We start from the raw sequence: 57,671 nt of genomic DNA, 5'->3' as shown, positions 1-57,671 counted from the left end.
TATTTTAAAAACCTCGAACAATGGGAGCGGAATCTTCAGGAAGCCAGCTCTTTTAAAAGCTTATTTAATAAGCAGGAGCGCGAAAGTCAAAGCTTCTTACAACGGAGAATAGCAGATACGAGAAATAAGCTCTATGAGCTAGGGTTTAAAGACCCTGACAAGTTTGAAGCACGTAAATCTAAAGTTCTGTCTTACACTCAGTCGCAACTTCAAGAGATTGCTAGTGCCAAAGAAAAACTGCTTGCAGAACGAGATGTGCTAGTTGAGGCTCAAAATGTGCTGAAACGTGCTGACATTGATAAAGTCAGGTCCATATATCCTGAATGGCCAGGTTCGAATCACCTCAGCTCCGATGAGGCTAGGGCTATATTAGACATCAATGAGAGATTCGGTAGGGTCATGCAGCCGGCTGAGATCGATGAGGCATATCAGCAAGCTAGAACCAGAGCAAATAATCAAATCGAATCGCCTGTATTCCAGGACCAAGGGAATAGCCTAAGTCCTTCTGAAATGGCAGGCGTTCATAAAGACCGTAATTTGGACCCTGCATTTGGCATCTTGAAGGAAGCCTTCCATGCAGTAGAACGTGCTAATAAAGCGGCTCAAAGACACGATGCTGAAAAGGAATGGCAAAACAAGAAGCGGAATCGCGATCGAGGAAGGTATGGAAGGTAATTCCCTCTCGTCCATTTAAAACGGGAGGATGAAATGCTTCTAAAATTGTATAAGGGATTCGGTACGTTACTCGGCCTTTTTCTGCTTTTCATAATCTATCCATTGATTAGCGGATTTGTATTCTCCTTGTTAAATAAAGAATTACCATTGAAGGATTTGTTTAACGATCCGTGGGTAACCGTTTTAGGATCTTATAACCTGCCAGGTTATTTCGTCGTTAACCCTATCAATGGGGGACTATGGTGTTTGTCAGCCTATACGGTTTATCGGATTATAAAATTACTAATTTCGGGCCGGATAAGCAAAAAAGATGAATTTGAACAAAAAGCAGAATACGGGTCTCATGGTACAAGCCGATGGCAAACAGCTGAAGAAATGCAGGAAGGGTACTACCAGACCAAAGAAGGCGTTATCGTCGGGGATGTGAAAGAGCGGGTGTACTTGCCGGGCAATCCGTATGCGGTTATACCAAACAACGGTCAGCAAAACTTAAACATAATCGCGTTTGGTCCGCCTGGCTCTGAAAAAACTACAGGTATCGTCTTGCCGAATATGCTTCATACCGGACTGAACCTTGGATACTCCATGGTGATAACGGATCCAAAAGGTGAGCTGTATTCATTGACTTCTCCTTTACTGAGAGAAAACGGGTACGAGATATATGTTCTCGATTTTCTTCATCTTAAACGTGGAAATCGAATCAATTTTGGCGACTACGTTTACGAAGATACGGACCTGATGAAAATTGCTGAGAGCTACGTCACTGGTGGTAACGTTGCAAAAGGGAGTAAAGGGAGCTCTGATCCGATTTGGGACGATGGAGAAAAGTCTTTGCTTGCAGCGCTTATCGGTTTTGTAAAACAAGTTTACAAAGACATGCCTCAAAAGCAGTCGTTTGAGCAAATTGCTAGAATTGTCAATACTGAATTTCAAGATGAAGAGAGCTATCAGTATTTATTTAAACGCAACGGAGTAACCGGTACCGCCGAGTTTTTATTCAACAATTTCTTGATGGCCAAAGACAAAGTACGGGACGGCATCCTGTTCGGATTGGCTACAAAACTTACATTGTTTGGTATTCCAGGTGTGCAACAATTAACTAGTCACAGTGATTTCAACATTGAAGATCTAGGCAGAAAAAAAATTGCACTCTATCTTTTGGTCAGTGACTCAGACAAGACATTCGCTCCGCTTGTCACGGTGCTCTGGAGTATCTTGTTCAACGCGATCTACAAGGTACGCCTAACAGAGCCAAATTCCAAGGTACCGGTGCTGTGCCTTATGGACGAGCTGGCCAATATAGGTCGGATCGGTGGTCTTCAGGAGAAATTGGGTACGATGCGCAGCCGGCACATTTACCCGGTCATGATCTGGCAGTCGCTGCCTCAGCTCAAGGATCGTTACCCACAAGATGCATGGGAAGACGTTATCTCTATGTGCGATACTCGACTCCTCTTGGCAGCGAATGATCAGGTTACAAAAAAGTACTTCTCAGAAGAACTTGGAAAAACCACGATCAAGACCGAGAGTGGGAGTACCAGTATCAAGAGGGAAGAGGTTATACAAAACGGAGAAAGCCAAAGTACATCTTACTCTGGCCGTCCGCTTCTATTTCCGGATGAAGTGGGGCGGATGCCTAAAGACAGCATCCTTGTGGTTGAAAAAGGGAAGTACCCGGCTATGCTTAAAAAATTGCAGTATCGTTACTGGGAAGAAAAATATCAGATATGTGTTCCTACCACATATAATGATATTCCACTACTAGGAGCGGATATCACACAACCGAATGTTTCAAGTGAGGAGAATTCTGAAGAGATGGTCTACGAGAAAGACGAGGATGAAAAGACTCAATTAGGGATTAATACAGATCCAGCGTCATAATTGATGAAGACATCTCTGGACGACAATTAATCTTTAATTATTAAGTTGACATAATCTCTCACTAACTCTTCAACGGAAATATTGCGGATCTTAGCTTGATATTCTAAATCCTTGATGCGATCTTTCAATCCTAAGCCTATTTGGAGTACGTAGAACATGTATTCGTAGTCTTTTAAGTCAAGGTCGATTGCGGTTTTCTTACTTTCTTTGTACAGATAGTCAGAACTATAAACTGACCATTTTCGTTCATTGCTAGGTCCCTTACTAGGAAATGAAGTCATGTACAGGCACTCCTTACCGATATAGTAACCTTAATTGTAACATTCGTTTACAAGGGCTTACTATAAATATATAGGCGTAAATACTCCATTCATAATATGGTGTAAAAACGCCTAAATTTTTTAAGAGTAAAAGACTATTAAGCGCTACGGGCTTTTTACTCTATTATCAATGGGGGAATTAACTTGAATGAGAATCCTGTTTTTAGTACAGAGTGACTTCACTCATCAGCACCTGCGCAGCCGGTTTGCTCAATTTGAAGTAGCTCCGTTCGCAGCAAATGAACGTGCTATTCGTATCGTACTCGGTAGTTTTGAGGCAGATGTTGCAGTGATTGACCCGGGGGCTCCTTGGGCATCCAGGATCGAGCAAACTCTGCATAACCTTGCGGTGAAGGTGGTTTATTTCGATGGAGATTTTCAAACCATCGACGAGGAAATCAGTAGGATAGCTGCTGATTTCGATGATGATGAATTTGAAGATGATCCTGAACCGGCAGACGAACCACCTGAAAAATTCACACCTACGATCAACACTGATAAATACGAGCTTGAGGTCATTGAACCGAAGGAAGAAGAGGGTAATCCTGTACCACCTTATATCCAGCAGCGCATGCTCCAGAAAGAGGGAGTAAGTCAATCCGAGATTACCCAAAGTGAGGAAGCACATCTTTTAAAAGAAAGTGACCAGCAGCTGGCACCGGTATCTGAAGCAGCACCAGAACCAATCAAACCACCACAGGAGCCTAAAGTTAAATCTAAAGATAAGGTTCATTTGCCTAAAATACCTTCGATACCAAAGATTTCACCGCCAAAGCTGCCAAAACTTAAAATTCCCAGCTTGCCGCAAATTAAGCTTCCTACGCCATCCATGACGGAGGTCGATCCAACGCAAGAGATTGATATGAGTCTGGTTGATGCGACGAGCCGGATTGTATATCAGGACAAAGTGGTCGGTACAGCCGTCATTGCCGTAATGGGCATATCACCTGGAGTCGGTACTACCCACACGGCCACACTCATTGCTAACTATCTGGCAAGGCATAAGGAGCGTGTGGCTTTGGTTGAAGCCTGTGACTCATATGCTTTTGCTAGAATAGAACGTCTTTATCATGCGGTTCCGGATGGGGCCATTCTTCAGACAGATCATTTTGAAGCGTTTGGCGTTCACTATTTTAAGTCTGGGGAGCAATTGGATCTTATCCAACTTTTTTCGGCGGGCTTTACCTTTATTGTTCTTGACCTTGGTAGTCACGATACATCGGAACATTTCAAAGAGTTTCTGAGAGCTGGAATACCGGTCCTTGTCGGAGCAGGCTCCGAGTGGAAGCATCAAGACATATACCGCTTCTGCCGGCAAAACAGAAAACGAAACCAACAGAACTGGAACATCGCCATCCCCTTAGTAGAAGACGAATCGATTAAAGACATAAAAAAGGGGATGGAGACCACTGTTAAGCAAATCGTAGCCATACCATATCATCCGGATCCGTTCAGCAAACAGTCGGATACAGATGAAAGTATGAAGAGGCTGCTACAGCTTCATGGTAAACGTAGAGGATTGTTCTTTGGCAAGAGATAACGTTGAAAAGGAGAGAAGATATGTCCAGAGTTCGATTGCGGCAAAAACAGATCGTGTTATCAGGTGCTGTAGGTGCCGTCACGATGCTGATTATATGCCTGACTATCGGTGTGCTTCTGTTTAAGAATTTTCAGACTGATTATTCGCAAGAAATAGCAGAGCTGGAGCAAGAGCTGGCCGATACACAGCAAATTCTAAACCAGGAAATGAAACAGGTGCCTGTGGTTGTTAAAGACCATAAAGCAGGGGATGCATTAGCGGAAACGGATATTCAACTCGTAAATATGCCAGTCGCTTCTGTACCTAAAAATGTATTGAATAAGGAAGATGTTGTCGGGAAGTATACCAAAATTGATCTTCCTAAAAACACCCCGATTACGGGCTCCATGCTGTTTGAAAATGGGGTCACCCCGAATGATTTGAGGAATCAGGAGTTTAAGTTGATCCAACTGCCGACAAAACTGGACCCTAACCAATTCGTTGATGTCCGGATCAAATTCCCGACTGGTGAAGATTACATTGTCCTTTCCAAGAAGAAAGTGAAGGACCTGGCCAATGGATTGGTTTCTTATGAAATGGACGAGCAAGAGATTCTGATGATGTCCAGTGCGATTGTGGATGCGTACATTAACGATGCAACGATTTACGCGCTCAGCTACGTCGATCCTTATATGCAGGATAAAGCGATTGTAACCTACCCGCCGAAGGATGAAGTTAAGCAGCTGATCAAATCGGATCCTAATATTGTGAAGGTGGCGACCGAGCAGCTGGAATCCAAAAAGAGAACAGTACTTGAGATGAATTTGTCAGAAATGTCTGAACAAGATCGCCTAAAATATAATGCCGGCATGGGTATTAACAATGGCGGGACGACGAGCTCCCCGTCCTCTGAAGGCACCGGGACAAGCTATACATCTGATCTTCCACCGGTAAAGGATGGAATGGTTACCGATCCAAATGCCTATGTAGAAGCTCAGGAGAGCAGCTCATCACCCCAAGTAGTTAACCCACCGTCTGAAGCAGCAGCGGATCAGGTTCCTCCACCAGAAGAACCAGAATCCGCAAAGGAGCCGGTAACCCCAGAAAAGGGTGGCGACAGTAATATCTATGGGGAACTGCCAAAGGATAGCGTTAACCCTTAATCGACCGTAGGAGGCGAAAAGTTGAAAACCCTACTTTTCATAGGGGCATGTGAAAAGACGGAGCTGCTTCTCTGGCTCGGGAAAATCCTTGCCTCAGCAGATCATAAAGTCCTGATTATAGATGCAACGGTTTTGCAGAAATATCGGTACTCTATACCCGATATAGGCGGCGACAACCTGGTGACTGAATACGACGATATGGATGTGGCCAGTGGGTTTGAGCATTCTTTTACCACTGGTACGACTATTCAGGACTCACTGGTGAAATTTTTTCTGAGAAAGAATGAGAACTTTTCAAGATATGACTTTGTTCTGATTGATGTGGATCATACAGAAACACTACAGCCGACTCTTCTACAGGCATGGGGGGAGGTTACAAAATATGTGCTTGTGACAAACAGCGAGAGATATACAATCCAAAGAAATGCCTTGCTGCTGGAAAAGCTGCTTCAGGAACGGAAAAAAACCGCGGGTAATAAAGGGACAGGCACCCAGCAGAAGACGGATGGCGCTGTAAAAATTATCGGAGAATCAGATCTGCAGATGGTCCGTATTCACTACCCGGCAATTGATCAGCAGGTTAGCGAAGAGTATGTGGAATCAACCATTGCTCATTTGTCCGTGGAGTTTGAGCAACAAGAGTTTGAGTTCTACTATGACGAACTGGACTATACCGTCAGTGTAAACATGCAGTATGAAAGTCGGCTTAAACTGAAGGGCCTGTCACGTAGCACCAGAAAGTCGCTTGCTTCCCTTTTGGAAGCTGTAACCGATCTGGATAGAGGCACCATCAAATCAGCAATTAGAAGCGCAGAGAAGGGAAGATAACGATTATGGCCATCATTTCTTTTTGGAGCCCGGATCATGGACGGGGCAATACATCAAATAGTGTAGCCATCGCCTCTATGATTGGGCTTGATTATGACATTCGGACACTCGTATCCCAAACACAGTTTTCAAGATCGACATTAGAAGACGCATTCCTAAAATCTAAGGAATTGCAGATGCGAAACTTCGTAAACTCTTCGACAACAGGCTTGGATGCGCTGGAACGACTATTAAAAACGAAACGTCTGGAGGCAAATAGCATCAATAATCATGCCATTTCACTTGAGCCCGGACGTTTAGACCTATTAACCGGCACAAGTAAATCTCCGGTTGAAGGCATCGAGCACATTTTTCCTGCCATTTTTGATGAAGCCAATCGTTATTATCAGTGCATTATTCTGGATATTCACAGTGGCAGCCAAAATACTGTATCCAATCAGCTTATTAAGAGCTCAGATCTTGTTGTAGTTAATCTCAGCCAGGACCTGAACTCTCTGGAACGATACGCCAGTCAGGAGCAATGGCCGTCCGGGCTGCAGGACAAGAGTAAGGTGGTTTTGCTGGGGCAGTACGATCCTCATTCGAAATATAATGCGACCAACATCAGGCGGAAATTCGGGATCAAGGAGCCGGTATTTACGATTCCATACAGCTCCGATTACCGAGATGCTTTCAATGATAAGGACGTGCTTGGCTGGTTCCGGCGTGCTCGCAACAGCGGCCGGCGCCATGGAAGCTACCTTTTCTTCCAGGAAGTCAGGAAGGCTACGAAGGAGATGCTATCACAGATCGGAGTTAACACCGACATCAAGCGTATTGAGAGGGGCGTTTCCTGATGCTTTTAATTTGGAATGGCATCGGGATCGGAATTCTTTTAATCGCTCTACTTGTATACCTGATCTATAAAATGAGAAATCCGATCGCTGTCCCGAGAGAGAAAAAAATATCTGAGGATCTGGAGCGGTACAGCATTAAGCAGATGACTCTGTATATAAAGAACAAATTTAATGATATGACCGGTTCCAACTTGTATGACCTGGCGCTGGATCTGGAGGATTTTAATCGGCAGAAGCATATGCGTACTGAGCTGAAAGCTGCGCTCAAAGGCTGCAACAGCGGCGACTTGTACGACAAGATGTATGTAAAGGATCTAATTTATGATCTGCTGGTTCGGGAATATGGCATGAATGAGCGTAATGTAAACTTTGTCCTTCCTTTTGAGGAGCCAGACACGCTCACCGTCCAGGATAAGTTCGAGATCCTGATGCAGTTATATAAGAAGAAACACGGATACAAGGCATTACCTAAAATGATTGAAGAGTATCGGCTGGACGAGCTGAAGTCGGTAATCGAAGATGGCCAAACAGAATCCTATATCATCACCGAGGCCGAGATTCAGAAAATCTACCGGGAAAAATCGAAGGGCGAACTGTCTTTCGAGGACAAAATGCAGGTCATTGTGCAGCGGATTTACCAGGGATTCAAAGGGTTTGGCGTTATAGACGAGATCCGTTACATGGAAATTGATGGTGTGTCGGGCGGCGTTTCCGGTGTTCCTGCTGCGATGCAGGACATCGAAGATGAGGAGCAGATGCTGAAGGCAATGCGTTTGCATTCCAAGCAGGACAATACCCACTCCGTATGGATTATGTACCGTGGTAAAACAATGCACATGTCCTTCTTGTCCTTCGGCAGCGAGCTGGAGCTGAAGCGGATCTGCCAATCCATCTACAAATGGAACAACCCTGGACAGTTAACCGAGCAGAACGGGTTTATAGTCAACGATATGAAGGATAATTCGCGGATCGTCGTCATGCGCCCGCCGTTTTCAGAATCGTGGGTGTTTTTCAACCGGAAATTCAATCTCACCTACACGGACCTGGAGAATTTCTTGAATCCCAAGGATCGGGGCTATTCCTTTAAAAATACGGAGTTGCCGATTCGCCTGGTTCCGCTGCTGATGAAGGGTGCCAGGGTAACCACGGTGACCGGTGACCAAGGTACCGGTAAATCCACCTTAATGATGGGTATGGCACGTTATATTGCCGGGTATTTGACGCTCAGGGTACAGGAAATGGCATTTGAGCTGCATTTGCGGAATCTGTTCCCGCAGCGAAACATTGTATCTATTCGGGAAACTGCGGATATTACAGGCCAAAAAGGGATGGATATTCAGAAGAAGACGGATGGTGCAGTTAATATCATTGGTGAGGCTGCTACCGCGGAACAAGTCACCTGGTTCCTTCAGGCCGGTACAGTCGCCAGCTTGTTCACCATCTTGTCGCACCATGCGAAGACATTTCAGGATCTTGTATTTTCCTTGCGAAATTCAACGCTGCAGACGGGGCTATTCCGGAATGAGTCAATTGCAGAGCAGCAGGTTGTCAGCGTATTGGATTTTGATATCCATCTGTTCAAGGATGCCGAAGGACGCAGATACATTGAACGGATTACAGAATGTGTGCCGCTGCTGGATAACGACATGTACCCGGAGGACCCTGAGAAAGCAGCCATTGAGTTTTACCGACGAATGACAGACCGTAAAACCTTCGAGGGCAGAGATATTGTGGTATTCCAGGATGGTGAATACATTGCCAAGCATCCGATCTCTGAGCAGCAGAAGGCCGAAATGATACGGCACATGAATGCGAAGGACCGGGCAGAATTTGAGGATCTGATCGCTACGTATTGGAAGGTGACGGCATGAACAGTTGGATGATTACCAGTATTTTCTTCGGACTGTTCCTTCTATTATTAATAGCTTTTGCCTTCACTATCTTCGTGAAGAACGCGGAAGGCAAAAAGAAAAATGATATTTTTGAAAAGCACTTTGGCAAACGGGCTAATCAGCATAGGTTAAACCTGGTTTACCAGAAATCATATGTTCTGTTCCAGCGGCTACCCTTACTTCGAAAATACATCTGGAATATCCGCAAACGGCTAGAAGTACTGGATTCATTCGATGAATACGCGATTCGCCGGCAGACGATGAGGATTGCTTTTATCACTTTGAGCTCCACCACTATTCTGGTTTTGCTGTTTTGCTTGATCAGCCGCGATTTATTCACGATTTTTTTCATACTCTTCGGTGCCGTAGTGCTCAATGGGGTGATGATCACCACTTTCGTAAACCGTGTCGAGGACCGGCTGCTGAAACAGTCTATCAAGCTGTACGAGGATACAAGGCATCAATTTCAACGCACCAAGAATGTAGAGGAGGCCATTTATGAAGCGAGTCTCACAGCGCCGCACGAGTCCGCACAGCATGGGGAGAGAATCTATGAAATCCTGACTGCAGATGATCAGCAAAAGGCATTGGATGTCTATTATGAGGTGGCTCCCAACAAGTATTATAAAATGTTCACCGGGTTCTCTTTTCTGGTATCTGAGTTCGGGGACCGGGTTGTCAGAAATTCGTCCATGTACCTCAGTGCGATCGCTAAGCTGATCCAAGACGTGAACTATGAGATTTTACGAAGAGAACGCTTGAATTATCTGCTCAAGGGTTTATCGACGATTGCGGTCCTTTCGGTACTCTTCATTAAACCGATCGAGCTTTGGGCAGAAGCCTATTTTCCAATCATGAGCGATTTTTATACCAGTAAGTTTGGATTCTTCATCAAGGTCTTCTTTTTTATTGTCGTATTGTTATGTTATGCGCTGATCAAGAAGCTGCTGGCCAATGACGAAGCCAGGTATGTAGCCAAATCCGAACGAGTTTTGTGGGAGAAGTTTCTGTATGCCAAGGTAACGCCGCTGCGCTTTGTTGTAGATCGGTTCGTACCAGCTGCGCACAAGAAATTTCACTTCCAACTGACGATCTTAATAAAGGATGCAAATTCTTATCTCACTATCGAGTGGTTGTATGTTCAGCGCATTTTACTCAGTCTGGTCATTTTTATAGGCTCAGTATCCATGTTCTTTTATATGCACTCGGTATCCGTTGATAACGTACTCCATGATCCATTACGGGGCACGGGGGTATTCGGAAAACTTGGACCTGATGAACTGGCAATCGCACAGCAAAACACTGATTTTGACCGCTCGGTCCTGACAAATTTGGATAATTCAACGGATGTTTCGCCGGAATCTCTGCTTGGGCTGGTCAGTACGTTGACCCAGACAAGTAAAAATGATCCGGCAACGATCTATACAGCAAACCGAATCTATCAAAAATATGTCGAGATTCAGAATGAATTTTTCAAATGGTGGGAGCTGCTGCTTTGCATGCTGCTGGCGATCACGGCGTACTATACGCCACTCTGGCTACTATATTTTCAGAAAAAAATTCGATATATGGAAATGCAGGATGAAGTGGACCAGTTCCATACGATTATTTCTATTCTGGCCCAGTTTGAACGGATGGATGTCGAAACCGTTCTGGAGTGGATGGAAAGATACAGCGTCATCTTCAAAGACCCAATTAAGAACTGCCTGAATAATTACAGCAGTGGCCAGGAAGAAGCCCTTGAGATTTTGGGTGAGGATGTATCATTCGAACCATTTGGCAGGATTGTTGAAAAACTGAGGCTGGCGGTCGAGAAGATCCCCCTGCTGCAGGCGTTTGACGATCTGGAATTAACCAAGGAATATTACGCAGAGAGACGCAAGGAATACTTTAGCCGGCTGATTGAACTCAAAGCATTTTGGGGGAGAATCTTCGGCTTGGCGCCGTCCATGTATTTGATCTTCCTATATCTGGTTGTTCCGATGCTCTATCTCAGTATCACCCAGGCTGGGGCATCGTTTGAGCAAATACAGAGCGTTTCCGGGAGGTGATACCAAGTGTCCTACTTGCGCGGGCCTTAAAACGACCGGTATGCACCTCAATCATTAACGAATTCAAATTCAAAGGAGAGTAATCGAAACATGAGTACTGCAGCAAAAGCATTATTAGGAGCATCGGGCCTTTTCCTGGCTATTGCTCTGATTACGTTGAGTGTCACTTTGTTCGGCACGGCCCAAGAGGGGGCAAAGCAGGCCCAGACTGAGTTTTCTAGCATTCAAACGGAATTGTCTGGCCAATCGTATGCAGGCTATGACAACACTATTGTAACCGGTAGCCAGGTTGTGAACGCGATCCGCAAGTTCGGTAATAAGGAAACTTTCACCATTAAAGTAACTACGAAGAAGAATACAGGCGGGACAACGTATACAAAGGGCAGCGTTGGCGGAACGACTGATGTTACATCAAATGAATATGTTAACCCGTCAGGACAATTTAAGAGTGTTATTGTTCGTGACGTGAACAACGTAGTTACCGGCATAGAGTTCTCACAAACCTGACGGATTGGACAGAGTGAAATGAACATAGCCACTAAAATGATGATCGCTTCGATAGGCATTCTGTTGTTTGTCAGTGCGGCTGCGGTAGGAGTGCAGCTGTTTCGAGGAAATCATGATGCTCTCAACGAGGTGGATGCTGCAATCAGCAGCCGTGATCGGAATATGGCAGTGATCCCTGCAGTTGAAGGAGAAGAGAGTGTCAGCGGGGCTACTGTGGTCCAAACCATATTTCAAATCGCTGCGATCGGGGCGGATATCCAAGTTGAAGGATACCTTTTTCCCAAAGACATCAATATCGATGACACCGATGTTTCCATGATACCGCTTAAGGCAACATATACCACGGAATATCAAAGGGACAGCCAAGGCAACCTGGCGCGAGTCATCTTTAGAAAAAAATGAGGATGGAGATAGTGAATGGCTAAGTACGTGCTTTATCCATTTGCCATCATACTTGCTTGTCTGCTGCTCTATTTCTATCCTATGTTAGCGGCGTATCAGCAACAGGATCAAATTGCTTATAACCTGGCCTATCAGGCGACCACCAATTTTGTGGATTCTGTTCGGAATAAAGGCTACATCACGCCAACGATGTATAACGATTTTATGAGAGAGCTGGGCAGTTCAAACTTATATGACGTACAAATGGAACACAAGGCAAAGCAATATAACCCAATTTACGAAGACCCGGAAGATGCTGCGACCTTTACGGGGCAGACGGACGTCTACTATGACGCCAGGTATACTGACAGCATTTTAAAAACGCTGTCCTCCGGATCCAGGTATTACATGAGAGAAGGAGATTTCTTTTCCGTTATCGTGAGAAACACGAATACGACAAAGGCTACTCTCATGCAGGATTTTCTGAGTAATGGGTATACCAGTGATCCTACTCGGATCTATATCCCTTACGGAGGGATCATACTCAATGAAGACTATTAGTTGGGTTCTGGTATTTGTGATTATCGTATTCCCGCTCTTTTTCAAGAATGATCTTAGGGCTGTTGAGCAAGAGCGGGCCCAGGAGAAAATGGTCATGTATGATGGTGCCCTTCGGGCAGCTGTCCAGGACGCAGCATTTGCTCTGCAGCTCAATGAGAATAAAAATCTCGAAGGCAGCTATGATTCCACAAAACGGATAAGAGCGAATAAAGAGCGGGCTGTGAAAGCTTTCTATGAGACTCTTTTTAATAACGTCGGAATTCGGGATGACGTGATTGCACAGGGCGTCCTGAAGACTTACATCCCAGTTATTGCCGTAATTGATTATGACGGCCTCTGGATTTACACCAATGAAACTTTCAGAAACGCCAAAGGGGAATATGAGAACAGGCAGGTTTGGAAGGTCAAAAAGCCGTTTGCGTATTCAGATGAACAAGGAAACAGTCTTACATTTACCCTGGACGATTATGTGTATGCGTATGATGCTGCTACACAAGAATGGTTCGAAGGCAGAAGGGAAGAGGTATCGATCCTAACGGATCATCGCATTCCTCTGCTGGAGGACCCCGACACGTTTGATCAAGTCCGAAGGTCAACGATAATCTCTGTAGTACAGGGCAGCTTAGAGCATTCTATTAACTCTTACAATGAATATGCGCGGAGGTTGGGCATCACGTATATATTTACCTTGCCGCGCGTCGAGCAAGAGGAATGGAACAATACTATTAATGACGTAGGCGTCCTTTCATTCATCCAAGGTGTGCCGGTCGGTCTTCACACGTACAACAACTACGCCTTGGGGGGGAGCCGATTGGTCAAAAGTGCTGTCATTTACGGATATTTACGCCAAGGAGTTAAAGTGTATTTCAGGGATTCGTATCATTATGGCGGGGAGATTATCGAAAAATTCAGCAGTGAGCGTGAAGCTGCTGAAGCAGGGTATTTCCCTGGAGAGAGAGAACCGAAATAATAAGGGAAATAAAAAAATCATGGATGCCTTCCGGCTACGCCAGAAGCCACGGCCTATTATGTCACTTGCCGCAGCCGGCTCAGCGTATCAGGGCGCTTGAGATTGTCAAGGATTTGCCGCTGCGCGTTCCTCCTTGACAATCAAGTTCAACTACTCCGGCAGCGGCTGGCGCCGCTTGGCGGAGCCTCCAGTTGAACTACGCGCGAAGTTGTGCTCTGTAGATTACTCGACCTGATAAACATGTGCCAAGCGGCAAGCATACCGGCCGTTTCATCCCAATAAAACATTGATCTGAAGGGAGTTGAAAGCTATGAAAAAACAATATGAAGTGGAATTGTCGATCACAAAGATATCGCGTAAAGGTGCAAGTCGTAGGTGAATTCAGCGGCAAGCATGATCCGGAAGTTGAAAAAGCTGCAGTGAAAGTTGCTGATAATATGGATCATGCCACATGGGATTATACTGATACGGAATTTGATGTTATTAATGTATCTTAATGAACTTTAGGCGTAATTACTCCAAAAGGTATCTGATTCACCATATTAACGTTAAAGAAAAGGAGATGTAATTCATGAAGAAACTACTTTTATCCGTGACGGCAGCCGCCCTGCTGTTTGGGATTGCCGCGCCAACTCATGCTGCAAGCAACAAACAAGATATTGAGGTACTGTGGAACGCCAAGAAAATTTCCTTTCCGGATGCCAAACCATTTCAGGATGGCAGTGACCGGGTGATGGTCCCGATCCGTTTTGTTTCTGAAGCCTTGGGAGCGAAAGTAGGTTGGAACAAATCAGGCGGCAAGCTATCCGTTTCCATCCAGAACGATAAGCATACAGTGAATATGACCGTAGGGCAGAAAACGGCCACCATTGATGGCCAGACCAAGACGTATGACACGCAGATCCTCCTGAAGCAGAATCGGACGTTCGTCCCGCTGCGCCTGGTCAGCGAAGGGCTTGGCCAGCCAGTAGAATGGGACAAGCTTAGCCGGTGGGTTTGGATCGGCTCGAAGGACGTTACGACGCTGGATAAGTCCGGGTTGAAGCCGGTGAGCCTTGATCCGTACCGGAAATGGTTTACGGACAAACCATATTTACTTGAAAATATGGAAGAGAAGCCTTATGAAAAGGCCATTATTTTCAAGAAAAGTGACCTACCAGCTACATTCGTCCGTGATATTTACAGCGTTGAACTGTATACAGACCCGAAAACAACGAATATGTACCTCAAAGTTAGAGCAAAGACTACTTCGGGGGCAGGAAATTTGTATTACTTGACCAAGAAAAAGGACATTCGTTACCGGAATCCAATGGATTCTATGACCGTGAATAATGGTGATGGTACGAAGTACTGCTTTTATCCAATCTGGTCTAGTGCAGATAAAATGCTTCATGGAATTGTGGATCATAAGAATCTGACTATACAAGATATTGAGTATATTGGATTCGATGAAGCATCTGAAGATTACATTCCTCTCATGATTAACCCGTGGAAAGGAAACTAAGCCCATGGGAATGAGACGCAAGCTGAAACGCATTTTTACGGCGTTATTGATGGGGCTGCTGCTCATTCTGCCTTTGTCCTTTTTCCCTTTCCAGAATAATGCAGTCCAGGCGGACACGGCGGACACAGAGGTCACCCCTCTAAAGTATTATAAAGACAAAAACTACCGTTATTTTGTCGGTATGATGTATTACGATATGTGGGGGAATTCGGAGACTGGAAACTGGACGGACGGAGGGCGGCAGCCGAACAAAGGAATGCGCGGTGATGCCAAATTCACCTATAAGTTTCAATTCCCGAACCGGACAATTAAAAACGTAGAGGCACGGATTTATAACTATCCTGGAGATCCGGTAGAGTATTTTGAAGAATCCCGTTCTGATACGTATAAAGAATACAGAAGGCATGTTAGCAGCGGGACAACTGATGCCGATATAAGGCCTTTTCAAAAACAAGGCATTGGCACGGATACCACGACCATTCCGATCACGGTCAATATGCTTTTAGATGCTCCCGAACCTAAGAATATAAAACAGGAAAAATGCCCTAGCTGTGCTGATAGTATTGTGGCGTACAGGATATACATTCCGATCCTGTTCAAAATCGAATTGGATACCAGCCTGACCGTGAAATACTTCACAACAGATGGCAAATCCCTGGCCAGCATTTTCCCACCACGGCAGGAGGCAATGGTGGTTGGCCAATCCTATAATTTCACTCCGCCTACGCATAACGACTACGTTTACAAGGGCTATAAAAAGAATACCACCGGTGAAACACCATCAGGTGCGATCCTGGATGGTACGCCGCCAGGCTTCACCTACGACGGCTCCTTTGAAAGCTATACCGCTTATATGTACTACCAAGGGGAAGTTCCGGAAGAACCTCCGGTAGCAGTGGGCTGTACAAAGCCGGTCGTGGCCGATACGAAGACAGGAGAAGCGATGGATCAGGAAGCTGTCGGCGTGATTAAAGCCGATGCGCGCGGCCAGGAGCGGTTTGATGTCTTAAAAGGGATACCGACTTCCGAGAGCCTGTACGGGAACGTAAAGGCTAAAGAATACCAGTTCCAGAATAAATTCAACAAAATGACCGGTACGTGTACCTTTAATGTCCCGGTGACCAAAGAATACTACGTCATGTGGAGAGAAGTTCAAAACGGGGTCATCCGGCAGATGGGAGACAACGAATATATTACAAGAGTCGTTCCTGTCACGAGGGAGTATTCCTACTGGACGGTCGATACGTTCCAAGCCTATAAACTCAGTAAGGCGATTTTGAACAATTATGCGTTTACAGGCAACAGCATTACGATTCTTCCTGCAGGCTATGAGCCGCCTGAGTTCGAGCTTGAAACGTTTACGGAGCATATCAAGCAGCCGGAAATTAAACGGATCGAGCTAGATATGGGCGAATATGATTGTGATTGTACTCAGAGTAAAAAGCCAGGTGTTCCGGAAGACGTGCTAAAGGATGAAATGGATAAGCCAGCTCAAGCACGTACTCCGCAGTTGGATGTTCGGAATGACAAGCTTTCGTTTGAGGGCGATCCGATCATGGAGGATGCCTGGAAGAAAAGACAAACCAGCGACCCTAGTAAAATTCCCGAGCCTGGCGTGATCGGCGACAATGTTCTATATAGCCCGAATCATGTGGTTCCGACCAGCAAGGCCAATAAGCAGTCGGCGGCCAGCTCCGGCACCATTTATTATTCCGTCATTCCTGGAGGTATGGGCGCGGAGGATACGGATTCCGTCACCGGACCGATCAACGATATCAATTCCGTGACGGTTCATACGCCGGTGGTGATGTATCCAAGTGTGAGTAATGACAAGGAGCATAACCAGAAGGTATACCCGACTGCAAACACGGCTGCCCTGGTTCTGGACCGGCCATTCACCGTTACCATGCCGACGAGTGGTCCGCACCGGGATATTAAAGGGTACGGGAACCGGGATTATGCCAAGTACACGGCGTACAAGCAAGTGCTGTTCGAGTTCGATGTTTTCAACGAAGACAAGGGAAAGTACATCCCGGCTAAAACTTGGATTGATATTCCGGTGACGCAGCTGCAGACCACGTTCCGGATGCCGGTATGGGTCAATGAAGGGAAATATACGGTTCACTTCCGTTCCATAGCCGAGAATGCACCTGAAAATTTCACTTGGGAGAAGATGGCCAACTTCGACTTGGCCAACCATGTGGCCATCAACACGGTGCCGGTGGAAGTGATCGGGCGTCTGTATGATTTTAAAGTCACGGACATTATGGACTATGATTGGGAGACGGTATTCCGGACGAAGAAGGGCAGCTCTGAGCCGACCGGCGCAGCGTATTGGGTCGGGCCGAACTCCATTGACGGTGAGCCTCGCGGCAATAAGTTCCCGTATCTCCTGCCGATCCGGCCAGGAAGCCACCCGAACAGCGGGTATAAGAATGTGACTGTGAAGACGGGCTACTCTTTTAAATTTGACTTTAAAACGAAGGGGAATATGTTCGGCCCGAAAGATCATGTGAAGATTGTGCCGACATTCTATTTCGTGAATAAAGACGGGACCGGACGACAGAAAGTCGATCTGTACTATCACAATTATACGACAGGCCAAAATTTCGTGAAGATTGGTTCCAGCCAGGACACGTTGACCAGTAGCATCGTTCTGAATACCCCGTTGCGAAACGTTTCTGCAGCGGAGTTGAACAACACGGCTAAATACGTGGCCACCTACGGTTTCACCGACTTCCTGAAGCAATCCCGCAATAAAAGTACCATTGGCGGGTACAACCTGCTTGATTTAACGCAGCGGGTACGGACACTGATCGGACCGACGTCTAATATTCCGAAAACGGTGGATCCTGGTCGGGCTGTGGCCTCCATTCAAAAATGGTATGGTGAATACAGTTTGCCGGCAGCTCCGTATGTCGTTCCGAGCGGGTTTAATATTGCGGAATACGGCAGAACCAATAAGTTGACAGATCATTCACCGATTTTCCTGAAGGACGGCTTCATTGTGGTGAACTTCAACATTGAAACCTATCAGGACGGATCAGATACGCCACATCTGCGGTATTACAGACTGCCAGGAAACAGCACTCCGTTGGATAACCAATGGCAGCTCGAAGGGTACAGCAATGTGATCGGCGATCGATATGGGCATCAGTTCGCCGCTCCGGATGGAGATGTTGTTTATTATCATGCGAACTTGTCCAGTTATGACGACTTCAAGTCTTCTGTAACCCATTAACATGTAGAGGGGGGAAACCATTTGCGAAGATGCGTTAGCATTCTTCTCCTGATCATATTGGTATCCGGGATCTTTAATCCGTATTTCGGCTCAACCGTTTACGGATCGATCGATATGCCGGAGGCAGCCAATCAATCGAAGAATGCGGAATTACCTATACGAAATTACTCCGATTCTCTTTCGGATCCAGATAAACAAGCTGCAGATCCAGAGCGAGAAGAAGCTGTTCAAAATAATGAATATTCGGATAACAACGAAATAAACACATTTAATAATGATGCTATAGTTCCCGATATGCCGAACATTTTGGTAAATAACGTGAGCTGGGACAGCGATGAGAAGCAGCTTGCAATCCAGGATGGGGTAGATGCTGGTGGCAGTGGTGTATTGAAAAGCCAGTACAAGATTGGCGACGGTGAATGGCAGGATTACCGTTTACCTGTTCGCATTCAGGATCAAGATACGGTCATCTATGCTCGCACGCTGGATCGTGCCGGGAACATCAGTGCAATAGCTCAGTCCTCGACAAGGATTTCCAAGACACGGCCGGCTACGCCGAGTATTCAGTTGAGCAGTTCTGAGTACACAGAGCATCCTGTTACCGTCACTATTACCGGTAGTCGTGCAGAAACAATGAAGACCCAGTACAAATTGGGAGAGTTTGGTTCTTGGATTGACTACACAGAGCCATTTACCATCACCAAGGAAGGCAGAACCACGGTTTATGCTCGTACCGTAGGTATCTCAATGATCGTGAGTAATATTGCTTCCGCGGATGCTAAGATTCAAACGACTCCTTCTGCCGGACCAGTTATGCATACTGCTGCGGAATGGGAAGCAATAGCGAATGCCAATCAAACAAAATCGGGTATTTCATTCATGCAGCGCATGAGAGGGTTTGTTTTATCTGCAGTTCATAAACTTGCGAACCACGATGGACAGTTACTCCTCATAGATGTAATAGCTGTTTTGCCATCCAAAGAGCGCCGTGTAAGTAGAAAGGTCCTGCTTGCAAAGTCGGCTCAACAGAGAAAACAAGGCAGCAGGGCGAGTGACCGCGGGTTTAAAAATAGAACATATCGGTTCTCATTGTGGAAAAGAGGAGCCGCACTACTTTTGTGTATCGCGTTGCAGTTCTCGGTGTTTTCTAATTATGCTCCCAAAGCGGACGCTGCTGCACATCTGTATAACTACTCCAAATATGAGGCTGTTGCCACACCATACGGACCATGGACTGATCACTTCGATGGTGTTGTTGGAGGAGATAGATATAACAACTGGACATACCCCGGAACTGGAGTTAGAGGATGGACTACTAGCTTGCATGTACGGGTTGTTATGTACCAATCAGCTCGATTTGATAGTGCTACTGGAGAGTATACTCTCTACGGAAGTAGAAATACGATGACCATCGAAACAGCTAATACCAACGCTTATGATAAAGACATTCGTGACTATCCGTATGTCTACTCTATAAGTTATGAATCCAAATATAATCCAGGGGTATGGGTTCCTGTCACAATGCCGAAGAATACACTTCGGATAGCGTGGTCGGCGTCTTTCGACCAAAGTGAATCCGAGGCCGGATTTGGATATTACGATCATGTTGCAACTCCTTCTGGATACAATTACACACCGGGCGAACTCGTTGGTGGAGAGCAAGCACCAGACGGTACTTATCCAGACAACGGCAGGGCAGCAGACGGATATTTCTACGTTAAGGGTAGTGTTGTAAATGCTGCGCCATCTGTAGCTATATCTACTGCCGGCACACGGTATGTTTCTTTAGCCAGCGGGTATAATGCGATCACCATATCTGGCACAGCTACGGATATGGATGGCGATACGCTTACCATCACTGGGAATCTTGGTGGGGTGACGAAGTCCACAACGGTTCCTCCTGGAGCCTGGTCTTTAACTTGGTCAGGAGCTGAGCTCACAGAAGGGCCAAAGTCCATGAGCGTCAGCGTGAATGATGGATATGGAGGAACTGCTTCAGCAGGGTACTCGGGCAGTATCATCGTGGATAAGACAGCGCCGGGCGCACCAACATTATTGATTAACAACCCGGCTTACTCCAACGTAGATAAGGTCGTGACCATACAGCATGGGGCAGACAGCGGTGGAAGTGGTGTGTTAAAGAGCCAGTACCGTATCGGGGCAAACGGTGCCTGGACGGATTATGTTTCGGCCATAAATGTCACCCAAGAGGGCGTCAATATTTATGCCAGAACCGTGGACAATGCAGGCAATATAGGTCCTATTTCAGAACTGGATACTAAAATTGACAAAACGGTACCGACAGCTCCGACGATTACAACGGACAAGGCGGGGAAGTCCAATACAAATGTTACGGTCACCATTACGCCTGGTACGGATGCAAAATCCGGAGTGGCCAGAACGGAATATGCTCTTTCCGGAGCCACCGTTTCCGACTGGAAGACCTACTCGGCTTCCTTCCAGGTGACCAATGAAGGGAAAACGACAATCAGCGCGAGAACCGTGGATAACGCAGGCAATTTCAGCAGCACGAAAACAACCGTTGTCCACATTGACAAAACAGGGCCCGCAAGGCCTACGATCGTACCGTCAAAAACACTCTCGAACGCGGAAGTACCTGTAGAGATTGTGCCGGCTGCAGATAGCGATTTAAGCGGTACGGAGTATAAGCTGGATGGCGCGGTGACACAAAATTGGCAAAGTTACAGTGGGCGGTTTTCTATTCCCGCCGTTGAAGGAGAAACGACCATCACTGCCCGCTCTTTTGACGACGTAGGTAATCAGAGCGCCATAAGTACTTCGGCCGTTCAAATCGATACAACCAAGCCGACCAGCCCGGTTATTGCACTTGATCCAATCGGTAAAGCGGCAAGTGACGTTACTGTCAGTATCACACCTGGAACGGATGCATTTTCCGGGGTTGAGAAAACAGAATACGCATTAAGCGGCGCAGAGAATGCCGATTGGAAAGAAGTAAAGAATCCGTTTACGATCGTTACTGAAGGTGAGACGGTTGTCAGGGCGCGAACCATTGATAAAGCAGGGAATATCAGTGAAGTGAGCGAAGAAACGGTCCGGATCGACCGGACAAGCCCTGGTGTGCCGGAGATTCGCCCTTCCAAAGCTGTATCCAATCGCGATATCCGGGTAACTATTGAGCCGTCCGCCGATCAGGATGTCAGCCTGACCGAATACAAGTTGGAAGGGGCAATAAATCAAGGCTGGCAGCCGTACGGCTCCGAGTTTGTTATACCCGCTGTTGTGGAAGGGGAGACGGTGATTACCGCGCGTTCCACAGATGATGTAGGCAACGTGGGTGAAGAAACCAACGTTACAGTTCTCATTGATACGACCAGCCCAACGGTGCCGGTGATTGAGGTGAGCAAAGCGTCACCGAGTAAAGAAGATGTGAGCGTGCATATCCGTCCAGGAACGGATACGGGATCGGGCATACATCGGACGGAGTACATTCTATCCGGAGCAACACAGTTCAAGTGGCCGGTGGACGCGGAGGATGATTTTATTGTGTCCGCTGAAGGGACGACCGTGATCACGGCCCGCTCATATGATCAGGCCGGCAATGTCAGCGAGGAAGCCATCTATGAGCTGATGATCGATAAGTCGAAACCACTTGTTACGGTTACTGCAGATGCCGAATATGCTCAAGATGCCATTCATGCCGTTTTCAAGTTTGAAGATGCTATTTCCGGCATCGAAAAACGATATATTCAAGTTTCCGATTCACCTGATGCTCCGCAGACCTGGATACCGGCCGATAGTGATACAGAGACCACGATCACAGATGAGGGTATCTGGTACGTACATGCCAAAGCCATCGATAAGGCCGGTAATGTGGCGGATGCGGATCCGCTGCGCATAGTGGTAGATCGAACGGCACCGAGCGCACCGGTGATTACTACGACTGAAGACGACTACACCGCTGGGAATGTGGATTTCATGGTGGATGGCAGCACTGACCTGCTCAGCCCGTTCTATTATGAATACCAAATTGGAAATGGAGCATTCGAGAAGGGCAGCAGCGGCAGCATTTCGGAGAATGGTACGACGGTGATCTCTGCACGCGCCATTGACGCTGCAGGGAACGTGAGTGCTATTACCAGCAAGACAGTATATATCGATAAGCAGGGACCTGCTATTGACATCGATCCGGATGGCCGCGGCTGGTCGGATGATGACATTCACGCTTCCGTTTCCTTTTCAGATGAAGGATCGGGCGTTAAAGAGCGGTATTACAAAATTACGAATTCATCGGATGCACCAGCCACCTGGGATATTGCGGCTGATAACCGGGTGGAATTAACAATCAAGGATGAGGGCATTTGGTACATCCATGCCAAAGCTGTGGACCAGGTGGGGAACGACGAGATAATCGTGTCAAAGCCTTTCCACCTGCAGGAGGAGCCGGAGGCACCAAGCCTATCTGTACAGTCGGTAAAACAGGATGAGGCGGTCCTGGAATGGTCTTTACCGAATGGAGCTGCCTATACGGATGGTTACAAATACACCTTGTACAACCGGTCTACTGGCCAGCATTTCACGGCCGATTTTCCGGAGAATGTACTTACCGTTACTGGCCTGCAGCCGGGTACGCGGTATCCATTTGAATTAGAAGTCAGCAATCACGTTGGAAAAGCAACCAGCAGCACGGTGGAGGTACTGACGCTTCCCGCAGCTCCGCAGCACATGATTGTGTCACCGGTTGAATATGATTCCAGCCAGGTACTGGTCACCGCGGATCCTGTGCAGTCGGCAACTGCCTACCGCTTGAGAGCAGTTCAAGTTGATACGATGCAGGAAGTGTTCAATGAGACGGTTACGACCAGCGTGTATGCGCCGGTGCTGAACCTGCAGCCGGCTACGTTCTATGACATTTCCATATCTGCTATCAATGAGAGCGGGGAGGGACCGGCTACGCACCAGTCGATCATGTCGCTCCCTGCGAGTCCCGGGTTCACATATGTTCGGGTCGGAGAACGAGACATCGATCTGCAGTGGGATAGCGTAACCAGCGCCACTTACTATGAATTGGAACGGGATGGCATAACGGTTTACGACGATGTATACAACGCCTTCCATGACGTAGGACTGAATTCTGGTACCGAGTACAGCTATCGCTTGACCGCAACGAACGAGTCCGGCAGTGGGGATGAAGCGAGGCTTGATCTCATTACCCTCCCGGCCAAAGCCGAAAACTTCCGCAGCCTGGACGCAGGCGTGGATTGGATTCGTCTCGGCTGGCGCCCTGTACGAGGGGCAGCAGGGTACTGGTTCTCCATTGATGGCGGTCCGCCAATGCAGCTGGGAGCTGATCAGAAAGAAATTACAATTCGGGATCTCCCATCCGGTCAATCCGCTCAATTTACGATTCAGCCGTATAACCGCAGCGGGTTGGGTGTTATGGATGCGACGTATGCATTGACGGTTCCTCAGCAGGTGGACGGAATCCGTTTCACCGATATTGGGGAGAAAAGCGTCAAAGTGAACTGGAATACCGTGCCTGGTGCAACCAAGTATCAGGTAAGCATGAATGGCCAGAGGATGACCGTTTCTGATAATTTTGCTGTGTTCACAGGGCTTGAAGGCGGAACGTCCTACGAGGCAAGTGTTGCTAGCGGAAATGCCAGCGGCTTTGGGGAAAAGCTGAGCGCAAGCGTACTCACGCTACCGGCAGCTCCCCAGGGATTAAACGGTATTCATACGAAGGACACGTCATTCACTTTGACTTGGACACCTTCGAAGAGTGCTACTTTGTACCGGGTCGAGCAAGAAGGCAGCGGAGAACTTGGAATCGCAACGAGCCCTGCCATGAACATTAGTGGCTTGTTGCCAGGTGTTCTCTATCACTTCCGTGTCTTCGCTGTGAATGAAAACGGGGAAGGGAATTACAGTCGCTTCACTTGGCGGACATTGCCGAGTGATATGAAGGAAGGCTTCATTCAGGTTTCTGATATAACACCATCCTCCGCCCAGGCTACTTGGAAGGAAGTCACCGGCGCCGACTTCTATCGGGTTTATCTGGATGGTCAAATCATTGGGGAGACTGCTAGTCTTGCATACAGTTTAAGCGCCTTAAACAGCTCTCAGACTTATGTGATTGGAGTCGAACCGGTGAACACTAGCGGAGGCGGGATGGAGCTTACTGCGGCATTTGAGACGCTGCCAGCGGGGGATTTCACATTAAGCAGTGAACATACTACGGATTCCGTCACGTTGTTTATAGAAGGTGTGCAGCCGAATGATATCGTGATTATATCCTTGGCAGGCAAAGAAGTATATCGCGGCAAAGCGAATCAATTCACCAAAAATGAATTGGCTCCTGGAACAAGTTACACCTTTACCGTTTGGACAGAAAATACCGGGGGAAGGAAGTCTGCGCCGAAAGAGCTCACGGTGCGGACGGATACGAAGCCTTCCGTCGGAACTGGCGGAGGAGGCGGTGGCGGCGGTGGCCAAACAACGGTGATCGAAAGCCCAGCTGCTCCGATCGAAGAACCGGTGAAGCCAGAGATCCCTCGGGAAGAAGCGAACTCAGGAGAGAACAATGAAGGTAAAGGATTTGTCGATATCGATAAGACTTTCAGCCGGGAAAAAATTACCTATCTGGCCGGGAAAGGCATTGTAGAAGGTACGACAGAAACAACATTTGAGCCTAACCGGGCGGTTACACGGGCTGAATATATGGCCATGATGGTTCGTGCCTTGGGTCTTCCGGAAGAATCCGATACAGCTCTGACCTTTAAGGACATTGATTCAGCAGCGTGGTATATTCCCGAGCTGCAGACGGCAATTGAGCACGTTGTTGCCCGCGGTTTCAGTAAGGATGTATTTGCTCCTAACGCTGTGATTAATAGGGAGCAAGCAAGTAAAATGATCGGTAATGCCTTACGGGAGTTACCAAAAGGCATGATCGGAAACGTATATAAGGATGAAAATGGCATTTCAATATGGGCAAGGGGCGAAGTTATAGGGCTAACCAAGGAATCCCTGCTCCAAGGTTACCCAGACGGTACCTTCCGTCCGAAACGCAATGTCACCCGCGCTGAAGCAGCCGAGATGATCTATAACATGCTGCAGAAGCTGTAATGCTTGAAAAGAGGAATCGGCCTGGAAATAAATGTCCGGGCCTTATCCCCTCTTGCTATAGGAGGAGCATATGTCCTACGAAACAATGATGGCTTTAACACCAGTGATATTTTTAATTGTCATGATAGTGCTGCTTTCTGCAGCGAGGATTAATTCTTACCTTACTCCGTTTAAAATTTATCGTGCTGGCGTAGTCATCTATTTAATCGCTTTAGTTTGTGATCCACCCGGTACTGCGGCCGGTTTCTCCCTAGAAGGTTTTATATTTACCGTAGTATTAATTTTGATTGTTTTCCCTTTATATGTAGTAGGGAGTATAGTATGGATATTTTCCTTCTTTCAAAGAAGGAAGAGTGTCAGAAAAAATGGTGAGTGAAAGGTAAGGTGGGACAGTTGCAATATGCTCTTATGGAATTGAATGGTACGAAAATCATAATAGATGCAGTGGAAGTAAACAGCCTCCATAAATTCGGTAATGGTGCAAGGCTGCAGGATATTGAGCCTGAAGATCATACGCTATCATTAAAGGTTGTTTATGGGCAGTTCATCCCTCAGCCAGAAATGGCTTTAGATAAGGTTAAAGAAGATATAATCGATTCGAAGGGAATGGCGCTTGGATATATTTATCAGGATGCATGTCGCATTCTGGTGCTGGAGGATATTAGCCTGGAAACACCACTCGCCAATGGCTACATCCCGTTCGCTGCATTACTCTCTACTGATCTAGAGGTCGAGCCGACTAGTGATCAAGCAATATCTGCTTTTTTACGTTACGGTGACATGATTCCTGAAGACAACATTCTCAATCGGTTCGGCATTTTTTCTATTACCAGAGTAGAGCTTAATACAAAGGATCTCACAGTAGAGAATTGGAAGGTGTTTGTTGATCTAAGTAAAATTCCTTCCGAAGTACAAACGTGCCATCACGAGCAAACTCCTAGCAGAACAGATCTGCTGGTAGAAGAACTGAAGCATGCTGAAACGATTAAGGATAAAGAGCAACATACATTCGTCTTGACACACACATATGATCAGGAGACAAGGCTTTTCTTTTTCCGCGGACCATATGCAGAAGAGACCATGAATGCACTGATCGCTTATATCCAGCACAAAGGTTCTGAAATTGATATGGCTTACGGTATGGACCAAACAGAAGTCATTACAGTATTAAAGAAATTTTACGATTGCTCGGATACAGATTTATCGATGGGAGCAACTGAAATTGATTTGTATATAAATTGGGAACAGTGGGCCGGAGCAGACTTGCTGAACGTTGCTCCTTTTGAGCGGGAAGGGCTTGATGAGTTTTTAAAGACGTTGATCGAAAACTGAAATATTGCATTAACCAGGAAAGCGGATCAGAACATCGGAGTTGAATCCGTAAGAACGAGACGTTTCATCTTATATGCTGCATAAAAGAAGGGGAGAGTGGCCCGATGAAATGCTCTGGGCCCCATCTTCTTTCATGAATGTGCGCTTATATGATCTAAAAATTGAATTGAATTTCAATTCAACTTTTATTAAAATGAACGCATAGGAAAGGGGACATACGTTTGGTCCCGAAGGACGACATCAAGTAAGCACATCGCCTATGCGAGGGAATTTTAGAGCATTGGAACTTTTTAAATCGAAATGGAGGACGTGCAGTATGAACGATGTTGAACGTAAAATCGCAAAGGCCCTCAAACTATCCAAGGGTGCCGGGACTGCTGAGGAAGCGCAGAGTGCGTTTCTCAATGCCCAGCGACTTGCTATCCAACACGGCATTGACCTTGAGGCGCTGGGGGAATTGCCTCCAGCTGCTCAACGTGAGATTGTTTATCGGGAAGTCAAATCGGAGGGTCTTTCCAGCTGGTGGCGTGAGGATCTAACGCGGATCATTGCGAAAAACTTCAAATGTAACTGGTATCGGAGCTTCAGGGGAGAGCGCGGCGGTAAGAAATTTTATGCTCACATGTTGGTAGGGTTTGCTGAAGATATTGAGATAGCTGACGCCGTTCACCACCACGCAGAGAAGGCTATCATGCATCACGCACGGGAGTACATAAAGAAGCAGGGAAAACGCATCAAACCCGAGAATAGGCCGAAATATCGCGATGAATACATTCGGGGATTTCTGGACGGTTTGCGTTGGAAATTTGACCAACAAGTTAAAGCCAACGGCTGGGAACTAGCCATTATCGTTGATCCCATCCTCATTGAGGAAGTGAATAAGATTCCGGGCATGAGCAAATTCACAATTCAGATGCCTGATTTTGTGAGTCAGACACGGGCAGCGTACAATACGGGACACAAGCAAGGTTCGGATTATATTTATCCTGCAGGATCGTTAAAAGTTGGCGGATAAATTGGGAAAGCATGTGTTTAACATTGTAGATATTAAATGAGATAAGGAGCGAGCGCTATTATGGCATTGAGTGTAGGCGAATTAAATAAGCTTTTTGAATTACAGCGGCAAGAGAGTGAAGTCTTCCTGGAGGATGGCACACCTATTATGGAGGTGGAAGAAGGAATTCTGTCTGTAAATGGTGAAAACAAGCTTGTTACTTATCTTTTGACAGATGATTCTTTACCGGATCATATTACTTTCCATGTCGACATTGACAGTTATATTAGCAGCCATTCTAATCCGGATGACCCAAATGTAGATCATGATATGAAACAATGGGCCAAAGAGTATTTTTTGAAGTTGAAGCAAAACGAAGATCCGTACCGGAAAGGATTTTACCTGATTATGGGGATCATGAAGACAGGTGATTCTATCGAAGTCAAGGCCGAAAGGATTCAAGCGATCTTAGAAGGCTTCAAAGAATCTAACGTACGGGAAAGAACGTTGTCCTACTATAAATAATCAAAATGAGGCACCAACCTTAGTTGAATGGAGGACCAGCCCCCTATGTTAGACTATTTTAGGAACAAAAAGATTAAACAAATTTTCAGCCGGTTTCCTAGTATTGATCACACTGAACAAGAGTGGCTTGTTAATGATTTAAAAGCCAGGGGAGAGCGATTACGCTCTGATATACATTTACATGGAGCAATAGAAATAAATTTAATCAAGGATCGTATAGACCTGATTGATGAGGCCATATATGTAATGACAACTAATAATTATAGGGATAATTTAGAGAAATGTATGATAGTTAAAAAGGTTTATGCAACAATTTTGAAATAAATATCATCGGGATGCCGGGCAGTTCCAATGATGCGGCTAATGATGTGGCCAGCACATTCGGACCTCTGCAGGCGCAGTCACGAGCCGAAAGTGAGCGCCCGGCAACACCCCGCTGCCTCCAATCCGGAGGAGATTCGCTCAGATCTCGGCACATCTATACGGCGCAGCTACGCGGTTGTAAGAAAGGATGGTATGCATGCAGAGAATGAAAGAAGTTCAATGTAAAACCTGTTTTAAGAAAATAGCAACGATCAATACTGCACTTAATGTCATAGAAGAGGAGGGCGGCGTCTCCCGATCTAATAGTTCTTATCCAGTCGGTCCTAATGATGTTGAGGAAGTCAAATTAACATGTAAATGCGGCCATGTAACAACTTTTTATGGTGGTTGATGAATCCTATTGAATAGGAGGTTGTAAATGAAATGAACGCTTTCTCACTTTTTGTAAATAACAATGTAATTCATTGAATATGGAGGCTGTATGAAAAATAAGAGCCAATTTGAATGGTGTGTTGTAATATCATTCCTAGTAATCATACCGTGCCTCGTTATTTTCTGGCCTGAATACTATGCTTCAGGAACGCTGATATTGATTCTTTTTTGGTTGGGAGTATACCTTGTCTTCTTCGGATCGAGGCGTAAGGACACTTAATGAATATTAAGTTGTATTAAAAGGTGGTACGATATGAGATTTGGTGAATACATCAAGAATCTACGAAAATCGATCGGGTTTAATCAGGCGGATGTGGCAATGAAAGTTGGTATAACGACATCCTATTTGAGCAAGATTGAAAAGGGAAGTGTTTCTCCACCATCTGAAGAAAAATTACTGCAGTTAGCAGCAGTGCTTCAGGACGATCCCAATAATATTATTTTTAAAGCTGGTAAGATTCCGCCAGACATCCGTGAGCTTATCTTTCAGGAGCCCGGTGTTTATGAATATCTGCATCAAAAGTTAAAGGATAAGCGTAAGGAAGAAAGCAGGGAATAGTCATGGCCATACATTTTTCGGAGAAATTCATAGACCAGCTCTTGGAACAAGTGGACATGATGCAACTTATGGAAAAGCATGGTGTACGGGTTAAAGCAGGCTCGGGCGAAAACCATTATTATATTGCAGACTTCTGTTGTGGTAAGAAGGATTTTGATAATGGCCGCATTAAGAAAGCCACACAGACCTACAAATGCGGATCCTGCCAAACAGGTGGAAACGCCATTCATTTCCTCCGGAATGTTGTAGGCAAAACTTTCCATGAAGCTGTTTTGGAATTAGTTGATATGGCAGGCATGCCGCTGCCGGATGACCAAGTGAATAGTAAGCAGCGGAGAAAAGAGGAAGCCTTGGCGCTGGCTGCGGAGTTTTATCATAACCAAGGCAACTTTGATTATTTTCTGTCACGGGGGATTTCCATTGAAGTCCTCAAAAAATATAAAGCCGGCTATGCGCCTGGAGGGCGTGAGCTCCGGAATCATTTAGTAAGGCAAGGGTTCACGAAGGAAGAACTCCAGGAATTCAAGTTATTAAACAATAGGGGATTGGACCGCTTTTTTTACCGGGCTGTCCTGCCGATATATATGTTTGGGAAGGTTGTAGATCTCTACGGCCGTGCGGTAGATGATTCTCGTGCAGGCATCAAACACCAGTATCTTTATGGAGATATTCCCTTCCTGGGCGGGTATGACTTTATAAAAAGTGACCAACTCGTTACAATCTATGAGTCGTTTATTGATCAACTGGTTGCCGAGAGCCATGGAATCCTTAACGGAACCAATCCAGGAGGTTCAGGTAAATTTACCAGTAAGCACGCACGCTTGATACATAGAAAGACAGATAAAGCTGTGCTATTGTTCGATGGGGACCAAGCTGGCCGTGAAGGTGCTTTAGCTGCAGGGCGTATGTTGATCGATACCGGCGTTCAAACATGGGTCGGTGAGCTTCCTGAAGGAGAAGATCCTGCTCAAATGATCTCCGAGAAAGGGATTGATCATTTTAAAAGTTACCTGACCGGAAAAAGTTACGAGCAGTTTGAAATGTACTGCATGCTGCAGAAGTATGCTCTTGAGGATATTGAACGGTATGTCAATGAAATGAAGAGGAGAAATTAGTGGGGGGGATGTCTATGTCCACACATAACACTTTGACGAAATCCATTATTTCCAGTAAATGAGCAGGAGAGTGTATTAAATTGGATGAAAGCACAAAAGTTAAATACTGTTTGGTGCAACTTGGAATGCTTTATTATGCTGGTGGACTGGCACGTAAAAGTCCAATAAAAGATACATTTAGTTATGAGTTTGTAAGTGATGAATCGCTAGCATTTCCTTTCATTGATGAGTCCTTTGCTAATATTGTAGCTACAAAATGTGGAGCAACAGTAATTCTAAGAAACTCAACTTTTAAGCAATACGCAGATTTATATGAAAGACATAAAAAATATATAGATAGTGAAAAGGAGTGGCATAAAGAACAAGAACGTGCGTTAATCGAAGAACTGAAACAGCAAAACAACACTGGAAATTGAATCTTTTGTTTCCACCATAAAATCCGAATACTCTTTTTTTATAAAATATGCCGCCATCATAATGGCGGCATTTAAGTACCTAAACAACTTGTTGAATTAATCGTTCCACAACTGGCAGACGCATCGATCCATCCTTATTCCAATGACGGAATCTGACACCTACCTTGATAAGCGGCTCTACATAAGCATAGTCCTTCGTTTCCCGCAGGGTTAGTTTCTTCAGTTGCGGAAAGGTGGTTTTGCCAATCGGTCCTGTTATGCCGTATTTAACAGCTCCTACGGGTACGATTCGCCCTCCACGATCCATCCCCAGCAGCCAGGACACGTCTTTCTTGGAATACCCCGTGATATAGCATTCCTCACGTTGGAAAACAACAATACGCTGCCATACTCCAGGAGGTCGTTTTCCAGCATAATACTTGCTGTCTTTCTTCTTTAGGACGATACCTTCCAATTGATGCTGCTTACACAAGTCAAAGAATGTTGTGAAGCCATGCTCCGTGTAACGAATTTTCTTTATCACGTCATTCTCCTTGATAGCCTCTTCCAGGATAGCTTTACGTTCCATGAGGGGCAGGGACTTTGTGTCTTTGCCTTTATAGGTAAGGATATCGAACGCGACATAGGTGAGCCCAGCTGTCTTGGGGCCAAATCGCTTGGAGGAAAAACGGCTCATGGTCGCAGCAAAATTGGGAGCTCCAGTATCCGGATCACTTACAAAAAACTCTCCGTCCAAGACTGTGTGTCTGGCTGTGGCGTTTGATGCTGCAGAAGTGATCTCCTCAAAGCGGGAGGTAATTTCGTTGCGGTGCCGAGTATATAGCCGTGTGGTATGATCAATATCCAGGATTCCGCGGATGCCGTCTAATTTCAATTCTCCAATATGCTGGTCGGATTCGAAGGGGGCCGGACAGTCTACAAGTAACATTGGATCTACATACATTGATTTCACCCCCCTATACCGTACCATAGCGGAAATCATCTATCACTGGTACTTGATGGGGTGAGAGGATAGATATACATCGGTCTGTATGACCGCGCAACGATTCATTTCTCTTACGTACCGTCCGGGACATCCAGGGTCACCGCTGAAGACCGCGTCATGAGCTGAAGGGGAGCAGACTGGCGCGAGGCGCTCCATGTTCCTAATGAGATCCGGTCAGCTCCGCTGCTGCTCCATCATAACTGCTACAACAGGTTCATTTCTTTTATGAATACCAATTGAATCCGATTCAGATCTCCATTTGGTTCCTCCAGTAAAAGATACCCGGCTAATGGATCACATCGTTTGATGACACCCCGGATGCTTACGAAGCGCTTATTGCTATAATAGGTGATTTCGACTATTCTGGCATCCTGCAGGCTAATAGATATTCGATCATTGAGCTCTTGCAGTTGATCATCGTCCAGGGTTGGCATTGTAATATCATCTTGGGCATAAGCCCACTTCTGAAGACGATCTTTATGTTCTGGTAGCATTAGCGAAGCCCACTTTTTATGTCCGCGATCTCTAATCATTGAAAATGCCCTCCGATTTTCTGAGTACGTCCCAAATGAGTGCCGGCATCCGTCAGAGAGCATGCCCTAAACACAGAAGCCCCGCCGAACCGCGCATGAATCGCATCGATGGCTGAGCCAAGCAGCCGTAGCTTTTCGTCCTGTGGACCTGAAAATAGGTCCAACTGAATGGCATCATCACTGACCAGGTTGGATACGGCGACATGTACGGTGCGTATTTTCCCCATCACGTTGGCCTGGCTGTATAGTGCTATGCAGGTATCATAAAGCCGCTTTGATACATTGGTTGCTTCAGGGAGCGTGAAGGAGCGGCTGAAGCCCTTTTTAAGCTCATGCTTACTGTACCCAAAAGAGAGGGATACGGTCCGGCATGCTGCGTTTATTTCGCGCATACGTGATGCCAAGTGATCCGTAATCTCATAGATCACAGTGGGCACTTCATCTTTGTTGTAATCCCTCATAAGAGTGATACCGTTAGAAAATCCTTTACGCATTTCAGCGGAAGGATCGACGAAGATCGGGGACAGATCCACTCCCCAGGCATGATAATAAAGCTGTTCGCCCATCACCCCATATTTTTGTTTGAGCTTGGCGAGGGAGCATTTTGCCAAGTCCTCCAGTATGTAAATGCCCATACGGTTCAGATTACGTTTCATCCTGTGGCCAATACCCCATACGTCCTCAATCGGCGTGGGCCAAAGCAGCTTTGGAATATCTTCATATTTGCACTCTGCAATGCCCTTTTTCTTCGCATGGATGTCCAGGACCATCTTTGCCAGCAGTTTGTTGGGACCGATGCCGATTGCGCAGGGGAGCCCGGTTTGCAGCTTTATATCCTCTTGAATCAACCTGGCGATATCACGAGCGCTGCCAAATATCTGTTCGAGGCCATCACAGATTACCCATGACTCGTCCACGGAGTAGGTGTGAATGGCTTCTTTTGGCGCATACTGGTTTAATAAATTCGTGATTTGCATTGAAGTATCCAGATACAGGCCCATACGAGCATTCACGATCCGGATTCTGGGATCGGGCGGGATCTCGTAAAGCCGGCTGCCGGTTCGGATACCAAACTCTTTTTTGAGCACTGGTGAAGCTGCGAGCACGACGCTGCCTGGCCGGTTTTTATCACCTACAACAGCAAGCAGGGTGGTAAGCGGGTCCAAACCTTGGTTTACGGCCTCAACGGATGCATAGAAGCTTTTCATATCGATACAGAGTACCCTGTTGTGTGGAAGTTTTGAGTAGTCAATCATTCAGGTATCTCCTTCCTTTTAAAGAACATATGTTCCTATATATTATATACATAGAATAGGATATCTAAACAATCAGAATGATTTTCCTGTTTTCCATATTAATAGGGTATTGATTGTAGATGTGTTAAGCGTAAATACTCCAAAATGTAAATAGTTATTTACACCTATAGACACATTGCTTTATCATGGATTCAATAGGCAAATAGCGCGATGTCTATATGAAAATAAAAAGAGGGTGAATAGTGTGGCAGAAAAGGATTTTGTGATTGAATCATACCGAGGTCCAGAAACTGGAGGACGTAATCAGCAGCCGAGAGATTTTGTTATAGAAAGCTACCGATCATTGGCTGTCAACGATCGGGATTTTGCTATTGAATCCTATCGGCAAACAAACGTAGAGCTACCGTCGAGAGCTACCAGGTTTCCCACTAAAGTGCCATACCGTATGCTTAATAAAGCACACGACTATGCTAAAGAAATTAGAGATTATTTAAAAGAGCAGCGGCGAACAATCAAGGCGCGTCCGACCGTTAAAGAATACGATCATGTTGAGATGCAAGTACGAAACCTTCAAACTGGTAACCTAGAGACAATTAACGTGAGCATCGATAAGGCACTAAGTAAAGAAGCCGGAGTCGTTGTTTCCAGAGAGCTGTTTGAAAACTGCCGTTCTTTGCAAGAACTGAGAAGTGTTAGCCAAATGGATGCCGTGGAGCTGCGAGCTCTTTCTGATCGAGGCATGAATCCGAAGAAAGAAGTGGAGCGTATAGAGGACGTGAGAGGGTCTTCCCGTATCGAAGCCCAGCCGGCTTCTCTTCAAGCCGAACCCGAGAGTACTTCTCGCCCCGATCGCAGCTGGATGAAAGAACGTAAAGAACGGCTTGATGCAGCCGATCAGGCCCATGGAAAACTGAGTGAATCACTTGGAAGCATGCAGCCGAACATGAACCATACATACAAGGTCGGAAACGATAAAGAATGGAATGTGCTTTGTTACGACCATGGTCACGGTGTTGAATTTGTTGCTTACGAGAAAACAAATCCCCAGGCAGATAGAATCGATACAAATAGCCCACGACAGCTGGCCAGTATCATGATGGGGGATAATCTTCAAAGCGCCCGCTTAATTGCTGCCGAGCCTATCGGACCGGTTGATGGAAAATTAAACGACTTGGCTGATGTCATTAAACAACATACGGAGCATATGCCGAAACTCATACAGGTCGAACATTTGGGCAAGGAGATCAGCTCCTGGAAGCTCCTCCAAAACGAACACGGGAAAAACGATGAGCGGATGGAGTACAAGCTGAAGGGAGACAATTTAACGCATACCGCACTTTTCCGGAATGATGATATCAGCAGAGTCCATAGGGATCGGATGATGGATGGATTGAAGGAACAGAAGCCAGAAGTATTAAATGAGTTTTTCAGAAACATGCGGGATAAGAGCTTGCAACTTGATCGGGGCAGATAAATCGGTATGGCTGCTGTCTTTGGACAGTGGCCGTTTCTATTTTTCAGGATGAGTTTCTACTATTATAATGGAGTTACATTCAGGACAACCTGTTAAGTAGGTGTAATTTAAATTAACCGGTTGAAGCGAAAGGGGAGATAAGCATGTGCGGCCGTTTCACTTTGGTAGCTGATGAATCAGAAGTCATTGAGGGTTTCTCCGTTGAACGTGTTGATTATGAATATAAGCCTCGATATAATGTGGCTCCAACCCAAACCATTGCCGCCATTTCCCATCGAAATGGAGGGCGTGTGCTGGAAGGGTATCGTTGGGGGCTTATTCCATTTTGGGCCCAGGACATGAAGAGTGGCTATACCATGTTCAATGCTCGTGCTGAGACTCTTCAGAGTAAGCGGGCATTCCGCGATCTTCTTTCGAGTAACCGAATCGTCATTCCTGCTGACGGATTTTACGAGTGGAAAAAAGAAGGGAAGGATAAGCAGCCGTTTCGTTTCCAGCTGGAGTCGAAAAGGGTATACGGCTTCGCCGGCTTATTCGATCAGTGGGAGAATCCTGAAGATGGAGAAATAATTCGAAGCTGTACGATTATCACAACAACACCTAATGAGCTGGTTAAAGATATTCATGATCGGATGCCGGTCATTTTAGACGTTGAGGCCGTGAGCGTTTGGTTGGACCCAGAGGTAAGGGACAAGAAGATTGTTCAGGAACTCTTGGTTCCGCTGCCGGCGAAACAGATGATATGTTATCCGGTTTCCAAGTTGGTAGGGAATGTAAAAAACTCTGATGCGTCTCTTATTGAAGAGATCCCGCTCAATTCAAAATAGATCCACATGGTTAGAAATGGGGAAGAGTAGTGGCTTTTATGATTGCCCAGAGGGCATTTATCAAATTGTATTTACTGACGTTGGTGGAAAAGCATTGGGGCTATGGATACCAGATGCTTGAGGATATGAAATTTCAATTTAAGGAGTTTGGGTATATCCCTCCGCAAAGTGAGGTTTACCGTGCTTTGCATGAGCTGGTTCAGGAAGGAATTCTGTATCGAACGAAAAAATTAAAGAAGGGGGATCCGCGCGTCGATTTCCAGGAAATTGTTATGTACAATTTCACGGACGAAGGCAGGGAAAAGGCTGCTTTATACAAAAAACAGGTCAAAGCGGATCTTGATCGGTGCATTGGGATGCTGCGAAAAGCGGAAAAGGATAATTTTTAGTTACCGGGGATCTTTTGGGAAGGATAATATGATATATTAAGGGAAATATAGTAGGGAAGAAGTGAAGTAATTGCTTGAAGATTTCCTCCGGGATCTGCTCGATTTACCGCCATCTGAACGTGATGAGCTGCTTGCCTTAAATCAACATTTAATGAAAGATCGCCAGATAAAAATTATTACGAAAAAATTGACTCAAATAACTGACGATACCGGCATGGCACAGTTTACTAGGGAAGATACATTGAATAGAATAAGCCGGTATGTCGAATCAGCCAAAAATCATATACGAAAAGATGATAATGGTTTACATTTGCCGAAGGCCAGTCAGTTTATGATCGTTAGGGTAAACTTTGCAGGACTCGGTACAGAATTAGACGATGTTCATTATGCAATTGTTTGGGAAGAGCATAGGAAGAGGGACAATATAAGTGTTATTCCTACAACGAGCTTCAAACCGGAATCTACACTGGAGACAGGTCTGACATTTAATATTGGCCATGTTGATTTTCTCGGTGGAGAAACAGTTGTATTAATGGATCAAATAATAAGCATTAGCAGGAAACGACTACAAGCAGTCCGACATTATAATCATGGCACAGGAAGGAGAGAAATTGCAAAGCTCTCAAAGGATCAGCAGCTCCGGATAAAAGACGGATTTCGTATATATGGTTTACATGAAGCGACGCTTTTCAATGAATTCATACGCGACAGCTTTAAAGATACATTGCCCGAATTTCAAGATCCGGATGTGCAGTTTGATCACCTTCATCGACCAGTCATTACAATTCAGAATACAAAGGACGAACTCATTTACCAGCTTTATAATGATACACGTCAGTTTACAATATCACGAAAGCTTTTTGCTAAACCTGGCGTTAACCGATACCAATTGTTAATCGATTGGATTAACGCTAAAGCCGAAGTTGATCGAGCAACCCTCGAAATCGTTAAGAGCAGGGAAGAGGTTCGCAAAGAGGGGTATGCAAAGATTCAGGCTGCCATTGAAGCGTGGGAGCAGCCTTCTGGAGAAGATGGATTAACCAGTTAAAAAGGTATTGACATTCCGGACAATATAAGATAGAATGAAGACAATAAATAAACGGAATCATAACAAATGCCCCATGGTGGGCCTCGGAATTTCAGAAAATGCCCCGTGGTGGGCCTCGAAAAACACCTCTACTTTTGAGTAGGGGTGTTTTTCATTTCACTCATCTTCTTGCTCTGGAAAATATCCTAGCAGGTTCCCGCATAAGGGGCAGTGCTTAATTGAAGTTCTATTCAATTCGTTGGCAGTCGTGTAGGCGGAATCCAAGGAAATGGTATCAATGATTGGAGTGATTTTATTGTACCCGCATTCCAAATGGTCGCAACATTCAACCACGGAGTATTTCTTCATGTTTGCCCTCCTTCAGTATTAGCTTTATCGCTTACAAGACATCGTATTCATTATAAGTTGTAAAGTTATTACCCGATCTGAGACGAGTTTTACGTTGACAAACTCCTTACTTTTCCTTACTATAGTCGTAAGGAAAAGTAAGGAGTGGTTCGATGTTTAAGTCTACTATGACAAGTAAAGGACAGCTTACTGTACCAAAGGAAATTAGGGAATATCTTAATCTGCATGCGGGGGACGGAGTTATATTTGAGGTTAAAGGTGATAAAGTCTTATTTGACAAAGATTATGAAATAATTCAATGTCCCGTATGTGAAGGATTCGGCTCATTTAATTTCAATAATTTGCCATGCTTTATTTGCGATCAAACAAAGTACATAAACTCAAAGCAATCTTCTTGGCAACTTATTAGCTTAATTAAGTTAAATAAATATGGTGTTGCAATGTCAGTCAGTTCACATGAAGTTGGGCCGGAAGGAGAGCTAGAGTTCCGTCATATTCCGAAAGTTGAGTTGTTTAGTAAAAAGTATCCAGATGTATTGTTAAATATCGCTTGCGACTATTTACAAATGAGGTTTATTGAAGAATTTGCTCCGAGGAGTCTTTCTGATCCTGAGAAATTTATGATTCCTTCGGATGGCGAATTAAAAGATATTCTTGCTTTGTTAAAAAGAGAGGTTGTCAAAAACGAGGTCGAAGCTTGGTTCCGAGGGAAAAGAAGTTTTGGAAATTAGGTCGGTGTATCTGAATGCTTCAAAAAGAGAAGGATAATCATTATAAAGGCTTGGATGTATATCGTCCAAGCCTTTTACTCTGGTCTATTACCATTTTGTTAGTCTGCCTAATGGTCTCAATAAATCTTCCCCATGGATTATAACACGAGATCTACACGCTTTACAGGTAACAGCAGCTGTTCTATGGGTAATACCACGGATACGGTAGTTGCAGTAAGGGCAAGTCCCATAAAGCTTTCCAAAGAAAACCGCTTGAAGAAATCCAACAGCCGCCACAAGGGCAATTAACAAACCTTTTGGCTCCATGTTCAATTGGTTGACGATTAAAAGAATGAATAAGTAAACAATCACAATCCTGCTTACTGCAGTGACTCATGTGTTGGCAGCCGCTCGGAATCTCATAAAAGAGAAAACCAGGCGTTTGGGGTTGTGAAATCAAACGGAAGCGTTGGTTTACATTTTTACAATCGTCCAATATCGAGGAGTTCACCGGTTTGTGACAACATGTAAGGAAATGGTTTTATGCGGCTGGCAGATCCAAAAGCCGCCGGCAGCACGCCGGATGCCCAAGGGGCATACACGCATGGATAGAACCGGCAGCCGCCGGTTCTTTGGATTGAGGTGATCTTTCCCTTTTGCCCCCCGCATGGTATCAGCTCTCAAGGCGACTAACCTTCCGGACGGCCGAGCCTCCAGGCTTCGCTCTCCACCGCCCGGAAGCTAAGACGCCAAGCCAGCCGTTCAAGGGGCTCCAAAAACTTTCCCTGATGACTCCCTGGTTGGGGGCGGAAAGTTTTTGGAGGCTGATACCCTTGACAAACTGGTTATGAGACTGATCCCTAGCAAGTGTCAAAAGGGAAAAATCATCCCCTATGGGGACGCCAGCCATGCGGCAGGCAACGTCCAACATCACCTCAAAACGGATAAAGGAGCTGATTGTATGTCATGGAACACATCTTCACCGCTATAGCGAGTAAATCAAGAGATTTAACTACTTCGGGCAGAGCTGAACACAAAAGAATGGAGCTGGTAAGAATGGAAGCAACGGCAAACGTAAGAACGATGGAATACATCGGTTTAGACGACTGGGACAGACCCGTCTATAAGTGCATCGAAACGGGTTCGCTGTGGAAGGACATAGAGCTTGGCAAGTGCGATACGCCCGCATTGTATAGCTGTGGGAACAACTTCGACGGCGAACCGTGTTCCCAAATGAAGAGCGACTTGGTTGTGGTGTTCAAGACGAAGTATGCAGAGAACCCGCACAGGTTTAACTACATGATGCTGGGCAGGTTAAGAAGTGACTGTGACTACTACCTGGGGTATGGAAACAGGAACAAGAGCCGTCTGTGGGGCGGGAGTGTGAAGGAGCACATCGAGAGGATGAAGGAGATTCACAATTCCTTCCCTGAAGGGCAGAAGCCGGAATGGTTGACGTTCGAAGGCATCATTGACTACGAAAAACGAATGAGCGAATAACCAAATATAGAAGGGAGCTACGGCATTTAGGCGGCGAAAAACGCCGCCTAAATGCCGGTACGCCCCGCTGCTAGGATAACGAGAGCGTCCAAGCCGTGGCGAGCGCCCCGGCTTAGACGCTCTACGTTCCTATGCGTCGCTTCACCCCAGGAGAAGATCGGCTGCACACAGTGGCCGATCTTCTTCTGCAGGCATGCTATCCAGTAAAACGGCAATCAACAAAACATAGCACATAAAGTCCCTTCTGTGCTATGTTTTGTTGGTGAACTATGGTAAAATAGAGGTATAAGGATTTAATAGAGAGGGGTTAACTCGAACATTTCGTAGCACGGAAGAAAAGAGGGATTCATATGGATAAATCTGTTATTATTATTCGAGCAATTAAGTACGCTACCGCAACCTTGGCCATTGAGGGGAGGGTGTTGGATGAAGACGCTCAGGATTTGATCAAGCGACAGATGAAAGGAGAATTAACTGAGCAGGAGTTTCTGAATGCAGCTCTGCGCAGGGTGATGGAATGATGCGATCTATCTACACCTATCCAGGAACTGATGTGCTTAAAAATAAACCTGGCATACAAGATCAAGAAAAGCTAAGTCTATTTGAAGACATTGTATCTTCACGACGAATTGCACAGATGTACTTAAAGCCTATGAGAGGGAAGTTTGATCTGGGCCACCTACAGAATATACATTATCACTTTTTTCAGGACGTTTACCCGTTTGCAGGTCAACTGAGAAAAGAAAATATAGCAAAAGATACCTTTTCATTTGCAGATTCCAGATTTATAGAGGATGCTGGCCGAGAGTTGTTTTCCGGTCTGGCCAAGGAAAATTTTTTGCTAAATGCGCCTGCTGATCAGTTCAGCGATCGCGCTGCTCATTATATGGCGGAGATCAATGTTCTTCATCCGTTTCGTGAGGGTAATGGACGTACCCAGCGGGAGTTCATTCGGCAGCTTGCCGCTCATAGCGGTTATGAAATGGATTGGACAAGAGTGGACAAAGATACTGCTCTTCGGGCGTCCATTCGTTCAGTGGCCGATACCAAGGAGCTCTCAAAAGTAATAGGTGACAGCTTGGTGAACCAGGTACCTGATCAGGCTATTCGTGAGCGTTATCTGAGAGCAGGAGATCGTAACAGATCAAGATGATGTGATGACCCTTAGTGGAACGGAGGTTACATGATGGATAATACAGCAAAGAAATTCCGCGCCTACGAAGCTGCTGAAGATAGCATGATGCTATGGTTCGATAAGTATATGGAGGAAGAAATAATTGGGCAGCACAGTGACGTAAAGAAAGTGCGGCGGCAGCTGCTCCGTTTTATTCAGTTTTTTGAAGAGAGATATGGCCATGACAAAGTAACCGCTCTTGTGAAAAGGGATGTTGTCGCCTGGCTTGATCAATTATATTTACCCGAAGATGAAGGCGGTAGTGGGTATGCAGCATCTACTGTAAACAATCACCAAAGCACGCTTTCTGGATACATCACCTGGTTAAGAGGAAAGGTTCCATACTTAATCAATCACGATCCGATGAAGGGCATTCGGGAAATTATGCTTCCGGATCCGGAACCGCGAACACTCACTCCGCAGCAGATTTTGTCTCTCAAAAATATATGTGACCGTTTAGAGAGATTTCATCTAAAAGAGGATCGGAATAGGGTGGAAGAGCGGAGTAAATTAAAATCCTATGCCCGCCCGAAGAGAGACCGAGCCATGGTATATGTATTTCTTTCAACTGGCCTCCGGCGTGAGGAGCTGGTCAATATTGACATAGACCAAGTGGTACCAAATGATCCTGATCTTCTGCCTGCTGCCCGCGGAGCCAGGATTGTTAAGGTGCGCGGTAAAGGGAAAACTGAGGGGACGGTCTACCTATCTGCAGATGCTCGTAACGCTTTGGCCGATTACCTGAAGCATGAACGTCCACAGGACGAAACAAGAGAGACAAAAGCTTTGTTCTTGAGTGTTATCACGCAGCCGAAAAGGAAACCTGACGGACGAATACATCCAAGAAGAATAAACGGTATCCTTGAGGAAATTGGTAAATGGCATGATGCCGAGCAAAAAGATGAGAGTAGAAAAATTTCACCACTGCGGCCGCATGATTTGCGCCATACATTTCTGAATGAGTTGGCCAAAAAGCCAGATGTGAGTCAGGAAGATTTGGTCAGAGCAGCACGCCACCGAAATCCCCGATACCTTCCGCTTTACACTAAGCCGCCTGCGGAACGGAGTGCTAGTTTTATTGAGGATTTATGATTTAGTTCCAAATGTTCATTTATTCAACCGATATATAAAGTAAGAAAAGAAGTTCTTATAGTGGGGAGGTGAGGGAAAGTTGATAAATCAGTCTGTAGAGCGTGTAGATGGAGGGTTTCGTGTTATTCACGAGGACGGGACCGCTGTATTTGTTTCAGATAATGAGTTGCTCCCGGACAATGGGCTCGACTCAAGTAAGCCGAAGTTTAGTCTTCGCGATCTGAAAAGTAAAGTAGTCTCTTGGAAAAAAGATTCCATTGTACCAAAACCGATTAGAGCAATGTTGTTCTTAAAATCGGATGAGGACCGCCGCAATTATATAAAGAGTATGCCTCAATATTCAGTCAACGCCATGGTCACATGGTTCACCTATATCATCTTGAAAGGACAAATTTTGGAGAAGTGTGTTGAACTGGGCATAACAATACCTGCAGATGTAGCTTCTTTTATAAAGAATGTTGAGACAGAAGTGAAAAAAACAGGGTCAATGACCATACAGAAGGTATCCCAAGCTGTTGAAGGTGTGGTTGATTTTACTGTAGCGGTTGCGATGATAAGCTTTGGTGTCTTACTTATTTTGAACCCAGCTTTGTTACCGATTGTTCTGGCGGTTGGTGTTGCCGTAGATGTTGCATTGTTGTTTTCAAATAGTAAATCTAAATGAAAACTGAAAGTATCGAGAGGAGATCGGACTTTGGAACTTCACTCATTGTATATAATGGGTTATTTTGCGGCGCTACTCGCGAATTATGTTTTCACGCTGCTCGGGGATTTTGTCTTAGGTCCAGATAGTTTTAAGGAAGCATCTCAAGAGGGGATAGCCTCCAGTCTATATATTAGCTTTCCATTGCTAATAGCTTTTGCTTTAGGGTATGTATTCAATATTTCATTATGAATGTGGGGAGGCTGTGAAAGATTGAAGTGGTTATTTTTACTATTCGGGGAAATGGAAATTAATAATCCGGAGAAGGAGAGGGTACACCATGTTGACATGTGAATCTTGTGGTCGTGGTTACGAAACAAGCATGTTGCATAAGTCGTCTCGTTTTTGCAATCAATGCTCGTTGGGTCGGTGCCCAAAATGTGAAACTGTAATGCCGCTTTCGAAGGAGAAGCAAGAATGCAAGTTTATGGGCCATGATGAAGTTTGTTTGAATTGTGGATTCTGCAAAGATTGTGAAAAATATCGAAATGAGGTTAATGGTTATGAGGCCATGATTCGTGATCCGGATTACTTTTTCGAGCCTTGGGATGGATGGGATACTCCGGAGAGTCATGTTCCTAGAAGACCAGTGGAACGGTATAAGGTCTTTCCGTCTGGAAGTCATAAGATTGTGCGGATCAGCGAACCAGAAATTGAAACCCTCCACAATGACAAAAACGGAAAATACAATGTGATCAATATTAAGATTGTGATTCGGTCAGACGTTAGGACCCCGATAGGCGTCGAGCATAGCCTTGTCGGTACAGATTCGTTTGAGGTTCCTTTTTCATGGGTGTACTTGCCTGAAGAGAAGAGGATTCGTCCTGGGTGGCTTGATCCGTATTTTAATGAGTTTTGGAAGCATTTAGAGAAGTGCTACACAAAAAAGGCTTTGGATGAATTACTTGAAGACTTACTTCAAAATCATGTTCAGCCAGTTTTAAATGATCTGCCAGCTCGATGATCCAAGAATCTTTATATGATGAGTTAGCTGAAGGAGAATAAGTATATGGCAACTGACCACAAAGCTATGTTAGAGAAATTAGGAATTTATTTGGACAAGCCAGTAACGATTTGCGGATCTCGCTTCTTAGAAGATAGCACCAAGGATTTAAAAATCATCATTCAGGGCGAAAGTGAAGAGTTTGGCAGCAATGATTTGAAGTTACGTGCGGCGCTCAATCTTATAGAATCTTTTGACTTCAAGTTTCAAGAGGAAGATGATCCCTACATTCGAGATAAGACTTACATAACCCTCATTGATCTGATAGGAGCCATGATAAAATCTTACTGGCTTGATCCCTCGATGAAACAGAAAATGAATATTGAAGTAGTAAAGGATTTTATCGAATTTTTCATTAATGAAAAAATGCATGAAAGCCGGGATTTCAAAGGCCTGCTGGATCAGGAGGATGAACTCTAATGGCCAGAAGAAAAAGTAAGGCTAAACAACAGGAGGAATTCCTACATGCGTTATTTGGATTATTTGGATTTGGGGGCTTCTTTGGAACCTATTTTCTCACGAAGTCCTTCAATGCTTCTATTATTGTCGCCGTGATCCTGATCGCCATTGTAATTGTCATCATGATCGTGAGGCAGCAAAAACATATCGAACGTCTAAAAAAGTCGGGGATCGCAGATATCGATAAAATGGACGGAAGGCAATTCGAGCTTTATCTTGGCTACTTATTCAAATCACAGGGATATTCAGTCAAAGTGACTCGTGCAGCCGGTGACTATGGCGCCGATTTGGTGCTTGAGAAGGCCGGAACGAAGATCGTCGTTCAAGCTAAACGTTACAGCAAGAGAGTCGGAATTGAAGCCGTTCAACAGGTTCACAGCTCGCAGAACTACTACGGAGCATCAGAAGCTTGGGTATTATCCAATCGCGATTACACTGAAGCTGCACATAATTTGGCCAAGTCAAATGGCGTTCGGTTAATTGGCCGCGAAGAGCTAATTGAGATGATTTTAAAAATGAACCCCGGTTCTGTTCCGAAACCGAAACAGGTTATTCAGGCAAATCCTTCGCAAACTCAGACGTGCAACCGCTGTGGAAGCCCAATGGTTCTAAGAAAAGGACCAAAAGGGGAGTTTTACGGATGTAGTTCGTTTCCTAAGTGTAGGAACATAAAGGCTATTTCGTGATACAAGTGTAGGGAAGGTTGACTCATAAAAGAACCAGAAGAGCTTTGCTCTACTGGTTCTAAATTAAAGGTTAACTGTTAATCTTCCATCCCACTAGTAATCCAGTCGTTGAAATCACCCATTACAACATCCCCATGGTAATAGGTGCCGTAAGTTGAATCCTCTTTCTTTGTCCAGAAGTTCTTTTGTTTATCATTTGCCTCATCTTTGTAGTTGTGATAAAAAAGGCTGGACATAACAATAGGTCCGATTCCATCTTTATTACCTAAATCGGAAAGTTTGGATGCCCTCGCAACGGAGTCCCCGATCCATACTAAATTGTTTATCCCCGACGATTTACGTCCTGCTTTGACTGCTAATGTCTCATTGGTTGCCATACCTATGCCAGCTTTAATTTTTGTGAGGTTTCGAGCTTCAAGTAGTTTATTCAACATTTTCATGTAAGTGTTGATATAAACAGCCCGTAAATTGATGTCATAAATATCGGACTTCAATGGAGTAGAGTAAACAGCATATACGCAATCACCACGGATGCCGATTTCTTTAAGTTCCGTATCATCCGTGTCTTTTTTCAATATTTCAATAATTTCAGAAGTAAACCCTCGAATCACTTTAGAAATTTCGATATCGTCCTGATTTGTAAACAGTGAAGTGGAATCACGCAAATCAACGAAGATCGCTCCTGCCCAAGCTTTGTAGCCGTTAGTGTAGGTGAAATCAGCATCCCTTGGGAATTTTTCTACCTCGTTGACAGCATCGGTATTATCCAAAATTTCTTCCACTTTCTTTTTTCTCTCTTTATAATCGTATCCGCTAAAATTCATGAGAATCCCCCTGCTTTAGTTAAAATTACACCGATTATAAATAAAACCATCAAAGCTGATATGCCGATCGATCCGTATATTATGCCTTTTTTATAATAGTCATACTTAACAGTACATATTTTTGCATTAATATATATCTGTGATAGGATATCGTTTACATCATCCGTTTCATTACGGGACCTCAGCTTTTCTGCAAATTCCCTGTAATTATTTTTAGATATGCTTTCGAAATAATACAGTGAGTCAGTCTGCATGCCTGCTAACACTTCTACATTTTTGCTAAGTCTTGGAGTAAGGACCCTTACTAAACAGTAAGTCCCGATCATAAGTAGAGCCATGGCAATAACCAAAAAAATCAGGTAAAGAATATTGGAGAAATTCAGTTTGCCAAGTGCTCCATTTAAAATATCCTTCAACATATTAAAGGAGTGCTCAGAAGTAAATATAGTAAGAAAAAGTCCAATGCCGGCGATAACAATAGATGTTTTAGTGTCGCAGCTCTTTATCCAATCTAATAAGCGATCCAGACGAGCTAACAAATCATTTTTGTCTATAATATTACCCGTTTCCATATTTTGTCCTCACATTAGATATTATTGTATTGGTATTATATAACATGGTAACTTCAATAAACAGACAGCTATGAAAATTTTCTGATGGTGTGATATCTTGGTTCTACATTTTTAGACAAACAAAGTAATACATGGAGTTGGCGTAAATACTCCAAACGAAATAAGGGGGATAATCCGATGAATATTAAGAGAGAGCTGCTGCAGGCTGCAGAAAACGATGAGTATGTAACTATTCGTGAGAGTGATGGTTCCCGCCATTTCGGCAAAGTGAGAATGACGGATATCGATTCTCTTGTCAAAATCATTTCGGATTCAGCGACAGTGTATGTCCAGACTAAGGTCATCACTCATGTTTCCAGGGTGATTCCTTTCAAATCCAAGGGGCAAGCCGATGCATCTGCAGATCTGCTCTCAGAATAATAGATTTAGCAAAGGATGAGTTCAATTGGGGATTATGTCGGCTGTTGAAACGATCATTGCTGTTCTTCTGATCCAAGCGCTCGTTATGTACCGGCGATGGGGGCACATGGTTTACCTACAGCTTGCCGGTTCATACGCAGCTGCCTTCGTTGTGCAGCTGGTTATCGGGCTTCTGCAGGCAAATCACCTGGGGAGTCCAGCCGTTCTCTTAGGGGTATCAGCAGGAGCCTTTTTATGGGTTCAGATGTCCATTTACCGCTACTATCACACCAAGAAGGGAATACCGACCAAAGAGTATTTGGCGCCGGCTATAATCGCCCTGGTCCTTCCGGTCATATTTTCTTTCGTGAATGGATCTCTTGGCATCATTCTGACTACTCTTTTCATTCTGGCTCACGCGGTGTACTGCTTTTATTATGTCTATCCAGCCATGAAAAACAGAATCGTATATGCCGCATCAATGTTTCTCTTTGCTGGTTATGCCATAGCAGCTGCCATCGAAAGCTTTATGCTGCAGCAGACCAATATCGCTTCAATCCTTATGCTGGCTGCCTACGTGTTTGTTTTTCTCCTTCAATTCAACCGGTTATTGGATGTCCTCCAAGGGGTTACTCATCATTCGATGCATGATGATTTAACCGGTCTGTTCAATCAGAAATCATTTATGAAAAAGGCGGTCGATGCAGCCGAATCCGGCCAGATCAAAGCAGTAGTAAGGATTAATATCGGTGGTTCCGAAGAGGAAAATGCTTTACGGCAAGTGGCTGAATACATCCAGAATGAATGCCACGGTAAGGGATTTGCCGGCAGATATGAGCGGGAGGAGATCGCTGCGGTGTTCACACAAGTTCATGGAGATCCTTTTTTATTAGCCGAACGGACATACCGTGCGTTGGAGAAAGATACGGCCGTTACGGTCAGCATGGGTTACGCCAGGTATGAAGCAGGACTGAGCGCAGAAGAAATGCTCGATCGCGCTGGCAAGGCGCTAAATGTGGCCAAGAGTACCGGAGGAAATCAAGTTGTGAAGTTCGTGGATATTCCGGAAGTTGTTGAAGAGACGGAAATGAGTGTGCCGTCACAAGAATGATTCACAATATAGACTCTAAGGAGCGATGTACCTTTGCGTAATGATGGTCTGTTTAATCAATACGTATTAATCTATGCGATATTTTCCTTCGCAGTAATGAAACAATTCGGCTATCTCGACAATCAATCATACGAAGGCTGGATCACTATCAGTATATTGGCCGTAATAGGTGTTCTTTTAATGAAACCATTTGAATCCTTAGCGAAAAAGATGAGACAGATGAGCAGAACTATCAGAAATATTGTTTTTCTTGAGAATATAGCGATTTTATTTATCGTCTTTCAATATGGGCACAATCTAATAATTGCCTTAGTGGGATTGATCTTAGTAGTCGTTACTATTGTCATAGGATCGAGAATAGCAGGTTAGTTCCAGGGATTATCAACAACAGAATACGAATCCCCTATATGCAGTCACGAAGAATAGGAAAGTGAGGATATGATATGAATGTTATTTTGGCAGAAAAGCCATCGATGGGCGGGGATATTGCTTCCGCCCTGGGCATTGCGAAACGTGAGAAGGGTTACATTACCCTGCAGTCGGGTGACGTGGTTACCTGGGCGATTGGCCATATTATTCAGCAAAAAACACCTGATACATATCCGGGTTACAAGGAATGGAATTTAGAGAATCTACCCTTTGTACCCGATCCGATTCTCATGGAGGAGGATCCGGATAAGAAAGACCAGCTCCGGGTGATTGCCGGTCTCCTGAAGCGAGCAGATTGTTGCATTATCGCTACAGATCCCGGGCGTGAAGGTGAGCATATTGCTCGGACCATTTTGGAGCATGTGGGATTCCGTGGGGAGCTCAAACGTCTTTGGATTGATGACTTAACCCCGGAAACCATTAAAGAGGGCTTCCGGAAGCTGAGAACCGCGTCCGATTTTGATAATCTGGCGGCCGCCGCCAAGGTTCGCGCAGCTGCCGACTTCTGGATGGGGATCACAGCCACCAGGTTCTTCACTGTGTTGGCCAGAGAAGTGCTCCAGGAAGATACCCGGCTTTCCGCAGGCAGGGTGCAGACACCGACGCTCCGGATTGTGTATGACCGGGAGCGGGATATTGAGAATTTTGTTCCCACGCCGTTTTTCACCTTGTATGCGGATTTTAGCACTGGCCAGGAGAGTTACCGGGGGCAGTGGTTTAAAGAGGAGCCAGGCGAAGGGAAAGTCTACCGCTTCGACACGGAGCAGGAAGCCAAAGCAATGTTGGCCAAGATCGACGGCCAAACCGCCGAAGTGGTGAGTTATCGATCCAAAGAGGTTCGTCGGCAGGCGCCGCTCCTGTTTGATAAGGTTGCCCTTCAGTCAGCCGCCAGAAAGCTGCTTGGCTTCGATATTCATAAGACGACCAAGCTCCTGCAGGCCGTTTATGATAAAAAATATTGCTCCTACCCGAGGGGCAGCAGCCAGCATTTGTCCGAGAATGCGGCGGATCAGCTGGCCGACAATCTGAGTAAACTCCGGAAGACGAGTCAGTACAAGGAGCTCTTTCCGGAAACGATCGAGAGTCTGAAGGGGAACAAGCGGTTTGTAAATAATGCGAAAGCGGCAGAGCACCATGCCATTATTCCAACCGGAAGAGATCCACAGCAATTCAAGGAGGATGAAAAGAACCGGCTTTCTCCGGATGAGGAAAAAATATATAAGTTAATCCTTCAGCATACGCTGGCTGCTTTCCATCCAGAAGGGATTGACCAGGAAACGGAGGTCATCACCCGTTCTGGCGGGGAATTGTTTGCTTCAAAAGGAGTATTTACGCTAAAACGCGGATGGAGAGATATCGCGGCCGTAAAGGATGATGAGGATGCGGATCCGGACGAGCTGAGCAGCAAGCAGCGGATTCCGGATCTGAAGGATGGCCAGGCTGTTCAGCTGCAGCAGAGCGGGCTGCACACTGGACAAACCAGCAAGCCTAAACGGCTGACGGATACCGATCTTCTCAATTTGATGAAGTATGCCGGACGGCTGCTGAAGGAAGATGACCTGGAGGATGAGATCCTGCAGCAGATTAAGGAGAAAGGGATCGGCACGCCGGCCACGCGGGATGAGATCATCAGCAAGCTGACCAAGGATGAGTATATCCGGATTGAAAAAAGTGCGGTGTACCTGACGGACAAGGGTCGCCATTTTATGGAGCTGGTCTATGATCATCCGCTATCCTCCATTGAGCTCACCGGTGAGTTTGAGCAAAAGCTGGAGCAAGTAGCAGCTGGCAGCCTGCAGGCGGAAGTGGTCCAGGAGGAATTCAAAGCATTTACGTATGCCATTCTCGAAATGAAGGAGAAGCTTCAGGATCAGATGCAGCGTAAGCTGCAGGGGAAACCGCTGTTCGATAATCGGGTGGCTCTAGGGAATTGTCCAATTTGCGGGAAGGCCGTGATTGAAGGGAAGAAAGGATACGGCTGCAGCGGATGGAAAGAGGGATGCACATTTACGATCTGGAAGTCGTTCCGGAAAACCACCATCCGAGCAAAGCAGGCCAGTGATTTGCTCGCCGGCAAGGAAATACTTCTGAAGGATATCCCTGCTGCCAAGGAAGGGAAGACCTATGAATTATTGGTGAAGCTGGACGGTGCGGACCTGTCTACGAGTTTCCCTACCATAGAAGATAAAAGTATCGGGAGCTGCCCCCTCTGTAAAAAGCCGGTCATACCTGGTGCAAACAGCTATGGCTGCATCGGCTGGAAGGAAGGCTGTCAGTTTAGGTTACCAAAGGAATTCCGTAAGCAGAAGCTTCCGGAGCGCGCGGTGAAAACGCTGCTTGCCGGGAATGAAGTGTTGTTAAAAGACGTCCCGAAGAGTAGCGGGGAGGGCGTGTATTCAATCTATATCTTCCTGCGTGATGGAAAGCTGGACAGTAGATTCCCGGAAGCTGACGATCTGAGTCTAGGGAAGTGCCCGCGCTGCCAGAAGCCCATCGTAGAAACCCAGTGGAATTATAGCTGCAGCAATCGAAAAGAGGGTTGTAGTTTTAAGCTTCAAAAGGAGTTCCTGGGCGTGAAAGTTACAGCAGCACAGATCAAAAAGCTCTTGAAGCGTGGCCATACGGATGAGCTGGTTGGATTTAAGGGTGGAAAGAACGGATCTTTTAATACTGCGTTAGGCTATGATATGGAAGCGAATAGATTCTCATTTGTAAAAGTTGCGAAGAAATAAGAGATTATTGAACGCAGGAACGAATACCATCGACTATTTTTGAGTAGACTGTTATCAACCGTCATTGGTGATAACTGCTGCTGCTCGGGAAAGAGACTCTTAACTATTAAGGGTCTCTTTTTCATGAACAGATCCGGCAGCCATGGAAACAATCCGATCCCGGATTGCCTTGAACCTGGCGGAATGAAGGCGCCGGTCGCATGAGAAACGTCACTGGCTACTGGCAAAGCCGCTTTGTGATCCGGAAAATGGATGCCTTCCGAAGGATCGGAAGCCTCGATCCTATGTGGTCCTGCCACCTTCAGCACTTTATACTTTACCTCAGCAATACGGCTCCCGCTTCCACAAAAATCAAACCCTATGTTTTTAGGCCGCCGCCTGACCCCGGCTTACCAGAGCGTGGCTGTGGCGTCAAGGGCTTCGCAAGTAAGGGGCTGTAAGACGGACAAGCCGCCTAACAGCCCCTAACCCTTGACACCCCAGATCGACCACAGCACTGCACTCCGCTTTCGCGGGCGCAGCCCTACGGCCGATACACCACGCTCTGGTGCGCATGTGTCAGGCGGCGGCCAATACATCTAGCAGCGGGGGGACACAAGTATATGAAAGAAGTATCCATTTACAAGGTGCAATTGATGAAGGCGGGTACAGTACCCATTGAAAACAAAGTTGTCAGTAGTGCAGAAGATGCACAAAATGTTTGCAGGAGCTTTCTGCTGCACGAGTATGGCGGGCTTTTTCCAGACAGGGAGGTGTTTGGAGCGGTATGGCTTAATACCAAAAACGAGCCAGTCGGGCTGGAAATCGTATCAGTAGGTTCCTTGAATGCCGGTATCGTACACCCAAGGGAAACATTTAAGAGTGGAATTCTACATAATGCTGCATCGCTTATCGTTTTTCATAATCATCCAAGCGGTAATACGACACCATCGAACGAAGACGTGCAGGTCACTAAAAGGCTGGTGGAAGCAGGAAATATCCTTGGGATTGATCTCCTAGACCATATCATTTTGGGTGAATACGGATATACAAGTCTGAAGGGACTGGGGCTGTTCTAGCCCCGATCCGTCATACAGCGCAGGGCGGTGCGGCCTACCACCGCCGCACCCGCACGAAGCCGGGTCCGGACCTTGCCCGGCCCCAACTTCGTGCGGGTGAGAGTGAGGCGGGGCACTATCGCTTCGCTTCGCGCCCCGCCTCACTCCCATTTTACTTGCTCACGCAGCGACGGACGGGCCGTGATAGGAAGATAATACATGACAGTTATATACCGTGAGGTGTGGGGTGCCGCCCAGAGGGGATAACAGGCTGGTAATCGGAGAGAATATGATTTATAATAAATTTATGAATTTTATTATAATTATGAAATTTAATAAATATTGAAAAGCAAAAGGAAGGTGTTTTTCATGGATCTTCGCCAGGTTACATCGAATGGTGCCGTATCTATTCCGAAGAAAATTAGAGAAGAACTGAACTTAAAAGCCGGAGATAAAGTTGCCTTTATCAAGCTTGATACCGGGCAATACATTATCGAAAATCCAGATAATTTTAAGTCTATTATGATGATAGATCATAAACCAGGATATTCGGCTGAGAGGCAATAGGGCAGCCTGGAAAAATAATTCCTTGATCTCAGCGTCCTTCTGCATCTGCACAAGCTAAAAAAGGCATCTTCAGTTATTCGAAGATGCCTTTTTTAGCAGTAGGCTGAGCAGATATTGATCTACATTGTGCTGCGTGGTGAACAATACGCAATGGCCGTATTTGATTTTATATAGAAAAAAGAGCAGGCACGCCTGCTCCTTTTTCCTTATTTCGCCCTTAGCGGGATATCGTAAAGCTCCAAAAAAGAAATTTCATGTTGCGCCCAAATGGGAATTCGTTGTATTCATTATAACATATTAGACCTGAATGAGTGATGATTATGCAGCCATGAAACCCCACCACCCACGAAAAGCCCAAGCGAGCAGCGGAAGACCGCGCTGTTCCATTGGGCTTTTTGCGCTTTTAAGGAAACAATCCGGTTCGGATTGTCTGAATGGGGCGCACTGGGGGTACCCGGTGGCATGGAAAGGGAAGAAGCTGCCGGCTACGCCGGCTTGTGATCAGAGAAATGGATGCCTTCCGATAAATCAGAAGCCCCGGCCCTGGTGTGGACCATGCCACCCTCGACAAGCGTACCATATCCGTCTCTCCGGGCAAGGATTTGCCGCTGCGGCCGTTCCTCCTTGCCCGGAGAGTTCGACTACTCCGGCAGCGCCATGGCCGCTTTGCGGAGCCTCCAGTCGAACTAACCGGCGGTGATTATTCAGGGAAGCCTATTTCGATATGGTAAGCATGTTCCAGGTGGCAAGCCTATACGGGCCGCCGATTATAACTGAGTGGAGGTTCTTTATATGATGAAGCATGCTTCCGGATTGACGGTAACGCTCTGGGGTCAGGATAAAGTGAAGGGGCATGATGCAGATAGACAGCCGTTTGTGGTCAGTGCGAGAACGGATGAAAGGCTTGATCGCTTTTTTTACTGGAGGGGCGAACGGATGTATGCAAAAGAGTTCCTTACGGTTAATACATCAGCCAGAGTCGTAAAAATGCTGGATTTAAGCATGGGTCATGTACAGTCAAGCACGGTTGATTTTCTGATGCTCCAGATGTTGCTGGATAACCCTTCTGTCGTGGTTTATGAAAAGGCGGAGTACGGATTCATCTTACCTGTTATCGGAGAAATCAGTGAAAGCATGCCGGACGACCTGTCTTTAATTTATGCTCTTGCCGAAGAGCAGGGCTGTGATTGGATTATGCTAGACCGGGATGGGAATATATCCGATGCTCTCCCTTTTTATGAATGGTAGATCGTTTGGCAGTCCACTGGGATTCCGGGTTATAAGAATGAGAGGAGAGCGATGATATGCAAATGGCATTTGATATATTTGGAGATTCCCTGTACGAGGTAAAAGCGCCGGATAGAAACACGCAACCCACTGATATGACGCTTTCTGCTTTTTTGGCCAGCCCCTATTGGAGGGCTGTGCCAGATCCTAAAGCAAGGCCGGAACATAAGGGAATGTACGTGATGATCCAACCAAACGGCGAACCATGGCAGGGTGGATGGATCGGGAAGTTTAAAAATGAGGAAACGGCCAAGCGTAGTTTCCATAGGGACCGGATTTTTTACGCCATTTTATGGGGCAAGCAGGATATCGATGATATGATTTTAAAGGATTATGCTGACCTCAAAAGGGCACAGGATGCAGTTCATGAAATGATGAAGCAGATCCATGTGGGTGATCCTTATGTTCGAGTCCGCATGGCCGACGAAGAAAAGTTCTTTCACCTTTTAGACTTTCCTCTGTACAGCCGGGTTGAGGCGCGGGGCTTTGTCAAAGATCACGGTCTTGAGTGTAGAAGTTTCTTCCCATCAAAGAGTGACACTATATTTGGACCGGTTGAAATATCTGCGATTGCCCTGAGCCGTTTTCTCAGTGACTATTTGCCGGAAGGGCATAGGCCGCATCTTTTGATTCCGGAATACTACGAGCTTACAAGATCCCCTGGCAAATATGTTCAATTTCGTGTGCCGGTTGAATTCGATTTACAAGGAGAGGCAATAGGGTATCAGCTATACGAGGGGATCAGTGTCTATCCGCTTGGCGGCACGGTGCCAAGAATTGAATATACGGTGGATGGAGATACGAAACACTGGTGGTTGTATCCTTCTCAATTAACAGCCATCATCGAAAATCGGGCAGGGAGGGCGTAGCCCTCTTTTTCTTATGGAGAACAGAATATGAAGTGAAATAAAAGTAACCTAAAATAACTTGTTTTAAGTAACTTAAAATGTCATAATAAAAGTAACCTAAAATAAAAGGTGACCAATTATGGTAGATTACCACGTAAATCTAATCATGGCTTTAATTGAAGAAGAGCTTGATTTTAGACCAGAAAAATATCTTGGATACTTTAAAAGATCGCATTATTTTGCATTTAAAGGTAATGTTTTTCGGGTGCGGTTGAAGTTTGGTCATTGCTTTGTTCAAGAAAGAGTTCACTTGGAGGCTGACTCTCTAACCACAGACAAATGGAACACAGTGCAATATTTTGATCCATCATACATTGAGTTTCAAGAAGAAACTGAACAGCTGAAGATACAAGGGGTTGAAACGGATGATGAAGTGTATGAGCTGCGGCGGCACGAATGACGTAACCGATTTTATATCAGGAAAGGAAAAGATCATCCTATGTGTCGATTGCAGGTATAAGCTTGCTACGGGCAAGTTGACCGTTAAGCAGATTGGGAGGCCATCTATTGGTGTAACGAAAAAGGTATCTCTCACGCTGCCAGAAGAGGTTTGGGAACAGTTTGACAAAGAAGCCAATGGTAACCGTTCGGAGTATCTCCGAAATTTGATCGACAAGGACATATGGTCGCAAGATAAGTACAGGCTGCTGCCGGGAGATTGGAGTAATGACGCCTGTCTTGGATATGCCATTTCCGCTGCAAGGCAACTTAGATATAGTAGGAATGAGATAGACGATCTTGTTCGAGCGATCAAAGGCCAATTCGATGAGTTGACCATCGACGAAGCTATTAAGGCTTATGAGCGTTTGCCATATAAATGAGGGGGCGTCAAGGAAATGAATATTCATGATGTGCAATGGTTTGCAGGTCAAATTGAGAATATTTCTAAAAGTATGATTGAAATGCTCAAAGAAAGAATAGAGATCGGCGCGGACCCTGTGAGTGATCATCATATGCAGGCTTACTTAAAACAAATCGCCAAGCTCACAGAAGAAACATTGGATAAATACTATAAGCCGCATTCAACCGCCCCCAACTCCGGTATGACAAAAGCAGAGCTGGACGATTTGATTAGCTTGGCATTAAGTCTTGGACCAGCAGGGCGGGAGCTGTCTGAGAGCTGGGTTAAGGAGAAACAGCAGCGGTTCCATGAATCTGAATAGACCGTTTGATTCCTAAAGTAGATCGAATATAGGGCAGGAACTACGACGGAGATCGCGGCTGTCTGCACTACGAAAAATTAGTAACGAAGAGAACGAAAGAACCAAAGTAATTCAAAGTCACTCGGTCAGTTATGACCCTTCTTTAAAACTAAAACTCTGCAATTATGGAGGAGAGAGGTGACATTCATTATATGAAATATGAATTATTAGAGGAATACGGTAAATACAAACTATGGGGTGAAATTCCAAAAAAAATCCAGGGCTTTTTTATACTCCTTTATGGAAAATATCCGGTGAACGTCATCGTAATATGGGTTTATATTATTCTTATGATTCGGCAAAAGAAGCCTTTGAAAAAATAAAAAAAAGAGACGCCCTGAAAATATTTAGTCCTGGCCAACTAAGTGCAATCGAAATAGCCTTAGATAAACGAATAAAAGAATTGGAAAAAAGGTTGAAGAACGCGGCTGAAGCGGGTGAACCGATTGAAGAAATTAAGCTTCTGCTCCAGGATGCCGAAGAGGCTTTAGAGATTGTGAAATAAACAATTTCTTGGAGGGGCACTAAATGGCCAAAATACAAAAATGTCGGTTTTTAAAAAGCACTTCTTCGAATTATCCTCGGTTGTACTGCGACCATTTCCATAGTGCAGAGGTTGGGATGGATTTTACGACACGAGATAAACTGAAGAGCTGGAAGGCTCTTTACTGTCAGAATGAGAATCATACGGAATGTCCGTTTTACGCGGAAAACATAGGATATGATCCGGAATTTGATGATGTTTGGATTGCGATCATTGCCATGTCTGGACAGGATTACTGGGTCCGGGTTCCCTACAGAGATGACGTCAATTTAGCCATTGGGGGAATCATGGCTACGATACTGCCACTGCCCTCTGATCAACTGAAGAGTGATCGCTATACGAAGAACGTTCAGGTGAAAATAATTCATTCATCTTATCCGGATTTCCCGGATGTATTGGATGAACTACAATTTTCCGGAAAAAGGCTGGAAGACTTCTCTTCGAATAATCCTATACCTGAGTGGAAGAAATGACGATAATATTTGATTAGAATAGGTAGCCAGCGTAGCCGGATTCTAATACTTGCCATCAACAGGACAGAAGCATGACGCTTTGATCAATTTAGTATTAAGTCTTGGACCAGCTGGACGGGGATTGTTGAGAGCTGGACTAAGGAAAAACTGCTACGATTTCATGATTCTGAATAGGCGGCCATCGGCGCAATCTGCACATTTAATCTATAGAAGAGGAGTGTACAAGTATGAGAATGGAAGAATTTATAAAGCAAAGTATGGATAATTTT

The 57,671-nt window shown here is 45.4% G+C and carries 58 protein-coding genes (1 of these 58 running past the window's edge); 52 read left to right on the top strand and 6 right to left on the bottom strand.

What is annotated here, in order from left to right; all coding sequences use genetic code 11:
• Together mobQ and ACE5KN_RS28460 are read left to right on the top strand one after the other, a co-directional pair.
• Positions 1-675, top strand: the 3' portion of a protein-coding gene (gene mobQ / locus ACE5KN_RS28465) for a MobQ family relaxase (RefSeq protein WP_375533307.1). 933 nt of this gene lie to the left of the window's left edge; 675 of the gene's 1,608 nt are visible here — the last part of the coding sequence; the start codon falls outside the window, past its left edge; its stop codon occupies positions 673-675.
• A gap of 33 nt (positions 676-708) precedes the next feature.
• Positions 709-2,556 (top strand): VirD4-like conjugal transfer protein, CD1115 family, encoded by a 1,848-nt coding sequence (locus ACE5KN_RS28460; protein ID WP_375533259.1) that lies wholly within the window; start codon positions 709-711, stop codon positions 2,554-2,556.
• 26 nt (positions 2,557-2,582) lie between these two features.
• Here the strand turns inward: ACE5KN_RS28460 and ACE5KN_RS28455 are convergent, their stop codons facing one another.
• Positions 2,583-2,837 carry a hypothetical protein gene (locus ACE5KN_RS28455; RefSeq protein WP_375533258.1) on the bottom strand — a complete coding sequence of 85 codons (255 nt, stop codon included), beginning with the start codon at positions 2,835-2,837 and terminating at the stop codon, positions 2,583-2,585.
• A gap of 187 nt (positions 2,838-3,024) precedes the next feature.
• Between ACE5KN_RS28455 and ACE5KN_RS28450 the strand changes: the two genes are divergently transcribed.
• The 23 genes from ACE5KN_RS28450 (at position 3,025) to ACE5KN_RS28340 (ending at position 31,130) form a co-directional block, all read left to right on the top strand.
• Positions 3,025-4,416: a hypothetical protein gene (locus ACE5KN_RS28450; RefSeq protein ID WP_375533257.1), complete on the top strand. Its 1,392-nt coding sequence runs from the start codon at positions 3,025-3,027 to the stop codon at positions 4,414-4,416.
• Between the two features lie 20 nt (positions 4,417-4,436).
• On the top strand, positions 4,437-5,558 hold the full coding sequence (locus tag ACE5KN_RS28445; protein ID WP_375533256.1) for an SAF domain-containing protein: 1,122 nt from the start codon (positions 4,437-4,439) through the stop codon (positions 5,556-5,558).
• 21 nt (positions 5,559-5,579) lie between these two features.
• Positions 5,580-6,386 (top strand): hypothetical protein, encoded by an 807-nt coding sequence (locus tag ACE5KN_RS28440; protein ID WP_375533255.1) that lies wholly within the window; start codon positions 5,580-5,582, stop codon positions 6,384-6,386.
• A gap of 5 nt (positions 6,387-6,391) precedes the next feature.
• Positions 6,392-7,222, top strand: a complete 831-nt coding sequence (locus ACE5KN_RS28435; RefSeq protein WP_375533254.1) for a hypothetical protein — start codon at positions 6,392-6,394, stop codon at positions 7,220-7,222.
• The gene (locus ACE5KN_RS28430) at positions 7,222-9,093 is read left to right on the top strand and encodes a P-loop NTPase family protein (RefSeq protein ID WP_375533253.1); all 1,872 of its coding nucleotides are present in this window, start codon (positions 7,222-7,224) and stop codon (positions 9,091-9,093) included. The genes ACE5KN_RS28435 and ACE5KN_RS28430 overlap by 1 nt, the downstream gene beginning before the upstream one ends.
• Positions 9,090-11,165 carry a hypothetical protein gene (locus ACE5KN_RS28425; protein WP_375533252.1) on the top strand — a complete coding sequence of 692 codons (2,076 nt, stop codon included), beginning with the start codon at positions 9,090-9,092 and terminating at the stop codon, positions 11,163-11,165. Before ACE5KN_RS28430 ends, ACE5KN_RS28425 begins: the two co-directional genes overlap by 4 nt.
• Before the next feature lie 90 nt (positions 11,166-11,255).
• Positions 11,256-11,672 carry an ABC transporter permease gene (locus ACE5KN_RS28420; protein ID WP_375533251.1) on the top strand — a complete coding sequence of 139 codons (417 nt, stop codon included), beginning with the start codon at positions 11,256-11,258 and terminating at the stop codon, positions 11,670-11,672.
• A gap of 39 nt (positions 11,673-11,711) precedes the next feature.
• Positions 11,712-12,074 (top strand): hypothetical protein, encoded by a 363-nt coding sequence (locus tag ACE5KN_RS28415; protein ID WP_375533250.1) that lies wholly within the window; start codon positions 11,712-11,714, stop codon positions 12,072-12,074.
• 15 nt (positions 12,075-12,089) lie between these two features.
• Positions 12,090-12,614, top strand: coding sequence for a hypothetical protein (locus tag ACE5KN_RS28410; protein ID WP_375533249.1), 525 nt, complete (start codon positions 12,090-12,092; stop codon positions 12,612-12,614).
• The gene (locus ACE5KN_RS28405; RefSeq protein WP_375533248.1) at positions 12,601-13,584 is read left to right on the top strand and encodes a hypothetical protein; all 984 of its coding nucleotides are present in this window, start codon (positions 12,601-12,603) and stop codon (positions 13,582-13,584) included. Before ACE5KN_RS28410 ends, ACE5KN_RS28405 begins: the two co-directional genes overlap by 14 nt.
• Positions 13,585-13,946: 362 nt before the next feature.
• Complete coding sequence (locus tag ACE5KN_RS28400; protein ID WP_375533247.1) at positions 13,947-14,081, top strand: hypothetical protein; 135 nt, start codon at positions 13,947-13,949, stop codon at positions 14,079-14,081.
• A 74-nt stretch (positions 14,082-14,155) separates the two neighbouring features.
• Positions 14,156-15,088, top strand: a complete 933-nt coding sequence (locus ACE5KN_RS28395) for a stalk domain-containing protein (RefSeq protein ID WP_375533246.1) — start codon at positions 14,156-14,158, stop codon at positions 15,086-15,088.
• Positions 15,089-15,092: 4 nt separating this feature from the next.
• Positions 15,093-18,329 carry a DUF5704 domain-containing protein gene (locus ACE5KN_RS28390; protein WP_375533245.1) on the top strand — a complete coding sequence of 1,079 codons (3,237 nt, stop codon included), beginning with the start codon at positions 15,093-15,095 and terminating at the stop codon, positions 18,327-18,329.
• Positions 18,330-18,350: 21 nt separating this feature from the next.
• Positions 18,351-25,433, top strand: a complete 7,083-nt coding sequence (locus ACE5KN_RS28385; RefSeq protein ID WP_375533244.1) for an OmpL47-type beta-barrel domain-containing protein — start codon at positions 18,351-18,353, stop codon at positions 25,431-25,433.
• Between the two features lie 70 nt (positions 25,434-25,503).
• A complete protein-coding gene (locus tag ACE5KN_RS28380) occupies positions 25,504-25,809 on the top strand; it encodes a hypothetical protein (RefSeq protein ID WP_375533243.1) in 306 nt (101 codons plus the stop codon).
• A complete protein-coding gene (locus tag ACE5KN_RS28375; protein WP_375533242.1) occupies positions 25,806-26,765 on the top strand; it encodes a hypothetical protein in 960 nt (319 codons plus the stop codon). Before ACE5KN_RS28380 ends, ACE5KN_RS28375 begins: the two co-directional genes overlap by 4 nt.
• Before the next feature lie 316 nt (positions 26,766-27,081).
• Positions 27,082-27,780: a DUF2786 domain-containing protein gene (locus ACE5KN_RS28370; RefSeq protein WP_375533241.1), complete on the top strand. Its 699-nt coding sequence runs from the start codon at positions 27,082-27,084 to the stop codon at positions 27,778-27,780.
• A 60-nt stretch (positions 27,781-27,840) separates the two neighbouring features.
• Complete coding sequence (locus tag ACE5KN_RS28365; RefSeq protein WP_375533240.1) at positions 27,841-28,284, top strand: hypothetical protein; 444 nt, start codon at positions 27,841-27,843, stop codon at positions 28,282-28,284.
• Positions 28,285-28,329: 45 nt separating this feature from the next.
• Positions 28,330-28,608, top strand: a complete 279-nt coding sequence (locus ACE5KN_RS28360) for a hypothetical protein (RefSeq protein WP_375533239.1) — start codon at positions 28,330-28,332, stop codon at positions 28,606-28,608.
• 196 nt (positions 28,609-28,804) lie between these two features.
• Positions 28,805-28,999 carry a hypothetical protein gene (locus tag ACE5KN_RS28355; RefSeq protein ID WP_375533238.1) on the top strand — a complete coding sequence of 65 codons (195 nt, stop codon included), beginning with the start codon at positions 28,805-28,807 and terminating at the stop codon, positions 28,997-28,999.
• A gap of 294 nt (positions 29,000-29,293) precedes the next feature.
• A complete protein-coding gene (locus tag ACE5KN_RS28350) occupies positions 29,294-29,599 on the top strand; it encodes a helix-turn-helix domain-containing protein (RefSeq protein ID WP_375533237.1) in 306 nt (101 codons plus the stop codon).
• Positions 29,600-29,601: 2 nt separating this feature from the next.
• Positions 29,602-30,714: a CHC2 zinc finger domain-containing protein gene (locus tag ACE5KN_RS28345; RefSeq protein ID WP_375533236.1), complete on the top strand. Its 1,113-nt coding sequence runs from the start codon at positions 29,602-29,604 to the stop codon at positions 30,712-30,714.
• An 80-nt stretch (positions 30,715-30,794) separates the two neighbouring features.
• The gene (locus ACE5KN_RS28340; protein ID WP_375533235.1) at positions 30,795-31,130 is read left to right on the top strand and encodes a hypothetical protein; all 336 of its coding nucleotides are present in this window, start codon (positions 30,795-30,797) and stop codon (positions 31,128-31,130) included.
• 79 nt (positions 31,131-31,209) lie between these two features.
• On the opposite strand, the gene ACE5KN_RS28335 is transcribed toward ACE5KN_RS28340, so the two are convergent.
• The 3 genes from ACE5KN_RS28335 to ACE5KN_RS28325 all read right to left on the bottom strand — a co-directional run bounded on the left by ACE5KN_RS28335 (position 31,210) and on the right by ACE5KN_RS28325 (position 33,904).
• Complete coding sequence (locus ACE5KN_RS28335; RefSeq protein ID WP_375533234.1) at positions 31,210-32,073, bottom strand: ATP-dependent DNA ligase; 864 nt, start codon at positions 32,071-32,073, stop codon at positions 31,210-31,212.
• Between the two features lie 245 nt (positions 32,074-32,318).
• Entirely contained in the window at positions 32,319-32,648 is a 330-nt protein-coding gene (locus ACE5KN_RS28330; protein WP_375533233.1) for a YolD-like family protein, read from the bottom strand.
• Positions 32,645-33,904, bottom strand: coding sequence for a Y-family DNA polymerase (locus ACE5KN_RS28325; protein ID WP_375533232.1), 1,260 nt, complete (start codon positions 33,902-33,904; stop codon positions 32,645-32,647). The genes ACE5KN_RS28330 and ACE5KN_RS28325 overlap by 4 nt, the downstream gene beginning before the upstream one ends.
• 244 nt (positions 33,905-34,148) lie before the next feature.
• Between ACE5KN_RS28325 and ACE5KN_RS28320 the strand changes: the two genes are divergently transcribed.
• From ACE5KN_RS28320 to ACE5KN_RS28260, 13 genes are all read left to right on the top strand, one after another.
• Positions 34,149-35,378: a hypothetical protein gene (locus tag ACE5KN_RS28320; RefSeq protein WP_375533231.1), complete on the top strand. Its 1,230-nt coding sequence runs from the start codon at positions 34,149-34,151 to the stop codon at positions 35,376-35,378.
• Between the two features lie 143 nt (positions 35,379-35,521).
• Positions 35,522-36,205, top strand: coding sequence for an SOS response-associated peptidase (locus ACE5KN_RS28315; RefSeq protein WP_375533230.1), 684 nt, complete (start codon positions 35,522-35,524; stop codon positions 36,203-36,205).
• A gap of 29 nt (positions 36,206-36,234) precedes the next feature.
• Complete coding sequence (locus ACE5KN_RS28310) at positions 36,235-36,594, top strand: replication termination protein (RefSeq protein ID WP_375533229.1); 360 nt, start codon at positions 36,235-36,237, stop codon at positions 36,592-36,594.
• A 70-nt stretch (positions 36,595-36,664) separates the two neighbouring features.
• On the top strand, positions 36,665-37,642 hold the full coding sequence (locus ACE5KN_RS28305) for a hypothetical protein (protein WP_375533228.1): 978 nt from the start codon (positions 36,665-36,667) through the stop codon (positions 37,640-37,642).
• Between the two features lie 500 nt (positions 37,643-38,142).
• A complete protein-coding gene (locus ACE5KN_RS28300) occupies positions 38,143-38,721 on the top strand; it encodes an AbrB/MazE/SpoVT family DNA-binding domain-containing protein (protein ID WP_375533227.1) in 579 nt (192 codons plus the stop codon).
• Between the two features lie 945 nt (positions 38,722-39,666).
• Positions 39,667-40,200, top strand: coding sequence for an LPD11 domain-containing protein (locus ACE5KN_RS28295; protein ID WP_375533226.1), 534 nt, complete (start codon positions 39,667-39,669; stop codon positions 40,198-40,200).
• Between the two features lie 350 nt (positions 40,201-40,550).
• The gene (locus tag ACE5KN_RS28290; RefSeq protein ID WP_375533225.1) at positions 40,551-40,721 is read left to right on the top strand and encodes an antitoxin VbhA family protein; all 171 of its coding nucleotides are present in this window, start codon (positions 40,551-40,553) and stop codon (positions 40,719-40,721) included.
• Positions 40,721-41,353 carry a Fic/DOC family protein gene (locus tag ACE5KN_RS28285; RefSeq protein WP_375533224.1) on the top strand — a complete coding sequence of 211 codons (633 nt, stop codon included), beginning with the start codon at positions 40,721-40,723 and terminating at the stop codon, positions 41,351-41,353. The genes ACE5KN_RS28290 and ACE5KN_RS28285 overlap by 1 nt, the downstream gene beginning before the upstream one ends.
• A gap of 33 nt (positions 41,354-41,386) precedes the next feature.
• On the top strand, positions 41,387-42,466 hold the full coding sequence (locus ACE5KN_RS28280) for a tyrosine-type recombinase/integrase (RefSeq protein ID WP_375533223.1): 1,080 nt from the start codon (positions 41,387-41,389) through the stop codon (positions 42,464-42,466).
• A 79-nt stretch (positions 42,467-42,545) separates the two neighbouring features.
• A complete protein-coding gene (locus ACE5KN_RS28275; protein ID WP_375533222.1) occupies positions 42,546-43,130 on the top strand; it encodes a hypothetical protein in 585 nt (194 codons plus the stop codon).
• Positions 43,131-43,596: 466 nt separating this feature from the next.
• Positions 43,597-44,133 (top strand): hypothetical protein, encoded by a 537-nt coding sequence (locus tag ACE5KN_RS28270; RefSeq protein ID WP_375533221.1) that lies wholly within the window; start codon positions 43,597-43,599, stop codon positions 44,131-44,133.
• Between the two features lie 45 nt (positions 44,134-44,178).
• A complete protein-coding gene (locus tag ACE5KN_RS28265; protein ID WP_375533220.1) occupies positions 44,179-44,592 on the top strand; it encodes a hypothetical protein in 414 nt (137 codons plus the stop codon).
• On the top strand, positions 44,592-45,317 hold the full coding sequence (locus tag ACE5KN_RS28260) for a restriction endonuclease (RefSeq protein ID WP_375533219.1): 726 nt from the start codon (positions 44,592-44,594) through the stop codon (positions 45,315-45,317). The genes ACE5KN_RS28265 and ACE5KN_RS28260 overlap by 1 nt, the downstream gene beginning before the upstream one ends.
• A gap of 77 nt (positions 45,318-45,394) precedes the next feature.
• Here the strand turns inward: ACE5KN_RS28260 and ACE5KN_RS28255 are convergent, their stop codons facing one another.
• A complete protein-coding gene (locus tag ACE5KN_RS28255) occupies positions 45,395-46,141 on the bottom strand; it encodes an adenylate/guanylate cyclase domain-containing protein (RefSeq protein ID WP_375533218.1) in 747 nt (248 codons plus the stop codon).
• Positions 46,138-46,713 carry a Pycsar system effector family protein gene (locus ACE5KN_RS28250; RefSeq protein WP_375533217.1) on the bottom strand — a complete coding sequence of 192 codons (576 nt, stop codon included), beginning with the start codon at positions 46,711-46,713 and terminating at the stop codon, positions 46,138-46,140. The genes ACE5KN_RS28255 and ACE5KN_RS28250 overlap by 4 nt, the downstream gene beginning before the upstream one ends.
• A gap of 177 nt (positions 46,714-46,890) precedes the next feature.
• On the opposite strand from ACE5KN_RS28250, the gene ACE5KN_RS28245 reads away from it, so the two are divergent.
• From ACE5KN_RS28245 to ACE5KN_RS28180, 14 genes are all read left to right on the top strand, one after another.
• Complete coding sequence (locus ACE5KN_RS28245; RefSeq protein WP_375533216.1) at positions 46,891-47,133, top strand: hypothetical protein; 243 nt, start codon at positions 46,891-46,893, stop codon at positions 47,131-47,133.
• Positions 47,134-47,167: 34 nt separating this feature from the next.
• Positions 47,168-48,223 (top strand): GGDEF domain-containing protein, encoded by a 1,056-nt coding sequence (locus ACE5KN_RS28240; protein ID WP_375533306.1) that lies wholly within the window; start codon positions 47,168-47,170, stop codon positions 48,221-48,223.
• A gap of 33 nt (positions 48,224-48,256) precedes the next feature.
• Positions 48,257-48,592 carry a hypothetical protein gene (locus ACE5KN_RS28235; RefSeq protein ID WP_375533215.1) on the top strand — a complete coding sequence of 112 codons (336 nt, stop codon included), beginning with the start codon at positions 48,257-48,259 and terminating at the stop codon, positions 48,590-48,592.
• A gap of 74 nt (positions 48,593-48,666) precedes the next feature.
• The gene (locus tag ACE5KN_RS28230; protein WP_375533214.1) at positions 48,667-51,384 is read left to right on the top strand and encodes a type IA DNA topoisomerase; all 2,718 of its coding nucleotides are present in this window, start codon (positions 48,667-48,669) and stop codon (positions 51,382-51,384) included.
• A gap of 602 nt (positions 51,385-51,986) precedes the next feature.
• Complete coding sequence (locus ACE5KN_RS28225) at positions 51,987-52,442, top strand: JAB domain-containing protein (RefSeq protein ID WP_375533213.1); 456 nt, start codon at positions 51,987-51,989, stop codon at positions 52,440-52,442.
• A 348-nt stretch (positions 52,443-52,790) separates the two neighbouring features.
• Entirely contained in the window at positions 52,791-52,988 is a 198-nt protein-coding gene (locus tag ACE5KN_RS28220; RefSeq protein ID WP_375533212.1) for an AbrB/MazE/SpoVT family DNA-binding domain-containing protein, read from the top strand.
• Positions 52,989-53,536: 548 nt separating this feature from the next.
• Positions 53,537-53,719 carry a hypothetical protein gene (locus tag ACE5KN_RS28215; RefSeq protein ID WP_375533211.1) on the top strand — a complete coding sequence of 61 codons (183 nt, stop codon included), beginning with the start codon at positions 53,537-53,539 and terminating at the stop codon, positions 53,717-53,719.
• Positions 53,720-53,780: 61 nt separating this feature from the next.
• Positions 53,781-54,236 (top strand): DUF5983 family protein, encoded by a 456-nt coding sequence (locus ACE5KN_RS28210; RefSeq protein ID WP_375533210.1) that lies wholly within the window; start codon positions 53,781-53,783, stop codon positions 54,234-54,236.
• Positions 54,237-54,292: 56 nt separating this feature from the next.
• Positions 54,293-55,144, top strand: a complete 852-nt coding sequence (locus ACE5KN_RS28205; RefSeq protein ID WP_375533209.1) for a hypothetical protein — start codon at positions 54,293-54,295, stop codon at positions 55,142-55,144.
• A gap of 145 nt (positions 55,145-55,289) precedes the next feature.
• Complete coding sequence (locus ACE5KN_RS28200; RefSeq protein WP_375533208.1) at positions 55,290-55,583, top strand: hypothetical protein; 294 nt, start codon at positions 55,290-55,292, stop codon at positions 55,581-55,583.
• On the top strand, positions 55,549-56,004 hold the full coding sequence (locus ACE5KN_RS28195; RefSeq protein ID WP_375533207.1) for a hypothetical protein: 456 nt from the start codon (positions 55,549-55,551) through the stop codon (positions 56,002-56,004). Before ACE5KN_RS28200 ends, ACE5KN_RS28195 begins: the two co-directional genes overlap by 35 nt.
• Positions 56,005-56,019: 15 nt before the next feature.
• Complete coding sequence (locus tag ACE5KN_RS28190) at positions 56,020-56,346, top strand: hypothetical protein (RefSeq protein ID WP_375533206.1); 327 nt, start codon at positions 56,020-56,022, stop codon at positions 56,344-56,346.
• A 310-nt stretch (positions 56,347-56,656) separates the two neighbouring features.
• Positions 56,657-56,890 carry a hypothetical protein gene (locus tag ACE5KN_RS28185; RefSeq protein WP_375533205.1) on the top strand — a complete coding sequence of 78 codons (234 nt, stop codon included), beginning with the start codon at positions 56,657-56,659 and terminating at the stop codon, positions 56,888-56,890.
• Positions 56,891-56,913: 23 nt separating this feature from the next.
• Positions 56,914-57,402, top strand: coding sequence for a hypothetical protein (locus ACE5KN_RS28180; RefSeq protein WP_375533204.1), 489 nt, complete (start codon positions 56,914-56,916; stop codon positions 57,400-57,402).
• The last annotated feature ends 269 nt before the right edge of the window (positions 57,403-57,671 follow it).

It is taken from the genome of Paenibacillus terreus (genome assembly GCF_042138595.1).
Lineage (GTDB): Bacteria > Bacillota > Bacilli > Paenibacillales > Paenibacillaceae > Paenibacillus > Paenibacillus terreus.
This window is presented reverse-complemented; position numbering and strand designations above follow the sequence as displayed.

What these genes read in the sequence shown, in the direction of transcription:
- ACE5KN_RS28460 (WP_375533259.1), top strand. Translation starts at nt 709, where the DNA reads ATGCTTCTAAAATTGTATAAGGGATTCGGTACGTTACTCGGCCTTTTT.
- ACE5KN_RS28455 (WP_375533258.1), bottom strand. Translation starts at nt 2,837, where the DNA reads ATGACTTCATTTCCTAGTAAGGGACCTAGCAATGAACGAAAATGGTCA.
- ACE5KN_RS28450 (WP_375533257.1), top strand. Translation starts at nt 3,025, where the DNA reads ATGAGAATCCTGTTTTTAGTACAGAGTGACTTCACTCATCAGCACCTG.
- ACE5KN_RS28445 (WP_375533256.1), top strand. Translation starts at nt 4,437, where the DNA reads ATGTCCAGAGTTCGATTGCGGCAAAAACAGATCGTGTTATCAGGTGCT.
- ACE5KN_RS28435 (WP_375533254.1), top strand. Translation starts at nt 6,392, where the DNA reads ATGGCCATCATTTCTTTTTGGAGCCCGGATCATGGACGGGGCAATACA.
- ACE5KN_RS28430 (WP_375533253.1), top strand. Translation starts at nt 7,222, where the DNA reads ATGCTTTTAATTTGGAATGGCATCGGGATCGGAATTCTTTTAATCGCT.
- ACE5KN_RS28425 (WP_375533252.1), top strand. Translation starts at nt 9,090, where the DNA reads ATGAACAGTTGGATGATTACCAGTATTTTCTTCGGACTGTTCCTTCTA.
- ACE5KN_RS28420 (WP_375533251.1), top strand. Translation starts at nt 11,256, where the DNA reads ATGAGTACTGCAGCAAAAGCATTATTAGGAGCATCGGGCCTTTTCCTG.
- ACE5KN_RS28415 (WP_375533250.1), top strand. Translation starts at nt 11,712, where the DNA reads ATGATCGCTTCGATAGGCATTCTGTTGTTTGTCAGTGCGGCTGCGGTA.
- ACE5KN_RS28410 (WP_375533249.1), top strand. Translation starts at nt 12,090, where the DNA reads ATGGCTAAGTACGTGCTTTATCCATTTGCCATCATACTTGCTTGTCTG.
- ACE5KN_RS28405 (WP_375533248.1), top strand. Translation starts at nt 12,601, where the DNA reads ATGAAGACTATTAGTTGGGTTCTGGTATTTGTGATTATCGTATTCCCG.
- ACE5KN_RS28395 (WP_375533246.1), top strand. Translation starts at nt 14,156, where the DNA reads ATGAAGAAACTACTTTTATCCGTGACGGCAGCCGCCCTGCTGTTTGGG.
- ACE5KN_RS28390 (WP_375533245.1), top strand. Translation starts at nt 15,093, where the DNA reads ATGGGAATGAGACGCAAGCTGAAACGCATTTTTACGGCGTTATTGATG.
- ACE5KN_RS28380 (WP_375533243.1), top strand. Translation starts at nt 25,504, where the DNA reads ATGTCCTACGAAACAATGATGGCTTTAACACCAGTGATATTTTTAATT.
- ACE5KN_RS28370 (WP_375533241.1), top strand. Translation starts at nt 27,082, where the DNA reads ATGAACGATGTTGAACGTAAAATCGCAAAGGCCCTCAAACTATCCAAG.
- ACE5KN_RS28365 (WP_375533240.1), top strand. Translation starts at nt 27,841, where the DNA reads ATGGCATTGAGTGTAGGCGAATTAAATAAGCTTTTTGAATTACAGCGG.
- ACE5KN_RS28360 (WP_375533239.1), top strand. Translation starts at nt 28,330, where the DNA reads ATGTTAGACTATTTTAGGAACAAAAAGATTAAACAAATTTTCAGCCGG.
- ACE5KN_RS28355 (WP_375533238.1), top strand. Translation starts at nt 28,805, where the DNA reads ATGCAGAGAATGAAAGAAGTTCAATGTAAAACCTGTTTTAAGAAAATA.
- ACE5KN_RS28350 (WP_375533237.1), top strand. Translation starts at nt 29,294, where the DNA reads ATGAGATTTGGTGAATACATCAAGAATCTACGAAAATCGATCGGGTTT.
- ACE5KN_RS28345 (WP_375533236.1), top strand. Translation starts at nt 29,602, where the DNA reads ATGGCCATACATTTTTCGGAGAAATTCATAGACCAGCTCTTGGAACAA.
- ACE5KN_RS28335 (WP_375533234.1), bottom strand. Translation starts at nt 32,073, where the DNA reads ATGTATGTAGATCCAATGTTACTTGTAGACTGTCCGGCCCCCTTCGAA.
- ACE5KN_RS28330 (WP_375533233.1), bottom strand. Translation starts at nt 32,648, where the DNA reads ATGATTAGAGATCGCGGACATAAAAAGTGGGCTTCGCTAATGCTACCA.
- ACE5KN_RS28325 (WP_375533232.1), bottom strand. Translation starts at nt 33,904, where the DNA reads ATGATTGACTACTCAAAACTTCCACACAACAGGGTACTCTGTATCGAT.
- ACE5KN_RS28315 (WP_375533230.1), top strand. Translation starts at nt 35,522, where the DNA reads ATGTGCGGCCGTTTCACTTTGGTAGCTGATGAATCAGAAGTCATTGAG.
- ACE5KN_RS28300 (WP_375533227.1), top strand. Translation starts at nt 38,143, where the DNA reads ATGTTTAAGTCTACTATGACAAGTAAAGGACAGCTTACTGTACCAAAG.
- ACE5KN_RS28295 (WP_375533226.1), top strand. Translation starts at nt 39,667, where the DNA reads ATGGAACACATCTTCACCGCTATAGCGAGTAAATCAAGAGATTTAACT.
- ACE5KN_RS28290 (WP_375533225.1), top strand. Translation starts at nt 40,551, where the DNA reads ATGGATAAATCTGTTATTATTATTCGAGCAATTAAGTACGCTACCGCA.
- ACE5KN_RS28285 (WP_375533224.1), top strand. Translation starts at nt 40,721, where the DNA reads ATGCGATCTATCTACACCTATCCAGGAACTGATGTGCTTAAAAATAAA.
- ACE5KN_RS28280 (WP_375533223.1), top strand. Translation starts at nt 41,387, where the DNA reads ATGGATAATACAGCAAAGAAATTCCGCGCCTACGAAGCTGCTGAAGAT.
- ACE5KN_RS28270 (WP_375533221.1), top strand. Translation starts at nt 43,597, where the DNA reads ATGGGCCATGATGAAGTTTGTTTGAATTGTGGATTCTGCAAAGATTGT.
- ACE5KN_RS28265 (WP_375533220.1), top strand. Translation starts at nt 44,179, where the DNA reads ATGGCAACTGACCACAAAGCTATGTTAGAGAAATTAGGAATTTATTTG.
- ACE5KN_RS28260 (WP_375533219.1), top strand. Translation starts at nt 44,592, where the DNA reads ATGGCCAGAAGAAAAAGTAAGGCTAAACAACAGGAGGAATTCCTACAT.
- ACE5KN_RS28255 (WP_375533218.1), bottom strand. Translation starts at nt 46,141, where the DNA reads ATGAATTTTAGCGGATACGATTATAAAGAGAGAAAAAAGAAAGTGGAA.
- ACE5KN_RS28250 (WP_375533217.1), bottom strand. Translation starts at nt 46,713, where the DNA reads ATGGAAACGGGTAATATTATAGACAAAAATGATTTGTTAGCTCGTCTG.
- ACE5KN_RS28245 (WP_375533216.1), top strand. Translation starts at nt 46,891, where the DNA reads ATGAATATTAAGAGAGAGCTGCTGCAGGCTGCAGAAAACGATGAGTAT.
- ACE5KN_RS28240 (WP_375533306.1), top strand. Translation starts at nt 47,168, where the DNA reads ATGTCGGCTGTTGAAACGATCATTGCTGTTCTTCTGATCCAAGCGCTC.
- ACE5KN_RS28230 (WP_375533214.1), top strand. Translation starts at nt 48,667, where the DNA reads ATGAATGTTATTTTGGCAGAAAAGCCATCGATGGGCGGGGATATTGCT.
- ACE5KN_RS28225 (WP_375533213.1), top strand. Translation starts at nt 51,987, where the DNA reads ATGAAAGAAGTATCCATTTACAAGGTGCAATTGATGAAGGCGGGTACA.
- ACE5KN_RS28220 (WP_375533212.1), top strand. Translation starts at nt 52,791, where the DNA reads ATGGATCTTCGCCAGGTTACATCGAATGGTGCCGTATCTATTCCGAAG.
- ACE5KN_RS28210 (WP_375533210.1), top strand. Translation starts at nt 53,781, where the DNA reads ATGATGAAGCATGCTTCCGGATTGACGGTAACGCTCTGGGGTCAGGAT.
- ACE5KN_RS28205 (WP_375533209.1), top strand. Translation starts at nt 54,293, where the DNA reads ATGCAAATGGCATTTGATATATTTGGAGATTCCCTGTACGAGGTAAAA.
- ACE5KN_RS28200 (WP_375533208.1), top strand. Translation starts at nt 55,290, where the DNA reads ATGGCTTTAATTGAAGAAGAGCTTGATTTTAGACCAGAAAAATATCTT.
- ACE5KN_RS28195 (WP_375533207.1), top strand. Translation starts at nt 55,549, where the DNA reads ATGATGAAGTGTATGAGCTGCGGCGGCACGAATGACGTAACCGATTTT.
- ACE5KN_RS28190 (WP_375533206.1), top strand. Translation starts at nt 56,020, where the DNA reads ATGAATATTCATGATGTGCAATGGTTTGCAGGTCAAATTGAGAATATT.
- ACE5KN_RS28185 (WP_375533205.1), top strand. Translation starts at nt 56,657, where the DNA reads ATGGGTTTATATTATTCTTATGATTCGGCAAAAGAAGCCTTTGAAAAA.
- ACE5KN_RS28180 (WP_375533204.1), top strand. Translation starts at nt 56,914, where the DNA reads ATGGCCAAAATACAAAAATGTCGGTTTTTAAAAAGCACTTCTTCGAAT.